The sequence below is a fragment of the Micromonospora sp. NPDC004336 genome (assembly GCF_053602615.1).
Genome location: NZ_JBSGDY010000037.1, coordinates 1 through 44,078 on the forward strand (window position 1 = coordinate 1; position 44,078 = coordinate 44,078).

At 69.9% G+C, this 44,078-nt stretch carries 39 protein-coding genes; 17 read left to right on the forward strand and 22 right to left on the reverse strand.

The window, feature by feature from the left end; translation table 11 throughout:
* Positions 1-282: 282 nt before the first annotated feature.
* Both ACWENR_RS10880 and ACWENR_RS10885 read right to left on the reverse strand, forming a co-directional pair.
* On the reverse strand, positions 283-975 hold the full coding sequence (locus ACWENR_RS10880; RefSeq protein WP_452276824.1) for a hypothetical protein: 693 nt from the start codon (positions 973-975) through the stop codon (positions 283-285).
* A gap of 80 nt (positions 976-1,055) precedes the next feature.
* Positions 1,056-1,199, reverse strand: a complete 144-nt coding sequence (locus ACWENR_RS10885) for a hypothetical protein (RefSeq protein ID WP_452276825.1) — start codon at positions 1,197-1,199, stop codon at positions 1,056-1,058.
* A 248-nt stretch (positions 1,200-1,447) separates the two neighbouring features.
* Between ACWENR_RS10885 and ACWENR_RS10890 the strand changes: the two genes are divergently transcribed.
* Both ACWENR_RS10890 and ACWENR_RS10895 read left to right on the forward strand, forming a co-directional pair.
* Positions 1,448-1,744, forward strand: coding sequence for a hypothetical protein (locus ACWENR_RS10890; RefSeq protein WP_452276826.1), 297 nt, complete (start codon positions 1,448-1,450; stop codon positions 1,742-1,744).
* A gap of 239 nt (positions 1,745-1,983) precedes the next feature.
* Complete coding sequence (locus ACWENR_RS10895) at positions 1,984-2,859, forward strand: alpha/beta fold hydrolase (RefSeq protein WP_452276827.1); 876 nt, start codon at positions 1,984-1,986, stop codon at positions 2,857-2,859.
* Positions 2,860-2,976: 117 nt separating this feature from the next.
* Here the strand turns inward: ACWENR_RS10895 and ACWENR_RS10900 are convergent, their stop codons facing one another.
* The 14 genes from ACWENR_RS10900 to ACWENR_RS10965 form a co-directional block, all read right to left on the reverse strand.
* A complete protein-coding gene (locus tag ACWENR_RS10900) occupies positions 2,977-3,705 on the reverse strand; it encodes a VOC family protein (RefSeq protein ID WP_452276828.1) in 729 nt (242 codons plus the stop codon).
* 183 nt (positions 3,706-3,888) lie between these two features.
* Positions 3,889-5,193, reverse strand: coding sequence for a low temperature requirement protein A (locus ACWENR_RS10905; RefSeq protein WP_452276829.1), 1,305 nt, complete (start codon positions 5,191-5,193; stop codon positions 3,889-3,891).
* Between the two features lie 245 nt (positions 5,194-5,438).
* Positions 5,439-6,362 carry a hypothetical protein gene (locus ACWENR_RS10910; RefSeq protein ID WP_452276830.1) on the reverse strand — a complete coding sequence of 308 codons (924 nt, stop codon included), beginning with the start codon at positions 6,360-6,362 and terminating at the stop codon, positions 5,439-5,441.
* 3 nt (positions 6,363-6,365) lie between these two features.
* Complete coding sequence (locus ACWENR_RS10915; protein ID WP_452276831.1) at positions 6,366-6,812, reverse strand: DUF5825 family protein; 447 nt, start codon at positions 6,810-6,812, stop codon at positions 6,366-6,368.
* Positions 6,809-8,659: a RiPP maturation radical SAM C-methyltransferase gene (locus ACWENR_RS10920; protein ID WP_452276832.1), complete on the reverse strand. Its 1,851-nt coding sequence runs from the start codon at positions 8,657-8,659 to the stop codon at positions 6,809-6,811. Before ACWENR_RS10920 ends, ACWENR_RS10915 begins: the two co-directional genes overlap by 4 nt.
* Before the next feature lie 746 nt (positions 8,660-9,405).
* Positions 9,406-10,776 (reverse strand): hypothetical protein, encoded by a 1,371-nt coding sequence (locus tag ACWENR_RS10925; RefSeq protein WP_452276833.1) that lies wholly within the window; start codon positions 10,774-10,776, stop codon positions 9,406-9,408.
* Positions 10,773-12,101, reverse strand: coding sequence for an MFS transporter (locus ACWENR_RS10930; protein WP_452276834.1), 1,329 nt, complete (start codon positions 12,099-12,101; stop codon positions 10,773-10,775). Before ACWENR_RS10930 ends, ACWENR_RS10925 begins: the two co-directional genes overlap by 4 nt.
* Positions 12,101-13,135, reverse strand: a complete 1,035-nt coding sequence (locus tag ACWENR_RS10935) for a ThiF family adenylyltransferase (protein WP_452276835.1) — start codon at positions 13,133-13,135, stop codon at positions 12,101-12,103. The genes ACWENR_RS10930 and ACWENR_RS10935 overlap by 1 nt, the downstream gene beginning before the upstream one ends.
* 49 nt (positions 13,136-13,184) lie before the next feature.
* Positions 13,185-15,017, reverse strand: a complete 1,833-nt coding sequence (locus ACWENR_RS10940; protein WP_452276836.1) for a B12-binding domain-containing radical SAM protein — start codon at positions 15,015-15,017, stop codon at positions 13,185-13,187.
* Positions 15,018-15,089: 72 nt separating this feature from the next.
* Complete coding sequence (locus tag ACWENR_RS10945; RefSeq protein WP_452276837.1) at positions 15,090-15,848, reverse strand: 2OG-Fe(II) oxygenase; 759 nt, start codon at positions 15,846-15,848, stop codon at positions 15,090-15,092.
* Positions 15,835-17,190, reverse strand: a complete 1,356-nt coding sequence (locus tag ACWENR_RS10950) for an ABC transporter substrate-binding protein (RefSeq protein WP_452276838.1) — start codon at positions 17,188-17,190, stop codon at positions 15,835-15,837. The genes ACWENR_RS10945 and ACWENR_RS10950 overlap by 14 nt, the downstream gene beginning before the upstream one ends.
* A gap of 144 nt (positions 17,191-17,334) precedes the next feature.
* The gene (locus tag ACWENR_RS10955; protein ID WP_452276839.1) at positions 17,335-17,463 is read right to left on the reverse strand and encodes a hypothetical protein; all 129 of its coding nucleotides are present in this window, start codon (positions 17,461-17,463) and stop codon (positions 17,335-17,337) included.
* A 328-nt stretch (positions 17,464-17,791) separates the two neighbouring features.
* Positions 17,792-19,420: an ABC-F family ATP-binding cassette domain-containing protein gene (locus tag ACWENR_RS10960; protein ID WP_452276840.1), complete on the reverse strand. Its 1,629-nt coding sequence runs from the start codon at positions 19,418-19,420 to the stop codon at positions 17,792-17,794.
* A complete protein-coding gene (locus ACWENR_RS10965) occupies positions 19,421-20,827 on the reverse strand; it encodes a hypothetical protein (protein ID WP_452276841.1) in 1,407 nt (468 codons plus the stop codon).
* A 549-nt stretch (positions 20,828-21,376) separates the two neighbouring features.
* Here ACWENR_RS10965 and ACWENR_RS10970 point away from each other — a divergent pair.
* Positions 21,377-21,931: an alpha/beta hydrolase gene (locus tag ACWENR_RS10970; protein ID WP_452276842.1), complete on the forward strand. Its 555-nt coding sequence runs from the start codon at positions 21,377-21,379 to the stop codon at positions 21,929-21,931.
* 148 nt (positions 21,932-22,079) lie between these two features.
* On the opposite strand, the gene ACWENR_RS10975 is transcribed toward ACWENR_RS10970, so the two are convergent.
* Together ACWENR_RS10975 and ACWENR_RS10980 are read right to left on the reverse strand one after the other, a co-directional pair.
* Positions 22,080-22,679: a GNAT family N-acetyltransferase gene (locus ACWENR_RS10975; protein WP_452276843.1), complete on the reverse strand. Its 600-nt coding sequence runs from the start codon at positions 22,677-22,679 to the stop codon at positions 22,080-22,082.
* A gap of 220 nt (positions 22,680-22,899) precedes the next feature.
* Entirely contained in the window at positions 22,900-23,076 is a 177-nt protein-coding gene (locus ACWENR_RS10980) for a hypothetical protein (RefSeq protein WP_452276844.1), read from the reverse strand.
* 131 nt (positions 23,077-23,207) lie between these two features.
* On the opposite strand from ACWENR_RS10980, the gene ACWENR_RS10985 reads away from it, so the two are divergent.
* From ACWENR_RS10985 to ACWENR_RS11000, 4 genes are all read left to right on the forward strand, one after another.
* The gene (locus ACWENR_RS10985) at positions 23,208-23,522 is read left to right on the forward strand and encodes a rhodanese-like domain-containing protein (RefSeq protein ID WP_452276845.1); all 315 of its coding nucleotides are present in this window, start codon (positions 23,208-23,210) and stop codon (positions 23,520-23,522) included.
* Entirely contained in the window at positions 23,519-23,890 is a 372-nt protein-coding gene (locus ACWENR_RS10990; RefSeq protein WP_452276846.1) for a rhodanese-like domain-containing protein, read from the forward strand. The genes ACWENR_RS10985 and ACWENR_RS10990 overlap by 4 nt, the downstream gene beginning before the upstream one ends.
* 118 nt (positions 23,891-24,008) lie before the next feature.
* Positions 24,009-25,388 (forward strand): rhodanese-like domain-containing protein, encoded by a 1,380-nt coding sequence (locus ACWENR_RS10995; RefSeq protein WP_452276847.1) that lies wholly within the window; start codon positions 24,009-24,011, stop codon positions 25,386-25,388.
* A 70-nt stretch (positions 25,389-25,458) separates the two neighbouring features.
* Positions 25,459-26,766: an MFS transporter gene (locus ACWENR_RS11000; RefSeq protein WP_452276848.1), complete on the forward strand. Its 1,308-nt coding sequence runs from the start codon at positions 25,459-25,461 to the stop codon at positions 26,764-26,766.
* Positions 26,767-27,076: 310 nt separating this feature from the next.
* Here ACWENR_RS11000 and ACWENR_RS11005 read toward each other — a convergent pair whose 3' ends face one another.
* Complete coding sequence (locus ACWENR_RS11005; RefSeq protein WP_452276849.1) at positions 27,077-29,161, reverse strand: RICIN domain-containing protein; 2,085 nt, start codon at positions 29,159-29,161, stop codon at positions 27,077-27,079.
* Between the two features lie 677 nt (positions 29,162-29,838).
* Between ACWENR_RS11005 and ACWENR_RS11010 the strand changes: the two genes are divergently transcribed.
* Both ACWENR_RS11010 and ACWENR_RS11015 read left to right on the forward strand, forming a co-directional pair.
* Positions 29,839-31,470: a glycoside hydrolase family 27 protein gene (locus ACWENR_RS11010; RefSeq protein ID WP_452276850.1), complete on the forward strand. Its 1,632-nt coding sequence runs from the start codon at positions 29,839-29,841 to the stop codon at positions 31,468-31,470.
* Positions 31,471-31,647: 177 nt separating this feature from the next.
* Complete coding sequence (locus ACWENR_RS11015; RefSeq protein ID WP_452276851.1) at positions 31,648-33,375, forward strand: family 43 glycosylhydrolase; 1,728 nt, start codon at positions 31,648-31,650, stop codon at positions 33,373-33,375.
* Positions 33,376-33,537: 162 nt separating this feature from the next.
* Here ACWENR_RS11015 and ACWENR_RS11020 read toward each other — a convergent pair whose 3' ends face one another.
* Together ACWENR_RS11020 and ACWENR_RS11025 are read right to left on the reverse strand one after the other, a co-directional pair.
* Positions 33,538-34,920: an RICIN domain-containing protein gene (locus ACWENR_RS11020; protein ID WP_452276852.1), complete on the reverse strand. Its 1,383-nt coding sequence runs from the start codon at positions 34,918-34,920 to the stop codon at positions 33,538-33,540.
* A gap of 190 nt (positions 34,921-35,110) precedes the next feature.
* On the reverse strand, positions 35,111-35,359 hold the full coding sequence (locus ACWENR_RS11025) for a hypothetical protein (protein ID WP_452276853.1): 249 nt from the start codon (positions 35,357-35,359) through the stop codon (positions 35,111-35,113).
* A gap of 1,191 nt (positions 35,360-36,550) precedes the next feature.
* Between ACWENR_RS11025 and ACWENR_RS11030 the strand changes: the two genes are divergently transcribed.
* Positions 36,551-38,290 (forward strand): hypothetical protein, encoded by a 1,740-nt coding sequence (locus tag ACWENR_RS11030; protein ID WP_452276854.1) that lies wholly within the window; start codon positions 36,551-36,553, stop codon positions 38,288-38,290.
* Between the two features lie 131 nt (positions 38,291-38,421).
* On the opposite strand, the gene ACWENR_RS11035 is transcribed toward ACWENR_RS11030, so the two are convergent.
* Complete coding sequence (locus ACWENR_RS11035) at positions 38,422-39,375, reverse strand: PIN domain-containing protein (protein ID WP_452276855.1); 954 nt, start codon at positions 39,373-39,375, stop codon at positions 38,422-38,424.
* A 320-nt stretch (positions 39,376-39,695) separates the two neighbouring features.
* Here ACWENR_RS11035 and ACWENR_RS11040 point away from each other — a divergent pair, with 320 nt between their 5' ends.
* The 7 genes from ACWENR_RS11040 (at position 39,696) to ACWENR_RS11070 (ending at position 43,864) form a co-directional block, all read left to right on the forward strand.
* Positions 39,696-39,887 (forward strand): hypothetical protein, encoded by a 192-nt coding sequence (locus ACWENR_RS11040; protein ID WP_452276856.1) that lies wholly within the window; start codon positions 39,696-39,698, stop codon positions 39,885-39,887.
* Positions 39,884-40,987: a hypothetical protein gene (locus tag ACWENR_RS11045; protein WP_452276857.1), complete on the forward strand. Its 1,104-nt coding sequence runs from the start codon at positions 39,884-39,886 to the stop codon at positions 40,985-40,987. Before ACWENR_RS11040 ends, ACWENR_RS11045 begins: the two co-directional genes overlap by 4 nt.
* A gap of 867 nt (positions 40,988-41,854) precedes the next feature.
* A complete protein-coding gene (locus ACWENR_RS11050; RefSeq protein ID WP_452276858.1) occupies positions 41,855-42,319 on the forward strand; it encodes a DUF6907 domain-containing protein in 465 nt (154 codons plus the stop codon).
* Positions 42,316-42,672, forward strand: a complete 357-nt coding sequence (locus ACWENR_RS11055; protein ID WP_452276859.1) for a hypothetical protein — start codon at positions 42,316-42,318, stop codon at positions 42,670-42,672. The genes ACWENR_RS11050 and ACWENR_RS11055 overlap by 4 nt, the downstream gene beginning before the upstream one ends.
* 58 nt (positions 42,673-42,730) lie before the next feature.
* Positions 42,731-42,970, forward strand: a complete 240-nt coding sequence (locus ACWENR_RS11060; RefSeq protein WP_452276860.1) for a hypothetical protein — start codon at positions 42,731-42,733, stop codon at positions 42,968-42,970.
* The gene (locus ACWENR_RS11065) at positions 42,967-43,224 is read left to right on the forward strand and encodes a hypothetical protein (protein WP_452276861.1); all 258 of its coding nucleotides are present in this window, start codon (positions 42,967-42,969) and stop codon (positions 43,222-43,224) included. The genes ACWENR_RS11060 and ACWENR_RS11065 overlap by 4 nt, the downstream gene beginning before the upstream one ends.
* A gap of 202 nt (positions 43,225-43,426) precedes the next feature.
* Positions 43,427-43,864, forward strand: coding sequence for a hypothetical protein (locus ACWENR_RS11070; protein WP_452276862.1), 438 nt, complete (start codon positions 43,427-43,429; stop codon positions 43,862-43,864).
* Positions 43,865-44,078 lie beyond the last annotated feature (214 nt).

The following is a 44,078-nucleotide window of genomic DNA, read 5'->3' on the forward strand; positions in this document are numbered from 1 at the left end:
CACGGCGTGCAGACACCGCGCCACCCTGCCCGTCTCGCCGGTGGAAGTCATGCCACCACGCCGTCCACAACAGACCTTCTCAAACACGCTCTCAGGGTCCGGGACGACGTGGAGGTCGCCCCACCGGGCCGGCCACGCGAACGGCGCCCCATCACCCACTGCCATCGAGACGCACGCGCCACACCCGTCAGGTCTCAGCGCTAGCAATCGTCGTGCCCGCCGCCGCTCACGACCGCGTCCAGCAGCCCCACCGGAAGCACCGGATTTCTCCCGACGGGCAGGTCACCGGCGTGCTTCGAGGCGCTCTTGCAACTCCGCGTACTGGTGATTCGGGAACATGCGCGGGAACAGCCGAAGCATCTCACCGAACATGAGGACGTCGTCCTGGATCCACGACTCGGTGAGGTCGACATCCGCGAAGAGGTACTGCCAGCCGCTCGTGCCTTTGGTGATCAGCAGGCTACGGATGTAGGCCCCGTAGTTGAGATCGAGCCGTTCCAGGCGGGATGTGCTCATGTCGTAATACCAGAGCTCCGGTTCGATCGCACCCGCTGTGACCCGAAGCCCTGTCAGTCTGCCCGCCCCTTGGTACGGCGTGTCGTCGATTACCTTCAGCTCGGCAAGGATTTTGCGCTTGTCCGCCGCGAGGTTGACGTCCTCCAACGGGACCTGCCAAGCGGTCAAGGCCCTGTGCAGGTTCTGCAGGCAGAATTCCCCGACGACGAGCGGGCCTTCGCCGCCGGTGTCCGACAACTGCCAATTGACGTGGAACTCCTTGGACTCGAAGTACCACGGCTCCAGCGAATCGAGGTGAGACGAGGTCTTCGCGACAATCTCCCGAAACGCTGACGCCCGGTCCGGAGGAGGCGTGTAACCCGGGTCCGGCGGACGTCTTTCCACGCTTATGTCATTGGTGTTTCCAAGCTCCTCGATCGCACTCCGAATCAGCGATTCCACATCGCCACCGGCCGCCATGCGAGGGAGCGCAACATGCAATTCAGGTCGTCCAGGGGTGACGCGACGACTGCGCCGCCGACCCCGTCCATGAGCGGCTGTCACGCCCACAGCGGCGACGGCATCGGCAGTCTGTCCAACCCGATCTTGTCGAGGTTGCGGCCCCGCTCGAAGCCGGCCATGCGCCGCTCGACCACCAGCAGGCTGATCCCCCGGTGCCCCGCCGCCGGGTCGGTGCGGGCCACGACGATCACCAGGTCGGCGCGAGGTAGCCCATGACGGTCGGCGCGTCGAAGCCGTACGCCTCCGACACCCGGACCACGTCGAGGCCGTCTGCTCCCAGGCGGCGACGGTGTCCGCGCCGCTCCTCGGGTCCGTGGCGTAGGCCAGCGGTGTCGCGATACGCATCAGCCTGCGTCCTGTGTCTGTCTGACGGCCCCGTCGCCCAGCCACCGTGCTGACCGAGGCCCGGCCACCGCTGACGGCCGGCCCGGTGACCGGCGGACCGACCACGACGATCTCGTCCTGCACCCCCGTCCGGGTCGCCGCGGTCGTGGCCCGCCGGCGGCTGCTGGAGGCCGCGTCGGCCGCGTTCGGCTCACCCGTGGCCGGCCTGCGGCTCGACGCCGGCGTCGTCACCGACGGCTCCGGCCGGAGCCTCGACATCGGCGCCCTCGTCACGGCCGCCGCCAGCACGAGCACCGTCGCCGTGGCGGTGGAACTCGATCCACGGGACACCCTCACCGTCCTCGGCCGCTCCGCCCGCTTAGCGACCCGCGAGGCGCGCTGACCGGAGCTGCGGGCGCGATCGGCGGCGGCTCCGGGTGTCGAAACGGTCGGACGACGTCGCTCCGGGTCCGGCACGATGGGCTGGTGGGCGAGCGCGGCGCTCGCGCCGCCGCCCGGCGCACGACCGGTCGTCACCGGCGGACGCGGGGAGCGCGGCGGCGATCATCCGCACGGCACTCGTCGGGCGCGGGGCCGATTCCGGCGGGCGGCTGCCGTCAGCGCAGCCAGGAGGAGGAGACGATGCAGGCCGTCCGGAAGGTCCGCCACCGACAGGCCGACGTCGACGGCCTGGACGTGTTCTTCCGCGAGGCCGGGCGCCCCGGCCAGCCGACGCTCCTGCTGCTGCACGGATTCCCCAGCTCGTCGCACACGTTCCGCGAGATCATGCCCACGCTCGCCGACGTCGCGTACGTGATCGCACCCGACCTGCCCGGCTTCGGCATGTCCTCGTCGCCCACCACCGGCGACTACGACTACACCTTCGCGAACCTCTCGCGGACGGTCGAGGCCCTCCTCGACCAGCTCGGGATCGAGCGCTTCTTCGTCTACCTGCACGACTTCGGCGCACCGGTGGGATACCACCTGGCCACCCGCGCCCCGACCCGCATCCGCGGCCTGATCGTCCAGAGCGGCAACGCGCACGACGACGGCCTCGGCGAGCAGTGGGACAGCGCCAGGGCGTACTGGGCCGACCCGACCGACGAGAAGCGCGCCGCGCTGCCGGACTGGCTGAACTTCGCCGGCACCCGTGACCAGTACCTCGCCGGGCTGCCGGACCGCCTGCGCGCCCTGCACGCTCCCGAGTCGTGGCACCTCGACTGGGAACGGATGAGCCGACCCGGCAACGTCGACGCGCAGTTCGCGCTGTTCACCGACTACGCCAACCACGTCGCCCGCTTCGACGAGCTCGCCGAGTACCACCGCGCGCACCAGCCGCCGGCGCTCGTGCTGTGGGGACGGCACGACCCCTACTTCGACGTCGACGAGGTCCTCGCCTACCACCGCGCCCTCGACCGCATGGACGCACACGTCTACGACGGCGGCCACCTCCTGCTGGAGACGCACGGCGCCGAGTGCGCCGAGCTCATGCGGGCGTTCGTGCTCGACAACGCGTGAGCCGATCCCACCGCCACGTAGGCCAGCGCCGAATCAGCACCGACCCCCGGACGGCCCGACCACCGGGCTCGTGGCCGCTGGGCTCGTGGGCGTCGCGGGCGGACGACGAGGGTCGGGTCAGGCGGGGGTGAGCAGGCAGAACTCGTTGCCCTCCGGGTCGGCGAGGACCCGCCACGGGACGTCCAGGTCGATGGCGGCGGCGCCGAGAGCCCGCAACCTGGCCGCCTCGGCCGCCAGGTCGTCACCGGGGTACGGGCGGACGTCGAGATGGACGCGGTTCCAGCCGGTCTTCGGCTCGGGCGTACGGACGAACCGCAGATACGGGCCGACGCCGCTGGCGGAGCGCAGCACCGCCTCGTGGTCGGTAACCGTGTGCACGGCCCAGTCCGTGGCCCTGCCCCAGAAGTCGGCCATGGCTCGCGGATCCGCGCAGTCGACCACCACCGCGGCGATCGGCCCGTTGTCCCGGTGCAGCGGTCGGGGGTCCAGCACGCAGAACTCGTTGCCCTCCGGATCGGCCATGACCGTCCACGGGACGTCGCCCTGGCCCACGTCGGTGGGAGTCGCGCCGAGCTCCGTCAGGCGCGCGACCACCTCCGCCTGATGGACCGCCGAGGTGGTCGCGAGGTCGACGTGCACCCGGTTCTTCACCGTCTTGGGTTCCGGGGAGGCGATGAGGTCGACGCAGACGGCGACGGGGTCGGGGTAGACGAAGCCCTCCGGTTCGAGGTTGGTGACGCCCGGGCCCTCGCTGGAGAGTTCCCAGCCGAGCGCCTTCGCCCAGAAACCGCCCAGCGCGGAGTCGTCCCGGGCCTTCATGTTGATCTGCACGAGCCGCGTCGCCACGCCGACGATCCTAGCGGCGCTCCGGCACCTCAAGATCAGCCGTATCGGCTTCGAACGGTGGGAGGCGGTTCGCCGGCGGCGGCTGCGGTCCCCTGCCGTCGGCGGTGCGGGCGATCGTCTCGGGTTCGCCACGGCGCGGCGCGGTGTCCGCTCGGCGGTCGGATGCTCGTGGGCTTGGCGTGATCAGCCGGGCGTGAGGCTGGCCGATCCCTGTTCTCCGTCGTCCGGCGGGGCGTCTGCTACTTCCTCGTGCAGCGCCTGCCGTAGCTGGCGCCGGTGCCTGCCGCTGACGACGAACTCCGTGATTGCGGTGACGAGGCAGATCGCCGCGAGCCAGGCCAGTGCGCGCAGGGCGGAGATCCTCGCGGTGACGGGCAGCAGCGCGAGTACGCAGGCTGCGCCGATCAACCGCGGCCAGCCGACGTTTCGGGCCACCGCCGGGCTCAGCCGCCACTGGAACGCGGCGTGTGCCACCAGGAACAGGGCCACACCGCAGTACATGGCCCAGCGGCCGAGGTCCTCGAGGGGATCACCGCGCTGGTAGGCGTTGGTGTCGCCGATGAGGGCCGGGACGTGCTTGAGGCCGAGTGCCAGCAGGATGATGCCGGTGATCATCGGCAGGTGGAGGTAGCTGTAGCCGTCGCGGGCCAGTGCCACCCGCTGTGCCGGCCGCGCGGCACGAAGCGCGTGCTCGCCCGCGAGCGTGGAGACGTCGAAGTAGATCCACTCCAGTGCTCCGGCGATGACCACCGCCAGCGCGGAGGCGGCGAACAGGGCGGGTGTGCCGGGTAGATCTCTTCCAGCGATGCCGACGGCGACCAGCACCTCACCGAGTGCCACGATGACGATCAGGTTGTGGCGCTCGGTCCAGTGCCGCGCGGATCGGACCTCCCGGGCCGGCACCGGTAACGCCAGGCCGAAGCCGTAGTCCACCACGACAGCGACCGCCCAGAGGGTCACCTGCCCGAGTTGCACCCGGTCCTGCTCGATCCCGGAACGGGGCAGCAGCGCCGCGGCCGTCAGCAGCAGCGAGGCGACGACCATCGGCACGACGAGCGCCGCGACATCGCGGCGGGTCAGCCCGGATGAGGCGTACAGCCGGAGGATCAGGTACAGCACGCGCACGAGCACGAAACACGCGACGAACCACAGCGCGCTGTTCACACCCCCGGCGAGGTCCTGGAACGCCTCGGGGACGGCGACCGCGAGTACGAACATGACCGGGGTGACGGCGAGGATGGTGAACCGGGACAGGCCGTAGTTGGCCCGGACCCGGTTGCCGAGCCAGGCGAACAGCGACCACGACCACCAGAGCATGACCAGCACCAGCAGCCCGTGCGTGATCCGAAGCGGCTCCGCCTCGTTGGTCATGAGGGTGTTGACCTGCAGAAAGGCGAACACGAAGACCACGTCGAAGAACAACTCGGCCGGGGTGACCTGGGTGCGTTCGGTGACCGGACGCAGTCCTCGTCGCAGCCGCCGTGTCATGGGGCGCTCAGCGCCGCTCGGCACGCGCGTACCGGCTCGACGGCCGAGCAGTCACCGACTCATCCTCCCGCCGCTGCCGCTTCCTCTTCCGGGCGGCACGCGCCTACCCGCAGGCACGCAGGGCAAACCCCTGCTCGTTCGTCCGGACGCGGAAGGACCCCGCGCAGCGGCACGGCCGAGTCACCGCGGATGCGGCGGGCCGCCTGGTCTGAGCGTTCGCCCGCGCTGCCCGGCGCCACAACGACTCAGTTGATGTCGTGGTCCCGGAAGTACTTCCGGGACCTGTCGAGCTCCGACGTCATGCCGTTCTCCTCCCAACGCTGCTTACGACTGGCGACAGCGATCGGGATCAAGGGGCGGCCGTCGTTGATCAGCTCGCCTGGCATGCGATGACTACGCCCGGAACCGGGCGGTGGCATCTTCACGTGAACGTCGCGAAGGAGGCTCGCCATGGTGTCGTACCCGTCGTCACCCATCAGTTTGCGCAACTCCACCTCACGGGAAACGTAGACGTAGTCCTCTCCGGTGAACGCGTCCGGAGCCTCGGTGCACCACCAGCCCGGCGCGCCGAGCTCGCTGGTCGTGGCGCACCCCCAGTTGTGGCCCGGAGTGGCGGTGACCGTGATGACGAGTTGCTCGGTCTCCTCGACGTACTCCCCGTCCACCGAGAGCGGTATCTGCCAGCAGATCTCGGGCTTGGTCTCCGACGGATGGACGCCCATCCGGAGCGCGAGGGCATGCAGACTGCAGCCGGGCTTCCCGGCAGGGCCATCGAACCGGTTGGCGAGCACACAGGCTCCGTCTCGGACCATGGTCCGGTACCGGCCGGGCCCGTCATGCCCGGTGTCGACAAGCCAGTCTCCGCTGACCACGTCCCCCATCGAGTCGGCGTCGGAGGGGGTGAGCCGGCCCACCCAGTACCGCACATTCGACAGATCGTCGTCGTCGGAAAGGTGCACCCCGGCCTGGCAGCAGGCCAGATCCTCCGCCGCACCGGTCACGAGAATCCCCGGGCACCCCTGCCCGAAGATGCATTGCCAGCCGCTCAGCAGGAAGCTGACATTGACCCGATAACGCCGGAGCTTCTCCAGGCCGACGCGACCGGGCAGGGAAAACTCGAGCCACTGGACGGCCCAGCCCGCTTGATTTCCTGCCCACAGATCACTCATGCGCTACACCGCGTTGCAGGGCACCGGCCACCGGCGCATCCGATACGGCAACAATGTCACCCAACGCTCGGAGCGGAAGATCATCCGTTCAGCGTCCAGCAGGTTCACCAGGGTTGCGACGTCCGCGGAAGCCCGATTCACGTCTACCACCCCGGTCAGGCTCTCGAATATCGGTACGGCCTGCGGATCGTCCAGAAGGATCGACTGCGACGCCTCCTCCCTCCGTAGATCCTTGATGGTGAAGAAGGCCGGCCCCTTGCGGTAGTAGTGCAACCCGTAGGCATGCTTTTCCGTCCATCCGGGAAGTTCGGAGTCGCACGGGGGCGGCAGGTGGCACAGCAACGTCGGATCGAAGGAGACGCCGGCCGGCACCCGCCAGGATGGCCTTCTCCCCTGCGACATCGAATCGCGCAACCCGGCGACGAGTTCGACGGTCTCTCGGGGGTTCATCGTCCCGCCTTGACCGGCACGTCGGTGGTCGCCAGCGCCAGGATGCGTCCACTCTCGACGAAGGTCAGGCCGGCACGCCGCAACTGGTCGAGCCACTGCGCCAGTTCATCCGGCGCGATCGGTACGCCCATATCATCCAGTTTCCGGGTCATCCCCACGACGGAGTGACCCTCCTCGAGAATGCGGTAGGCGGCCACGAGCCGCTCATCGGTGATGTGATGATCGCGTTGCGGCCAGCCAACCCGGCGGTCGAGGATAGTTATTCCGTCGGTGTCGGTCGAACAGACCAGGCGGCTGTTGGCGTAGCCCGCCTGCCATTGGTCGAGCTGCTCGGCGAGCCGGCTCACCGACGCGTCGTCGATTCCCGCTGGCTCGGTGTCGAAGAGATACACCAGATCGGCCAACACGGATTCGGGAAGATCGTACGTGTGGCGGTAGATGATCGACGGGCGCCGCTGCGCGAAGCCCAGCTCCGGCCTCTCGAAGTATGGACTGAATCGTTCGAGGACGACACGGCAGGCACCCGTCGGTGGCTGCAGGTGGACAAGGGCGGGCAGCTGCGCAAGCACCTCGGCGTAGTCCGCCTCGGTCTCGCCGGGGAAGCCGACCAACCAGTTCCACGACACGGTCAGCCCAGCGGATTCGCCGTCGCGCAACACCCGGACGTTGTGCACGGCACTGACACCCTTGTCCATGAGCTTGAGCACCGAGCTCACCAACGATTCGATCCCGGGTTGGACGTGCATGACGCCCGCTGAGCGCAGCACCGCGATCTGGTTGCGGCTCAAATTGGCCTTCACCTCGTAGTGCAACCGGAAGTCCCAGTCCAACGCCGCCAGCCGCGGCAGTGCGCCATGGAAATAATCGTTGTCGATGATGTTGTCGACCATCATCACGTCGAGTGTCCGATGCCGGCCGACCAGCGTGGTCAGCTCGTCGACAAATCGCTCCGGCTCCTTGGCACGGAAGGTCATCACGCTGCCGTTGAGACCACAGAACGTGCAGTGGTGCAGCTCCCCCCACCAGCACCCGCGAGCGGACTCCAGGACCAGCGTCGGATCCAGGTACTCCCGAATCGGCGAGCTCTCGAACTCCGAGAACCAGTCGTCGTAGTCGGGTTTCGGGAACATCGACGCCGGCAGCATCGGCGCCGCCTGTGGGTTGACCCGGGTGTTGCCGTCGCCATCGCGCCAGCACAGGGCAGGAATGTCGGCGAGACCGCCACCTCCGGCCAAGACGTGCAGCAGCTGCGGAAAAGCCCGCTCGGCCTCCCCACGCACGACATAGTCGATATCGGCGAACGAGTTGTGCAACGCGACACCCATCGGACCATCGCAGTTCCCTCCGCCGAACACGATGGTCGTCTCTGGTGCGGCCGCCTTTATCCGCCGCGCGAGCGCGAGCGAGGGCACGTTCTGCATGAACGTGGTCGAGAACCCGACAATGCGCGGCTCGTCGGCGAGCACCCGGGCCACGGCCTCGTCCATGTAGGACCTCGCCAGCCGTCGCATCCGGAAGGCGAGCGAGGTGTCGAGGCCACGCTGTGCGGCATATTCGCGGAAGGCAGCGACGCTCCATTCGGCATCTTCGTAGAGCGTGCCGGTGAAAATCCAGTCGCCGATCCCGTCGAAGACGCCCTCTTCGGCTATGCGGCCGTAATCCTGCGGCGTGATCTCGCCGTCGGTGTGCTCGAGCAGGTATTCGGCCCAGTGGATGCTTCCATGATAGGTTACCGGCAACGGCATTCCGTGCTCGACACAGACCGTGCGCAGCAGGCCGAGCGGCAGCGAGGGCGACGACACCGCCTGCCACGGCATCGCGACCAGGGTGACCTGCGGAAAGACCACTGTGCTCCTCGAAAGTAGGGAGCGGACGGGCGAGAGGCCCGTCCACTCGTCGCGCTACTTGGCCTTGGCGGTCTTGATGACTGCCGGCAGGTGGGACGCGTTCGGCTTCGCCTTTACCTTCACCTTCTTGAGCATCATGGAAATCACCCCCGCTCCTCTTTCGATGCGTTGGCCAGCTGGGTTACAGCCAGCCCGGCTCTGGGCGCCGGCTCCCCCAGGTCCACCGACGGTGATCACCCTTGCTTGACGGGAAGGATACCCATGACAATCCAATTTCGCTGCCCCTTCCGATTGCCGAATCGGCAGGCGACTGGCAGGCCGGCGGAGATGGCGGCTTCTGCCATCAGAGACGGCGCAACCGGGAAGGAACATCGTTCGTCGGCCCCACCGCGCCGCCGGAGCGGATATATCCGTCCCGAATGTGCGATTCCTCGAATTTACCGCAAAGATAGACGCTAACGATTGTCCAGCCTGTTTTCAAGCTGTTCCTGCGACCCGGGGCGGCGCGGCCAGCCCGGAGATCGATGAAGCATGCAGGCCATCGCCGACGCCGCGGGCAGGCTCCTGTGGGTCTCGCCGCCGCTGCCCCTGGCGCACGACCTCACCGTCGCCCACGTCCATGGCATCAGACGCGCTGACCGGGCGCCGAGGTGATGGCCCGCCCCGCGCCGCACATCGCGATCGCCCAGGCCGTGGTCGGCACGACCGGATGCCCGCGGCCCGACCTCCGTGCCGCGCCCGTGCCGTCAGACCGGCTCCAGATCCGCCAGCCCCGTCGCCCAGAGGTCGTCGGAGATCGCGAACGCCCGCGCGACGAAGGACGTCAGCGTGCTTCCCCGCACGCCCAGCCCCGGACTGGGCACCAGCATCACCAGGCCTTGGCCCAGATAGTCCCCGTATACCAGGCACGCGGCGCTGTCGTCCGTCCCGGCCGCCAGTTCCGGCCGGCCGTCGGGGGTGGCGGTGAGCCAGCGGGTGCGCCCCGCTGCGGCTCCCGCCACCGGCGTGGTCAGCATGATGTCCGCCCGTCGAGCGCCGGCCACGGCGGCGTCCAGCTCCTCCTGCAGCTGCGCCGAGGTGACCATCGACTCCGGCGCCGAACGGATCGCCGCGTGCAGCAGACCCCACGGTAGATCAGGTGTCATGTCCGAGAGCAGCCGGTGGCCGGCGTGCAGCCGTGCGGTCAACCCGCCGGGGGTGAAGGATCGGCCGGCCAGCACTCCGGTGACGTGGAAGGCGCCCCGGTAGCCGCACCGGTCCCGCAGGTACTGCCCGATGCGGTCGGCCACAGCCCGGGCGCTCTGCGCCGCCACCGGGTCCACCTCCAGGTACGTCGAACAGCCCGCCCAGCGCAGCCGGGCCGTCGACGGGTCGCGCAGCCAGATCTCCGCCACCGGCGCGAGGGTCACCACCCCGTCGGCGAGGACAAAACCGGGCACACCGCAGTGAATCCCCGGCAGCACCGGCGTCAGCCGCACCTCGGATCGCCCGACGGCCGCCACGTCGGCGATCGTCTGCCAGTCCCGGGCCGTCCTGGCCAGATAGGTCGCGTCCGCCGGGTAGCTGTTGTCGGCGTCGGGCTCCAACTGGCAGAGGACCCCGAACCCCAGATCCAGCCCGTCGCCCACCCCGGCTGGCGATTCGGCGGCGGGAACCAGAGCGGACCGGGGCTGGGCGAGGCCCACCTCGGCGCAGAACTTCGACCACCGGGCCGGGCGGTCCCACTGGGCGCAGCACACCGACCGGCCGTCAGCGAGCACGCGTCCCGCGAACTCCGTGCCGGTGATGTTGCTGTCACACAACAGGAGTGCGCGATGCTCGGGGTCGTAGCGGTCCAGCCGCGCCACCAACGCCTCCGGCGGCGCGTCCAGCAGCCGTTGCGTCGCCGCGGCGAGCGCGCCCGGCTCACGGGCGCCCAGGTCCACCAGGTAGACGCCGTCGATGCCCGAGGGTGGATTGCCCTGACCCCGCCCGTCGGCGACCACCAGCGGCGGCTCGGCACCCCACGACCGCAACGTGGCGACCGTGGCGCCGTACGCCACCAACGGGCGCCCGACCAGGACGGTCCTGCGTCCCCGGTAGAAGCTCGCCACCGCGTCGAGCACCGGCCGCGTCACGCGCCCTCCCGGGATCCGGTCTGCTCGGCGATGACGGCTGAGCCGTCGGCAGCGGCGTCGGCCGGCTCGTCGCCGGCGCCGGGCAGGTCACGGAGATCGCGCGCCGGGCTCAGCAGCGGCCAGAGAGCCGAGGTGGCCAGGCCCACGCTCGCCAGCACCAGAGTGCCGCCGAGCCCGAGCCGCGTGGCGCCCAGCAGGCCGCCGAGCAGCGCGCCGAACGGTTCCACGCCCCAGCTCACGAACCGGATGCTCGCCGTCGCCCGGCCGAGCATGTGGGACGGGACCAGCGCCTGCTTGATGCTCTCGCTGAGGATGAGGTTCACCACGACGGCGAACACCCACACCGTCTGCGACACGGCCACCAGCGTGAAGGCGACCGGCATGGACACGCTCGCGGCCAGCGGCGTCAGAACGGCACCGGCTCCGGGGAGCGCATACGCGACGATCAGCGGACGGCCGAGCCCGAAGCGGTCGCTGATCCGGCTCGCGGTCGTCGACGCCATCAGCCCCGCCCCGCCACCCAGGGCCGCCAGGATGCCGATCTGCACGGGGCTGAAGTGCAGCACCTTCACGATGTAGAGCACATAGATCGCGAAGAACATCGCGGTGAAGAAGTTGAAGTGCGCGGCGGCCACCAGCAGCGGCCGTTGCATCCGGTCCCGTAGCAGCAGCATGATGCCGGACGTGGCGCGCCGGAACCGGCCCTGCTCCTCCGGCTCGGTCGCGACCGCGGGCCTGTCCTCCGGCAACCGGGACATCGCGACGACGCTCACCAGGTACGTACAGGCGTCGACCAGCAGTACCAGCGGAACCGACAACAGCTGGACGAGCACGCCGGCCAGGCCCGGCCCGGCGACCTCACCGACCGCCGCGCTGCCCTCCATCCAGGAGTTCGCCCGGGTGAGCTGCGCGCGGCCGACCAGGCGCGGGACGTACGCCGACATCGCGCTGTCGAAGATGAGGCTGAGCGTGCCGACGGTGAAGACGACCAGCACGAGCACCGGCACGGAAAGCAGATCGAGCAGGTAGCAGACGGGCACGACGAGCAGGACGAGCGCGCGGCCCAGGTTGAGCCGGCGCAGCAGACCCCGACGCTCGTACCGGTCGGCCCAGACGCCGGCGTAGAGGCCGAAGACGAGGGTCGCCGCCGAGCCGGCCGCCCCCAGGATGCCCATCTGCACGCTGTCGGCGCCGAGGCTCAGGACCGCGATGATCGGGATGGCGAAGTAGGTGATCTGCGAGCCGGCCACGGACATGGTCTCGCCGAGCCACAGCCGGTAGAAGCCGGTGGCGGCCAACTCGCGGTTGAGGAAACTGTTGGGCATTACGCTGCGGAACCCTTCGTTGAAGCCGTAACGGCTCGATCAGCGCTGCAGGAACAGATGGGACCGGTAAGGTACCTGATCTGTCCGGTCGAGAAATCGACGACGGCCCGTCTGTTGAGTGCCAGTGCCTCTCCGGTTGCCAGGAACCGCACGACGTCGTGCGCCAGGAACGCGCTCACCACGGCGTTGGCGGGTCCGAAGGAGTACGCCGTGGGGCTGCTCTCGGCCGATTCGAGAGCCCGCTCGTCGGTGGTGAGGCCACCGGACCTGGCCTTTTCGAAGCAGACCGGGCAATGTCCTCGATGCGGATCGAGCAACGGGCCCCAGTAGCCGCTGTCCAGCCCGAGCGCGGCGGTGACGGTGGCGATTCCCCGCGGCCGCGCCCACTCCGCCACGATCGCGTTCAGGTCGGACGGCGTGTCCGCGGCGTTCACCAGCAGGTCGAGATCGTCCGGCAGCACCTGAAGGTCCTCGACTGCCGCGACACGGGCCCGCACCTGCCGGACGTCGATGCCGTCGCCGAGCCCGGCGAGGTGCCCCGCGGCGGCCTCCACCTTCGGCCGCCCGACGTCCCCCAGCCGGTAGAGGTGCTGGCGGTTGAGGTTCGGTGCCGCGACGACATCCGGATCCATCAGCCACAGCCGGCGCACCCCGGCGGTGACCAGGTGCTGGGCGACCAGGCAGCCGACCCCGCCCAGGCCGAGGACGCCGACGACCGCGCCGTCGAGCGCCCGCTGGAGTGGCTCCGCGTCCGGCCCGAACAGCGTGAGATAGCCGATCTGCCGCTCCTGCACGGACCCGGCCCGGTCGAGGCGGTCGGTGGCGGCGAGCCACCGCTCGGCGTCGAGCTGGTCCAGCAGCCGGCCGACCGCCACCTCGTGTCCACCCCGGGCCAACTCGGCCACGGTGCAGCCGTCCCGCAGCAGCGCGAGACAACGGCGCAGCCATGGCACGGGCCCGCCGATCTTCAGGACCCGCCTGCCCCGGCTCAGCCAGAATCCGTGATTCCGCGGCGTGACGACCACCGTCTCCACCAGCCGGACCAGCGAATCCGCCGACCGGGCACCGGTCGAGCCAGCCGGCTCAGACATCAGCCGACACCACTTCGAGTAGCCCGCTGCGCCGTATCTCGGACAGCAGTTTCGCGCTCACGGCCGGGCCCAGCCGCTCGGCCATCTCCGCGGTGCTGAACGGGCTTCCGGTCCAGTAGGGTGCCAGCAGGTCGGCCGCCGCGGCGGGCACGGTCGTGCGTAGCCGCGTACGCATGTCGGTACAGATCATCCGACCGCCGTCGGCGACCACGTCCAGATCGCCGACGGGCACCCGCACCACGGACGTGGCGAGGTCGAGATCTCCGCCGCCCGGTGCCCGGGCGGCGCCGACCTCGTCGGCGAACCTCCGGTAGAGGTCGTGCACGCGGCGCCGTTCGTCCGGCGTCATGGCGGGATCCACGTTGGGCAGGTGGTTCATCGCGAATTGCGACTGGCCCGTCGCGTCGCCGGCCCCGTCCGTCAGGAGGCCGAACCGCGCCGGATCCCGGCCCACCCGGGAGGAGCGGGTCGCCTCGAACGGAAAGACGGAGACGGAGTACAGGCAGTCCGCGAGTTCCCGCATGTCGTCGAGGGCCTGCATCGCTTCGGCGTAGGTGGTGGAGGGCAGATCGGGGATGAGATTGACCTTGAGCCGCATGCCGGCGTCTCTCGCGTCCCGCAGGAACCGGAAGTTCTCGTCGCGGTCCGCGGACTTGTGCACCAGGCGAAGCACCCGGGTGACCGTCGTCTCCAGCCCGATCACCAGGTATTCGCACCCGGCCTGCACCATCCGGCCCAGCAACTCCCGATCGAACCGCCGGTCCACCATGGCGAAGGAGTTCCACGTGTAGCCGAGATTCCGTTCGATCATGAGCTCGCTGATCCGCCGCGCGAAGGCCGGCGGGATCGATTCGGTGACGATGTTGAAGCGGCGTACCCCGAATCGTTGCTCCAGCTCGACCATCTCCTGCACGAACGCGTCGGCGTGCCGGCCGCGGTAGGGCGGGCTCCCGTCGTACAGCTCCACGAAGTCGCAGTAGTCGCACTTGCCCCAGTAGCACCCTCGCGCCTGCGTGATGCTCAGGCGCGGCTCGGCCAGCCGCTCGACGAGGGCGGGGAACGCGGGCGTCGGCAGCTTGTTCAGGTTGGGGCCCGGGCCCGGCGGCACGTGCACCGCGTCCCCGCCGTCGAGGAACGACACCCCCGGGACCGCCCCCGGGTCCCACGCGCCCGCGCGGACCTGCCTGGCCAGCGCGAGCAGCGGGACCTCGCCGTCGAACCGGACCGCGCAAGCCACGTACGGATGCTCGCGCAGCAGCAGTTCGAGCTCGTCGGGATGCATCAGGCTGATCGTGGGGCCGCCGAGCACCACCCGGATGTCCGGGCGGGCCTCGGCGAGCAGGCCGGCCAGCACCAGCGCCGGCACGAGCTGCGGGCCCATGGCGACGGTGAGGCCGAGCAGCCGCGTCGACGACGGGAGCCGCTCGACCGTGCCGTGCCAGGCGTAGAACCGCCTGAACACGTCGGCGGCCGGAAGCTCCAGCGAACCGCGCAGCAGCCAGTCGGCCCCGGGGTCGATCGACAGCGGCTGCGCCAGCGTCTCCAGCAGCTGACCCAGGTGGTTGTCCGGGCTGAAGAGATGGCGTCCCGCCGGGTCGACGAACCGGTCCCGGTGTCCCGAGACCCAGCGCACCGCCGCCTCCAGGAAGGTGCCGGGCTCCACGCCCGTCACCGGTCCGGCGGGCGTGCCGACGGTTTCGACCAGGTAGGACGCCATCTCCTCGTTGAGGTCCTCCTGCCACGTGTCGGTGATGCCGTGCTGCGCCAGGTAGCCGGCTAGCACCGCCGTGGCGGGATAGAAGGTGCCGAAGTTCGACCCGACCAACGGCGGAAATATCAACCCGAGCACTGAGTCCCCCGATGTTTCTGACGTTTCGGTACGGCGGTGACCCGCCGGCTAGGCGTGGTGCTGCCCGATGCTCACGGTGTACCGCCCCATCCGCTCCTCCCGGAACGGCTCCACCCAGTGCCAGCACCCCTCCCGGACCGGGATGAGCGAGAAGCTGTTGTAGAGCGGGTCGACCGTGAACTCCTGGTCCTCTTCGTTGCGCAGCCCCAGCCGCCCGCCGGTCCCGACGCGGTAGGCCTGATCGAGGTAGAAGTTGACGGCCATGATGCGGCCGGGGAACAGGTCCTGGTGGGGCCGGATCTCGTCGCCGTCGCGGTAGCAGGCGAGCTCCATCGTCGTCCGGCGCTGCAGTGGGACACCGACACGGGACGCCAGCCAGTTCCGCAGCACATCGGTGAGCACGGCGAAGGCGAGGAACTGGCGCAGCGCGTTCACGTGTTCCGGCGCCATCGCGCCGTCCTCAAGGGCTGCCTGTAGGGGGCGGCCGACGAAGTGCCGGGCCGCTCGCAGCGGGTGCCCGGCCCACTGCGCCTCGTCGATCTCGGCGCTGTCCCGGGAGCCCTCGTAGATGGTGGCGCAGCGCGACCAGACCGGAAGGGCCTCCATCGCCGACGCGACGCCCTTCGCCACGGACGGCCGGAGAAAGTCGCGGAAGACGAACGGGCGCCCGGGCACTGCCCGGTACCACTCGTGCAGCGCCGCCGCCGTGTCCGGGCCGAGGTGGCGTTCGTCGATGAACCCTGTCGCCTTGCGCTCCAGGTCGGCAAGCACGTGCTGGTCGAGGGTCGTGGTGTCAGACGGTCGCATGACTCTCCTTCTGGGACAGCGTTTCGGCAGCCAGCAGATCCAGCGGGAGCAGGCCGCCGGTGGTCAGCCCGAGCGCGCCCAGGCACGGCCGGGCCAGATAGTGCGCCATCACCTGGGCGAGAGGGATGCGCGGCAGCTGCGTCAACCACCGGTTCTCCGCCTCTGCCCAGGCCTCGCCCTCGGCCTCGGGGCCGCTCGCCGCGGCGATCGCGACGAGGCCGTCCAGCTCGGCGTCGCGGAGCCCGACCTCCCTGGCTGCCGCACCGCCGGAGGTCCAGGGTTCGAGCAGGGCCGAGGGGTGCGGGTAGTCGGCCGTGGTGAGCGTGTAGAGCAACTGGTACGAGCCGCTGCGGGCCGCTGCGACGTAGTCGTCGTAGGACAGCGACCGGGGCGTGACGGTGATCCCGAAGGCGTCGTTCAGCTGCCGCGCGAGGATGGCGACCGAGACGTCGTTGGGCGGGAAGTCCGCGAAGCAGAACTCGACGATCGGGCCCAGCGCGGCTCGGACCAGGCTGATCTCGGCCCGGTCGGGACCGGCGGCGATGCCGGGCCACCGGGTCGACGCGGTGGCGCCGTCCAGCATCGTCCGCGCGGGGACGGGTGCCGGCACCAGCAGGCCGGCCGTGCCCGCGATCAGCTCGACCGGATCCAGCGCCGCAGCGAGCGCGCGGCGGACCCGCGCGTCCGCTCGAACCGCGGGCAGACCCCGCCCGAACTCCAGGCTCGCGTACACCGCGATCGGTTGGCGGTGCAGGGCGGGATGCCCGCGAAGGGACTCGACGTCGGCCGGGCTGAAGCCTGTCGTCGGCGTCATGTCGCTGCGCCCAATGGCGAAGTGGCCGAGCGACGTGGCGAGGTCCGGGCACACCTCGGCCCGCACCTCGCGCGGCAGGCACGCCGCATCGTGGCGCTCGTTGCGGACCAGCCGGATGACCGCCGGGTCGGCGGACCCGGCGGAGACGTACATGCCGAGGGTCGTCCGGCTCGCGTCGTCGAGTCGCCGGGACGGCGCGAACTGCGGCAGGGTGAGCAGCGCGGGAAAATAGGTGCACCGCCTGCGCAGGGCGATGGAGACGGTGTCCGGGGCGAGCACCCGCACCGGCTCGGGCGCCAGCAGATTTCCCACGGACCACCCCCGCCGGAGGGCGACCGCGCGCACCGAGCGGGCGGCGTGCGCGGCGTCGAGCCTCACCCCGTCGGACCAGAAGAGATCCCTGCCGAGCCGGACGATCCACGTGCGACCGCCGTCCGGCGACTCGACGCTTTCCGCGGCGGCACGGCGAAGGCCGCTCGATCCGACCGGCTCGCGCAGCATGGGCAGCACGACCAATTCGCTCATCATTCTGGCGTTGTAGTCCCACGGCCAGAATGGATCGGGACCGACCGGAAGTGCATCAAGAGAAATGGCGACCACGATGTCCTCTGCCTGGTGGGGCGCCCCGGCGCTTCCGCATTCCGGGGCGCCCTCGCGCAGCTACGGATTACGTCAGCTGCGGTGCTTCATCGAGATGAAGTCGTTGAGCGCGTCGCGGTCGAACTCGAGCTCGACCAGCTCGGCCTCCTCGGACACGACCTCGGCCTGCTCGACAACCGTCTCCTCAAGCATTGCCTCCACCGTCTACCTCCTTTCAGGGGCGACATTCTCAGCCAGGCATCACATATTGAAGCCCGACACATCGATCGTAGTGATACGCCCATCCGGCCGCCGCCCCGTCGGATAACGGAACGATAACGACGTCATTTGAACGTCACTTTGAGTAATTCGGAGCACATATCGGACAGTCCGCCGGGCGATTTATCAGGCAGCGGCGTGATACGGCATTCGCGCGCGTTCGTGCGCTTGGCCGGGGGCAGCGGTGCGCACGCGTGCCGGGCCGCGGACGGCGCCGGTCGGTCGCGACGGACCGCCGCCACGCGCTCGGACCGGCTGTCGTCCGTCCTGTTCAGATGCCCGGCTCGAAGGACTCGCTGACGGAACCGTCATCGCTCAGCGTGAGGAAGCGGTCGAAACAGCGCGCGAACCACCGGTCGTGGGTCACCGCCAGCACGGTGCCGTCGAACGCCTCCAAGCCGGTCTGCAGCGCCTCGGCGCTGTGCAGGTCCAGGTTGTCGGTCGGCTCGTCGAGCAGGAGCAGGGTCGCCCCGGCCAACTCCAGCAGGAGGATCTGGAAGCGCGCCTGCTGGCCGCCGGAGAGGGTGTCGAACGGGTTGTCCGCCTGATCGTGGATCTCGTACCGGCGTAGGGCCGAGACCGCCGCCCCGCGCGGCAGGCTCGGGCGGTCCGTGTCGCCGGTCCAGAGGATGTCCACAAGCGTGCGGCCGGTCAGGTCGGGCCGCTCGTGGGTCTGGGCGAACCAGCCGGGCACCACCCGCGCGCCCAGCCGCAGCTGGCCGGTGTGCGCCACCGGCTTGCCGTGACGCTCCGGATCGTGCAGGTGGCCGTCGGTCCCACCGGCCGCGAGCAGCCGCAGCAGGTGGGACTTGCCGGTACCGTTACTGCCGAGCACCGCGACGCGCTCCCCGAAGAACACTTCGAGGTCGAACGGCTTGGTCAGCCCGGTCAGCGCCAGCTGTTCGAAGACCACCACCCGCTTCCCGGTCCGTCCCCCCTTCAGGGACATCCGCACGTTCTGCTCGGCCGGGCGCTGCTGCGGGCGCTCGCTGCGTTCGTACCGCTCCAGGCGGGTGACGGTCGCCCGGTAACGGGCCGCCATAGCCGACGAGACCGCCGCCTGCTGCTGCAGCGTGCGGACCAGGTCCTTCAACCGCTGGTGCTCCTCGTCCCACCGCCGGTGCAGCTCGTCGAGACGCGCCATCCGGCGCGCCCGGGCCTCCGGGTAGTCGCGGAAGCCGCCACCGTGCACCCAGGCCCCCGTGCCCTCCAGCGTGACGACATGCGTGGCCGCCCGAGCCAGGACCTCACGATCGTGGCTGATGAAGAGAACGGTCTTGCGGCTCTCCGCGAGCTGTTCCTCCATCCAGTACTTCGCCGGGATGTCGAGGTAGTTGTCCGGCTCGTCGAGCAGCAGCACGTCGGCGGAGCCCAGGAGCAGCGACGACAGTGCGAGCTTCTTCTGCTCACCGCCGGACAGCGTGCGAACCGGACGCTCCCGGGCCTCGTCGAGCGACAGCCCGAGCGCCTTGGTGACGCTGACCTCCCACCCCACCTCCGCCTCGTAGCCGCCCACGTCGCCCCAGGCACTGAGCGCCTCGGCGTACGCCATCTGACTCCGCTCGTCGGCGGCTATCCGGGACTCCGCCGCGCGCAGCGTGCGGTATGCCGACCGGATCGGCGCCCGGTCCAGATCCGCCAGCATGTCCACGATCGACGAGTCGTCCCTGATCGAGCCGATGAACTGCGGCATCATACGCACATCGCCTTGCCGGTGGACTCCGCCGCCGGCCGCCGGCAGCTCACCGGCGAGGATCTTCAGGAGAGTCGTCTTGCCCACCCCGTTGGCGCCGATCAGAGCCGCCTTCTGGCCCTCGCCGACCCGGAACGAGACGTTCTCGAACAGCATCCGACCGCCGGGAAACCCGAAACTGAGGTTGCTGACCTCCAGGTAGCCCATCTACGCCTTCCCCTCGGTCGCCGGTACCGCGGCACCGACCGGCCCTACTCCGGTCTGCCACCGCTGGTCCGCGATGGCGAGCGCCTGGACCACCAGCGGCGCGACGAATTCCCCGACCCTGAACAGGGACGGCGTGTCCATCAGCGTGACGATGCCGCCGCGGCCACCCTGCCCCACCGACACGTGCGCTACGTAGCCGTCGGGTCGCTCGCCCCGGCCGCCGAGCCTCAGCCCGCCGGCGCCGTCCCGGACCAGCCCCATCACCGCGGCGCCCGTTCTCGGCTCGGTCACCACGTTGGCGGCGATCGCGACGGCGCGGTGCCGGTCCACCTCCGCGACCACGGTCTCGGCCAGCTCGTCCGCGGTCACGCCGAGCGGGTGGCGGAGGATGCAGGCCGCCTGGATCAGCTGCATGGGAAGCTCGGGCAGCACCTCCGACATCAGGCGGTGCCCACCGCCGAGCCGCGGATTGATCTCGGTGGGGACGAACCCCTCCCCGGTGAGGATGCCGTTGATGGTGAAGGCGCCGCGGTAGTCCACCCGCCGTCGCAGCTCCTCCCCGGTCCGCACGGCCAGGTCCCGAAGCGCCGCCCGGGCCGCCGGAGCCGGGTCGAGATAGGTGGAGCACCCGGTGTGGTAGAAGCGGCCCGTCTCCGGAAACCGGAGCGTCACCTCCTCGTACGGGCGCAGCGCCGCCACCCCGTCCGCGGTGACGAATGCGTTGATCCCCGCCGGAATGCCCTCGTGGAACGGCATCACCCGGACCACGTCGCAGTTGGCGGAGAAGAACCGCACCGCGTCGGCGAACATCGCCTCGTCGCGGATCCAGCGCACCATCTCCGCCGTGCCGTTCACACCGCGCGACGCGTCGCCCGACCACACCGTGCCAGCGCCCTGGTCCAGCCGGCGATGCAGATCGCGCAGGGCGGATGCGGTGGGGGCCGTCGTCGCCGCCGGCACCGGGGGGAACCCGATGCTGCGCCAGACGTCGTCGACGACGGTCTTGTCCTCGTAACGGGCCCAGGCCGGTTCACGGCCGTCCGCGACGACGCGCCCGGCGAGATGGGTGCTGCTCACGGCGGAGTCGACGAAGACCAGCGCGGCGCGCTCCGGGTCGTAGGCGTCCAGGGCGGCCGACAGGCCCACCGGGGGGCGGCGAAGCAGCTCGTCCGTCTGCTGTGCCACCTGGCTGAAGCTGCCGCTGTCCAGCGGCACGGCGAACCAGCCGCCGACGCCGTCCGGAACCGTCCGTTCCCCGGTGTCAGCCACAGGTTCGTTGGCCACGATGAACGGCGGATGCGAACCGAGCCCGACGAACTGCCGGACCAGTGTCTGATACTGGTTCAGGGGCTTGCCGACGAGCACGACCTTCCGGCCCCGGACGATTTCCCGCACATTCGCCAGCAAGACAGGTCCTCCGTTCGCGCCGTGACGCTAGCAGAGTGTCGGTCTGCTCGCTGTCCGTTCGTATCGAGTCGTATCGCTGGAGAGGGGCACGGGAACCGGCCGGACCAGGTGACCGGCGCCGACTCCGGTCAACGGGCTACTGGCGGTTGTCGGAACGGCCGGATTCGCACCGACGACCCGGGGTCCAGTCGCGAGGAGAGCCGGCGACACGGCAAGCCGCCCCAAAGGCCGGTGGCGGTAGGCCGCACGCCGCCCTCACCCAACCCTGGAGTTCAGGCCCCGTCAACCGCATCAAACCCATCAAGCGACAGACGTACGGCCGCGCGAACCTCGGCCTCCTACGCCGACGCGTCCCTGCCACCCCCTGAGTCGTCGCGCGCCATGCCTGCTGGCCCGTCGGGAGCCGACCACCGTCGACCTTCGAGGCCCGCGCGATCGAGGACGCACGGGGCACGCGCGAGCTGCCGCGCCGGGTAGCTTGCAGCTGGTGAGGCTCCGACGAAGCCCACCGGGCCTTCCTGGCAGGGTTGGAGCCGCAGAGGGGATGGCATGGCGACGCAGCGAACGGTGTTGGTCATCCCGGGCAGCGGCGGTTGCTGGCACGTTCCCCACCAGTCGTTTGCCGTCGATGCGGCGCGGCTGCGCGGCGCGCAGCTGCACTACCTGTCATGGAGCGGCGAGGTGCCGCCGGAGCCGGAGGCCCGAGGGCCGTGGGCATCGGAGCAGATTGCGGCGGCCCTTCGTGGATTGCCAAAACCGTTGATCATCGCCTACTCGCTCGGCACCCTCGCCGCGGATCTTGCCGCCGACCACGAGCTGCCGGCAATCTGGATCACGCCGTTGCTGCACCGCGCGGAGGTGATCAAGGGTCTTCGCCGGGCCTGCGCGCCGTGCCTTCTCATTGGCGGCACGGCGGACAGCAGTTGGCGCCCGGAGCTCGCTCGCGAGCTGTCACCGCATGTGTTCGAGGCAGAGGGAGCTGATCACGGGCTTCGCGTCCCGGGGCCACTTGCCAGGTCTGCGGCGGTGCTGGGTGAGATGGCTACGGCGATAGAGGGCTTCCTTGACCGGGTTCTCTGGCCCACGCGATCCGATGTCCGTTGACGAGGAATCATGAGATCAAGATGGGTGAGCCAGCGACCTGCCCGACTCGGCTCCTAACAGCGGAGACGCCTCTCGGCATCTCTCGCCGTTCCCCCGCCGTCCGTCGGCCTCTCGCGGACTGGATGCGGACTGCAGAGGCATACCCGGGTCAGGCGAGTCCCTCGTCGCCACGGATACGCGCGTGCAGGTGCATGTCGTGCCGGCCGTCGGAGTGGACGGCGTCGCTGCGTTTGGTGCCTTCCAGGAGGAACCCGGCTTTGACGGCGACCCGGCAGGACGCAGGGTTGCGAGTCGAGTGATCCAGGTGCAGACGATGGAAACCGGCCTCGCCGAGTGCCCAGACGCTCAGTGCCGTCAGCGCCCGGGAGGCCACGCCGGCACGGCGAGCGGCCGGAAGCACCCAGTAGGCGCATCCTGCGACACCGTCGTCGAGATTCATGCTGCCCATGGCGATGCGCCCCAGCACCGCACCACCGCCGCCGCTCGTCACCGCCCAACTCGCGCCCGTCTCCTGCTCCCATGCCTGGCGATACTGTTCGAACCACTCACGGACCTGGTCCTCGGATGCGGGTTGGCGAGTGTGCCAGTGCTGGATCTCGGGGTCCCGGTACGCAGCGAAAAAGACCGACGCATCGGAAGCCTCCCAAGGCCTCATGAGGAGGCCGCCCTGGGCGGAAAGTTTCGGTTGGGGATTGGCGGCGAAGGTACCGGCGGGGATAGCAGGTGGCGTCGAAAGCGAAGACCTCACCCGCTCATCCTCTCCGGGCGACGACGGCCTGCGTCAAGCCTCAGCCTCTCGTTGACAACTCCCGCCGTGACCGGCCTACCCGGTCGATGCCGGCCGGAGGTCGCCAGCAGGCCGGCGCCGAGCCGGCGCGGCCCGCTTGCGGCCGCCTTGGTGCAGGTGGCGAGCGATGCGGCAGACATGCCATGTGAACGCCCGAGACTTGACCAGCGGTCAAGGAACGCTACCGGACGACGCGGGTCCGGGCGGCACTGAAGGAGCAGGGCTTCGGGGTGCTAACCGAGATCGACATGCGGTCGACGCCGCGTGAGAAGACGGTCTCCTCGAAGTCGGCTGTGGTGAGCGCCACGCTCGCCATGTTCCACCTCCGCGTGTTGACGACGTTCCACAGCGACGGCAATATACCCCCCAGGGTATGTGCCCCCGGCGGCCAACCACGCGCCGAACCGGGTAGGCGGGAATGCGCGGCGACCTGACCGAGTTAGGCTCGACGTAGATACCCCCTGGGGTATATCCCTCCGAGGAGAAGAAATGCGAGAGGTGAACCTGACGGATTTCGCCGCCGCGCACGCCGATGGCGCCGCGGTGCTCGATGTCCGAGAGCCGTTCGAGTACGTCGAGGGCCACGTGGCCGGCGCACGTCTGGTGCCCCTGGCCCAACTGCCCACCGTCGTGGCGGATCTTCCCCGTGGCCAGTCCGTCTTCGTCATCTGCGCCAGCGGCAACCGCAGCCTGGCCGCCGCGCAGTTCCTGGCCCGCGCCGGCATCGACGCCCGCTCGGTCAGCGGCGGCACCGGCGGATGGGTCCGCAGCGGCCGTCCGGTCGTGACGGGGCCGGACGCATGAAGATCGGCGGAGTTCTGCAGAAGGTCTTCGGGAAGCCCTACCGGTCCGTGGGGCCCCAGCAGGCGGCCGACCTGGTTGCCAACGGAGGTGTGCTGCTGGACGTCCGGGAGCCGGCCGAGTGGCGGGCCGGGCACGCACCACGCGCCCGACACATCCCGCTCGGCCAGTTGGCGGAGCGACTCGACGACATCCCGACGGACCGGCCGGTCGTCGCCGTGTGCCGCTCCGGAGCACGTTCCCGGCAGGCGGCCGCGCTGCTCGCCCGGAACCACGGCCGGGTCCACAACCTGACCGGCGGCATGCGGGCCTGGGTGGACGCCGGGTTGCCGCTGCAGGCGAAGGGCGGTCGACCGGGCCGGTTGATCTGACCGCCCGACCCGCGGGCGATGGTCCCGGAAAGGCGGGACCTTGGGCCAAACGATACCCCCAGGGGTATAAGCTGTCGTGATTACATCGCCGAGCATCACTAGGAAGGAGTTCAGCGCCATGTTGTTCACCCAGTACTACCTGGACTGTCTGTCGCAGGCCTCGTACCTCGTCGCCGACGAGACCACCGGCCGGGCGGTGCTCGTCGACCCGCGCCGCGACATCGACGAGTACCTGGCCGACGCCCAGGCCCGGGGGCTGACCATCGAAGGGGTGATCAACACCCACTTCCACGCGGACTTCCTCGCCGGTCACCTGGAGGTCGCCGCGGCCACCGGCGCGTGGATCGGCTACGGCCGACGGGCCGAGACCGAGTACCCGATCCGCAAGCTCGCCGACGGGGAGCGCGTCAGCCTCGGCGACGTGACCCTCGAGATCATGGAGACCCCGGGGCACACCCCCGAGTCGATCAGCATCCTGGTCCACGAGCACGCCGACGACACCGTCCCGTACGGGGTCATGACCGGCGACGCGCTGTTCATCGGCGACGTCGGCCGGCCCGACCTGCTCGCCTCGCTCGGCGTCACCGCCGACGAACTGGGCCGGATGCTCTACGACAGCGTGCAGCGCAAGCTGATGGGCCTCCCCGACGAGGTGCGGGTCTTCCCCGCCCACGGCGCCGGCTCGGCCTGCGGCAAGAACCTCTCCACCGAACGGCAGTCCACCATCGGCGAGCAGCGCCGCACCAACTACGCCTGCGCCCCGATGAGCGAGGAGCAGTTCGTCGCCCTGGTCAGCGGCGGCCAGCCCACAGCACCCGGCTATTTCGCCTTCGACGCCGTGCTCAACCGCAAGGCCCGCGAACTGTTCGACCACACCCGACCCGCCCGGCCGCTGGACACCGCCGAGTTCCTCTCCGCCCGCGCCGAGGGCGCCGTCGTGGTCGACGCCCGCGACCCGCAGGAGTACGCCGCCGGTCACGTCCGGGGTGCGATCAACATCCCGGCCGACGGCCGGTTCGCCGAAACCGCCGGCAGCGTGGTCGCCCCCGACAGCAAGGTGCTCGTGGTCGCCCCGCAGGACCGGGAAGAGGAGATCGTCGTACGCCTCGCCCGGATCGGCTTCGACCAGGTGATCGGATACCTGCGGGAGCCCGAGGGGGCCTTCCTGGAGATGGTCGCCGACATGAACCGGGCCAGCCGGGTCACCGCCACGGAACTGCGCGAGGCGCTGGACGGGGCCGAAGCGCCCGCCGTGCTGGACGTGCGCAACGCCGGCGAGCGGGAGCAGGGTGCCGTCGACGGCTCGCTGCACATCCCCCTGGCCGAGCTGACCCGCCGGCTCGACGAGGTGCCGACCGACCGGCCGATCGTGGTGCACTGCGCCGGCGGCTACCGCTCCTCCGTGGCGGCCAGCCTGCTCCGCAACGCCGGTCGGACGGACGTCTCCGACCTGCTCGGCGGATACGGCGCCTGGCAGACGATGCGCGCCGCGGTCTGATTCCACCGTCAAGGGACGAGCAGGTGACCGAGGGCCCCTCGGTGACCTGCTCGTCCGTGGAAGGTGAGGGATGACAGAGAAGGACGTGGACATGACCGCGAGCCCCGTCGGGCCGAGGCTCGGCCTACGGGCGAACGCCGCCCAGTTCCTCCTCCTCGCCGTGGTCAACGCGTTGGTGGGTGGCGTGCTCGGCACCGAACGCACCGTCCTGCCGCTCCTGGGCCAGACGGAGTTCGGCCTGACCGCCTACACCGCCGCTCTCACCTACATCCTCGCCTTCGGCGGCACCAAGGCGGTCACCAACTTCGTCGCCGGTGCTCTCTCCGACCGCTACGGCCGCAAGCCTGTGCTGCTGGCCGGCTGGCTGGTGGCGATCCCCGTACCGCTGATGCTCATCTGGGCACCGAGCTGGGGCTGGGTCGTGACGGCCAACGTCCTGCTCGGCGTGAACCAGGGGCTAGCCTGGTCCACCACCGTGATCATGAAGATCGACCTGGTCGGGCCGCGTCGGCGCGGCCTCGCGATGGGGCTGAACGAGGCGGCCGGATACCTTGCGGTGGCCGCGACGGCGCTTGCGACCGGAGCCTTGGCCGCTCAGTACGGCCTGCGGCCGGCGCCGTTCCTGCTGGGCGCCGCCTACGTGGCGGTGGGCCTCGGCCTGTCCTCGCTCCTGGTGCGGGAGACGCGGGGGCACGCCCACCACGAGGCCGCCACCCACCAGGCTGCCGAGGACGCTCACCGGGGCAACCTCACCACCCGGCAGGTCTTCGGCCTGGTCAGCTGGCGGGAACCGGCACTGAGTTCGGCCAGCCAGGCCGGCCTGGTGAACAACCTCAACGACGGCCTGGCCTGGGGCCTGTTCCCCGTGCTGTTCGCCGCCGCAGGCCTCTCCCTACCGAAGATCGGGGTACTGGCGGCCCTCTATCCCGCGTTCTGGGGTCTGGGTCAGATCATCACCGGTCCCCTCTCGGACCGGATCGGACGCAAGCCCTTCATCGTCGTCGGCATGCTGACCCAGGCCGGCGCGCTCGGGCTGATCGCCGGGGCGCGCAGCTTCGGGTGGTGGGCGACGGCGACGATCCTGCTCGGCGCCGGCACCGCGATGGTCTATCCCACCCTGGTCGCGACGATCGGCGACGTCGCGCACCCGGTGTGGCGGGCCCGCGCGGTCGGCATCTACCGACTCTGGCGCGACGGTGGCTTCGCGGTCGGCGCGCTGCTGGCCGGCTTCCTGGCGGACGTCGTCGGGATCCGGGGCGCCACCTGGGTGGTGGCGGCCCTCACCGCCGCATCCGGCCTGATCGTCGCCGGGCGGATGTACGAGACGCACCGCGGCACCTCCCGCTCTGCGGTTGACCGGCCGGCCCGATCCCGCTGAGCTTCCTTTGTCCACGTGGACCACGGCGAGGCGGGCCGACTGCGGCGTGAAAGATCCCCCGTGCGGTGTTGCGTCTGGGATGGCGACGGCGACGTGTGGCCCAGCCCTTCGGGCTCCACGCAGCTCGCCTCGTGTCCGGCGCGGCGGAGGGGTCGGACGGCCGGAAGGCGGTGGCGGGGCCCGCTGGTCGTCGGCGTCGGCCAGCGGGCCCCCGGAGGTGGGAGCGGTACGGCGCTGCTCCGCTCCCACCCCGCGCAGGTGCGATCACCCCACGGTGGTGTCCCCTACGTACTCGGGGTCCCGACCGACGTCACGGCGTCGCCAGGGTGAACCGGCGCACCGTCACCGCGCCGCCCAACGACTGGGTGGCGTAGTTGAAGATGCCGAACCGGTATCCCATGAAGAACTGCCAGGCGTTGTTGAGGGTGAGCGCGTTGCCCAGCGGGACGAAGGTGACCCCGTCGGTGCTGTACGAGAACCTCGCCTGCCGCCCCGAGCCGGGCCGGATGTCGGCGTTGGCCCGCAACCAGATCCGTCCGCCGGACACCGGGGCGCTGGCGATCTCGGTTCCCTTGCCGGTGGTGTTCCAGTTGTCGGTGCCCATGGTCAGGCCGTTGGTCATGACCACGCGGGTGGCCCCGTTGTCCCGTTTGACGCCGATCCACGCCGAGGTGTCGCGCAGCATCGCCAACCCGGCCCGGTCGCCGTCACGCATGGTGGAGTAGTCCAACTCGATGGTGCCCGTCGAGGTCGGACCCTGGATCCGGTGGGTCAGCGTGTTGCGCGCCCGGTAGAGGTCGTCGGTCACCGAGGCGGTCTGCAGGCGCAGCCCGTCGTTCACCGACCACCGGCTGTCGTCCGGGTTGTGGTTCCACTCGTACTGGACGGCGAGGGTCGTGCCGGGGAAGGTGTCGGTGCCGGTGAGCGGCTTGACCGGGCGCGACGGCAGCGGGTTGGGGTAGTTGACGCCCCAGGAGCCGTTGACCGTCTGCACCTGGGGCCAGCCGTCGCCGGTCCAGGTGATCGGAGCCAGCGTCGGCATCCGACCACCGGGGTAGGCGTCGGTGAACGCCATGTAGTACCAGGCGCCGTTCGGGGTCTGCACGAGCCCGCCCTGGTGTGGCACCCCGCCGCCGGAGATCGGGCCCGGCATGTTGAGCAGCACCTGTCGCTGCTCGTACGGGCCGAACGGGCCGTTGGTCGACTTCAGCACGTACTGGCCGTTCGCGGGACGGGTGAGCCAGATGTAGTACGCGCCGTTGCGCTTGTAGAAGCGCGCCCCCTCCAGCGTGCCGATGCTCGACGGTGTCTGGTACACCTGCTGGGCCCGCACCTGGGTACGCCCGTCGGCCGACAACTGCGCCACGCTGATCGTGCCGTTGCCGTACGCGACGTACATGGTGTCGTTGTCGTCGACCAGCATCCCGGCGTCGTAGTAGCAGTTGGGGATGGTGGTGTGCCGGCTCCACGTGCCGTCGACGGCGGAGGCGGTGTAGATGTGCGTCTGGGCGAAGTCGATGCAGCCGGCCCAGTAGAAGGTCCGGTTGCTCGGCCGGTAGTTCAGCGTGGATGCCCAGATGCCGTCCACGTACCCGTGGCTGCCGCCGGCCATGTCGTACTTCGTGCCGAAGTCCAGCCGGGGCACCGAGTGCCCGGCGAACTCCCAGTTCACCAGGTCCCACGACCGCAGCACCGGGGCGCCGGGCGAGTAGTGCATGGTGGAGGCGGACATGTAGTAGACGTCGCCGACCCGGATGATGTCGACGTCGGCGAAGTCCTGCCAGACGACCGGGTTGGTGAAGGTGCCACCGGGGTTTCCGCCGTCGCCGACGCGGACCAGTTGCCACTGCTGGTGGCTGCCGTTGAAGTCGTCGTACTGCACGACGTTGCCACCGTCGGCGGTCGAGGCGTTCTGCACCTCCACCACCTTGTTCGAGTTCCGGTTGACCAACCGCACGTAACCACCCGCCGAATCGGCTAGCCGGAACTGCTGGTTGGTCCCGTTGTGGTCGGCCCACTGCACCACGCTCGCGCCGTTGGCCGTGGAGGCCCCGGAGACGTCCAGCACCTTGCCGGAGTGCCGCGACCTCAACCGGTAGTAGCCGCCGCCGGAGTCGACGAACTGCCACTGCTGCCAGTTCCCGTCGTTACGCGACCACTGCGCGATCCGCGCGCCGTCGTTCGTGGCCATGTTGTACAGATCCAACACCTTGCCGCTGTTGCGATTCACCAACACGTACCAGGCATTCGTGTCCACCGTCGCCGCCGACACCGGCGACGGGGACACCGCAACGAACGTGCCGCCGATCAGCACGGCCACCACGACCGCGGCGATGCGGGACAGCCACCCACGCCGCCCTGACACAGCCCAGGTGAGACCACCGCTGGTAAACATGATCCTCCTTCAGGAGACAACCGGGAGCCTGAGTCGGTCGGTCGAGCCGTCATCAGGCAGCAGCCGACCACCAGGTCTGATCCGCAGCGCGTCGTGATCGTCGACAGGTCGGTGCGCCTCTGCCCAGGAGACGCAGCCCGGACGACCCGCGAGAATTTTGATCTTCGATCTGGCGGGCCGAGACGGTCCACCATTCCGCTCCATCGACTGTGAGCGATAACACGCCGCCAGTCAAGGCGTAACCTCGGGCAGGGCCGCCATTTCGCGGGGCGACAGGCCCGCGCCCCGTTCCGGCACTCTCGATCACGCTGGTCCTGATCTACGGAGAAGCCGCCCCGGTCCGCCATCGCAGGGCAACCTGCCGACACTCTCCCAGCGACATCATCTGTTCTCAATTTACACAGATCGATGTGAGCGATAACATCACTGCAATCGCCCCGTCACCGCGAACGGCAGCCCGGCTGGAGCCGACGGGCTGGCAACAGCGGGGCGACCGACGCGACGAGAGCACCGTCGCCTCGGCTCCGCCCGTCGCCGGGCGGCCTCTCGCACCGCAACCTGCCGCGAGCACGGACGGGCACAACCGTCCCCGCCGTACCGATCAGTCACGGCACCGGCTACCGACCGCCGACGCCGGAGCTCCCGAGGAGGAACACGTGCACAGACGCAGGAGATGGATGACCGCTGCCCTGGGCGTCCTGGCGGTGGCGGCCGCGACCGCCTTCGCCGGCGGTGTCGTCGCGCCGCAACCGGCGCAGGCGCTGAACAACGGAGTCGCCCGCACCCCGCCGATGGGCTGGAACACCTGGAACACCTTCGGCTGCTCCATCAACGAGACGCTCATCCGCCAGATGGCCGACTCGATCGTGACGAGCGGCCTGCGGGACCTCGGGTACAAGTACGTCGTCGTCGACGACTGCTGGTTCAACCCCAACCGGGACGCGCAAGGCAACCTGCAGGCCCACCCCGAGCGGTTCCCGAGCGGGATGAAGGCGCTCGGGGACTACCTGCACGCGCGGGGCTTGCTGTTCGGCCTCTACCAGGCTCCGCTGGATCAGACCTGCGCCCAGTACTTCGATGCCTTCCCGGGCTCCACCGGGAGTCTGGGGCACGAGTACCAGGACGCCCGGCAGTTCGCCGCCTGGGGCGTCGACTACCTGAAGTACGACTGGTGTTCGCCGACCGGGACGATTAACGACCAGGTCGCCCGGTTCGGCATCATGCGCGACGCGCTGGCCGCCACCGGCCGGCCGATCGTCTACAGCATCAACCCGAACAGCATCCACGAGAAGACCGGGCCGCAGCGCAACTGGAGCGACGTGGCGAACCTCTGGCGCACCACCGAGGACATCACCAACGCGTGGAACACCGGCCAGACCAACGGCTACCCGATGGGCATCCAGAACATCGTCAACGTCAACGTGCCGCTGGCCGGTTACGCCGCACCGGGCGGGTTCAACGACCCGGACATGCTGGAGGTCGGCAACGGCGGCATGAGCGACACCGAGATGCGCAGCCACTTCGCGCTCTGGTCGGTCATGGCGGCGCCGCTCATGATGGGCAACGACCTGCGCTCGGCGAACGCGGCGACGTTGGCGATCCTGAAGAACCAGAACCTGGTCGCCATCAACCAGGACCCGCTCGGCCTCCAGGCGATCCAGGTCTCCAACGACGGCACCCGGCGGATCCTGACCAAGCGGCTGACCAACGGCGACGTCGCCGTCGCCCTGTTCAACCAGGGCAACTCCACCACGACGATCGCCACCACCGCGGCGGCGATCGGCAAGACCGGCAGCTCGTTCACCCTGCGGGACGCGTGGACCAACGCCACCTCCACGACGACCGGGAGCATCTCCGCGAGCGTCCCGGCACACGGCACCGTGGTGTTCCGGGTCAGCGGTGGCGGCACCACCGACCCGCCGCCCCCGACCACGTTCCGGCTGCGCAGCGAGTCGGCAGGGCGCTGCCTCGACGTCGACAACGCCAACACCGCCAACGGCACCGGCACCCTGATCTGGGACTGCCACGGCAACGCCAACCAGCAGATCAGCCAGGACGGCCAGACGCTGCGGATCCTCGGCAAGTGCCTGGACGTCCCGACCAGCGCGGCCAACGGCACCCGGGTGCAGATCTGGGACTGCCACGGCGGCACCAACCAGCAGTGGACGTCGAACAGCAACGGCACGGTCAGCAACGTCCGCTCCCCGTCGCTCTGCCTCGACGTCAACAACGGCGGCACGGCCAACGGCACGGCGGTGATCCTCTGGTCCTGCCACGGCAACGCGAACCAGCGGTGGAGCCGGGTGTGACCTCCGGTCGCTGACCTCGGCCCGGCCGGGTGGACGTGCCGTCCACCCGGCCGGCCCACCGATCAGTGGAAACCGACAATCTGGGGGTACGTCATGGAACAACGAGCTCCGCGCCGGGCCCGAAGGGGATTCCGGCGCGTGGTCGCCGCAATCGCGAGCCTTGCCTGCGCAGTCGCTGTGCTGCCGCCTACGGCGCGCGCCGACAACCCGATCGTGCAGAACATCTACACCGCTGACCCGGCGCCGATGGTGCAAAACGGCCGGGTGTACGTCTACACCGGGCACGACGAGGACGGCTCCACCTACTTCACGATGCGCGAGTGGCGGGTGTACTCGTCCGCCGACATGGTGAACTGGACGGATCATGGCGTCCCCATGAACCTGGCGACCTTCGCCTGGGCGGACGCCAACGCCTGGGCCGGCCAGGTCGTGGCCCGCAACGGGAAGTTCTACTGGTACGTGCCCGTACGCCAGCGCTCGAACGGGCAGATGGTCATCGGAGTCGGGGTGGCGGACAGCCCCACCGGCCCCTTCCGGGACGCGCTCGGTCGACCACTCGTCGGCAACGGCGAGATCGACCCGCACGCCTTCATCGACGACGACGGTCAGGCATACCTGTACTGGGGCAACCCGAACCTGTGGTACGTGCGGCTCAACCCCGACATGATCTCGTTCTCGGGCGGTGCGACCCAGATCCCGCTCACCACCGCCGGGTACGGCACCCGCACCGGCAACCCCAGCCGGCCGACCCTCTACGAGGAAGGCCCCTGGGTCTACAAGCGGAACGGTCTCTACTACAACGTCTTCGCGGCGGAGTGCTGCTCCGAGTTCATCGGCTACTCGACCGCGCCCGGCCCCACGGGACCCTGGACGTACCGCGGGACCATCATGCCCCGACAGGGCAGCAGCTTCACAAACCACGCCGGTGTCATCGACTTCAACGGCGGGTCGTACTTCTTTTACCACAATGGCGCGCTGCCCGGCGGCGGCGGCTACACCCGCTCCGTCGCGGTGGAGCGGTTCACCTACAACTCCAACGGCACCTTTCCCACGATCAACATGACCGCCGCGGGCCCTCCTCAGGTCGGCACGCTGAACCCGTACGTCCGGCAGGAGGCCGAGACGATCGCCTGGGGCTCCGGCATCGAGACCGAGCCGTCCAGCGAGGGCGGCATGAACGTCGGCTGGATCGAGAACGGCGACACCATCAAGGTCAAGGGGGTCGCCTTCGGCGCCGGTGCCGCGTCCTTCACCGCGCGGGTCGCCTCCGCCACGAGCGGAGGTCGCATCGAGGTGCGGCTGGACAGTGCGAGCGGCCCGCTCGTCGGCACCTGCATCGTGGGTGGCACCGGCGGCTGGCAGAACTGGACGACCACCACGTGCGGCGTGAGCGGAGCCACCGGTACGCACGACCTCCACCTGCGCTTCGCCGGCGGCAGCGGCAACCTGTTCAACGTGAACTGGTGGCAGTTCGGCGGCGGCGGCGCCTCGCCGTCGTACCGGATCACCAACCGCAACAGTGGGCAGGTCATCGACGTCCAGCAGCCCAACCTCGACAACCTCGCCGTGATCGGTCAGTGGACCGGCAACGGCTCGACCTGGCAACAGTGGCGCTTCCTCGACGCCGGCAACGGGGCGGTGCGGCTGCAGAGCGTCAACAGCGGCAAGTGCGTCGACGTCCTGAACGCCTCGGTGGCCGACGGTGCCCAGATCGTGCAGTACACGTGCCACGAGGGCCTGAACCAGGTGTTCACCTGGCGATCGACCGGCAGCGGCTACTACGAACTGGTGAACGTCAACAGCAACAAGTGCCTGGGCGTGGTCGGCGGCTCCACCGCTCTCGGCGCCGCGCTCGAGCAGCGTACGTGCACCTCGGCGACCAGCATGCAGTGGTCGCGCGCCTGAACGGACCGACGGTGGGCTGGGTGGTGGCGGTCCCCCGTCACCACCCAGCGCTGACCGGCTGACCGGCCACGCGCGCCGGTGGACCGGATGGACGAGCTCGTCGACGACCGGCCGGCGCCGACCCCCGCATCGCGGGAGCCGGCGCCGCCCGACCCGTCCGCGTCACGAGAACTGCGCGAAGAACCTCCAGATCTCACCCTTGGTCCAGGTGGTGACACCACTCTCGGCGTACGTCCCGTCCACCGGTCCGGGCATGTGACCGTTGTCGTACGCGGCCCACTGGACCGGGTAGCCGGCCCTGCAGCCGGAGTAGGCGGTCGTGATGTGCGTACGGCTGCCCGGCCCCGGCTCGGGCGGGTTCTGGGCGGTGCACCCGTTGTTCCGGACGAACGTGTCGCGCAACGAACGCCCCTGCGAGATGTTCAGGACGTTGTCCGAGATGCCGTGCAACCCGAAGTACGCGATGGGCTGCGTACCACCGCTACACCCGCTGATCTGTGCGCCGGAGATGACCGCGACCGCCCGGAAGACAGTGGCCCGCGCGCAGGCGAGCGCATAGCTCATGCCGCCGCCCCAACTGAAGCCGAGGGCGAACCGCTGCCTCGGGTTGACGCAGAGGTCACTCTCGATCCGCCTGATCATGTCGTCGACGAAGGTGACGTCCTCACCGCCGGCGTTTCCCCAGCCGTTGCCGAGTCCCTGGGGCGCGACCAGGATCGCGCTGTTGTTCGACTGCTCCTGCTGCCCGTAGTAGGACCAGGCCGTCCCACTGGTGCCGCCCGAGGAGATTTCCTGCATGGTGCCGCCGCGCCAGTGGAACGCGAAGATCAGCCGGTAGGGGTTGTTGCTGTTGTAGTTGACGGGCACCCGCAGGATGAAGGAGCGGCTCTTGCCGTTGCTCTGAATCGTGTGCGTGCCGCTGGACAGCGTCGGGGCCCTACCGCACCCGGTGCCTCCCGGCGGCGGATCGTCGCTGCCCACGCGGGCGAGCTGCCACTGCTGGTTGGCGCCGTTCCAGTCGGCGTACTGCACGATGTTGCCACCGTCGGCGGTGGAGGCACCCTGCACCTCCACGGCCTTGCCGCTGTGCCGGCTGATCAGCCGGACGTGACCGCCGTCCGAGTCCGCGAGCCGAAACTGCTGGTTCGTCGCGTTGGTGTCAGACCACTGCACGATCGCTCCGCCGTCGGCGGTCGACCAGTTGTGCACGTCGAGAACCTTGCCGGAGTGCCGGGACTTCAGCCTGTAGTAGCCGCCACCCGAGTCCAGGAACTGCCACTGCTGGTTCGCCCCGTCGTTCCGCGTCCACTGGCTGATCCGCGCACCGTCGTTGGTGGCCGAGGCGTAGAGGTCCAGCACCTTGCCGCTGTTCCTGTTCACCAGGACGTACCAGGCGCTGGTGTCCACGGTCGCCGCGGCCGCGGGGGCCGCGTTCACAGCGACCAGCGTGCCGGCCGCGATGACCGCCGCAGCCGCTGCGGCCAGCCCTGACCGCCAGCGACGTCTCGATGGAAGGGCGGGACGAGCCGCACCGATGGCACTCATGGTCCACTCCTCTGGTCGGGGTCACCCGCGAGCGGAACGCACGCGGATGGCCTGGTGTGCGTGCCGACGCCCGGCGTCAGCACGGTGTTCGTCGTACGGGCGCGAGCGGCCACCGGCGCACGTCCCTGGCCGGTGGCCCGCCTGCGGTGGCGCGAACGGATGCCGTCCGCGCCACCGAACGGAAGACCAGCTACCCGATACGGATCAGTTGCCACTGCTGGTTGTTGCCGCCCCAGTCGGTGTACTGGACGACGTTCGCCCGTCGCTGGTGGAAGCGCCCTGCAGTCCGGTCGCTGTCGCCAGCGGATGTCCTGGGATGACGTCCGCATGCCCTGGGGGACGTCATGATCGCGAGGTCGACCAGCGAGGGCTCGCCCGGTGAGCCGCGGCAGAAGTCATCCTCGACATCGAGGGTGAGCGATAACATCGCCGTCGTCAAGCCGTAGCTAATCATCAATATCTACGCCCCTGGAGGCACCCATCCATCAGAGCTGCCCAGCCGCTCGGCCACGCCCGCCTCACGAAATGCTCGCCGAGCCGGATCGGATCGCTACCGAGGGCGCGACGGACTGCGATCCTGTTATCGCTCACAGATGTCCAACAGGGCTGCCCCGGGCTGACGGCGGCCGTCGATCACTGGGCCCTCGACACCACCACGTCCACGGCGGCCGACGCCATCTACAACCTGCGGTTCAACCCCATCGAGGACGCGCCGAAGCTCGCCGACCGACCGTCAGACACGCCTACACCAGCGCGGTACCAAACCGCGCACCGGCCTGCCGCCGCCGGGGCTGACGGGCCACGATCCGCAGGGAGACGAGCAGCGCGGCGAGGAGAATCGACATCGCGGGCTGCGCCCGAGGCACGACCCAGGTGGTGACGGCGCCCGTACGCCGCCGGCGCGAGCGTCTCTCAGGCCGCGTAGTCGACGGCATGCCAGCCACCATCGCGCACACCGCGTGGTCCCCACCTGGTCCCCGGACGCTGACACCCTCAGCGACCGCAGCACGCGGTTTAGGAAGTGTGGACACGGGCGGAAGTCGCCTTGATCCAGAAAGCGAACGATTCGGCAGGCATCCCGGCTGGACGCTTGAGACTTCACCAACGGCAAAGGAGCGCTATCAGACGGCGCACTTGACCGGCGTGGCCCCAGAAAGCCGGAAAGACTGGCCCGAGGTTTCGGACCAGCCTTCTGACCTGCTGTTTCACCTTGTCGGGACGGCCGGATTCGAACCGACGACCCCTTGACCCCCAGCTTTACAACGATTCTGTCACGGCGTGTTAGAACAGCTCGATACATCCGCGTACCCGGACGGAACGGCATAACTCATCACTTTCAAATGCATCCCATGTCAGCCACTCCCCGCCAGCGGGGCCTTCCCCGTTACCGGGTCCGTTACGGCGAACTGTCAAGGACCTGCCCTGCCACCCCGTCCTGACGCGAGAGGACAACGCAGAGCGACGCAACTGTGACATTGTGATCCCCGATTTGCGCTGATGGATTCTTCGGGTCGAGACAAGCGAGGGTGGCGGCGTGAGCACAGTGGGAAAGGACGAGCCGGCAGTTGCAGAACCGGACGCGGCCCCGTCCACCGTCACCTCGGGCACGCTCCTAACGCAGGCTCGGTCGATGGTGACCGCGCTGGCACAGTCAATGTGGCAGCAGGCGCTCGACCGCGAGCGAGAGGGCTGGCCGCCGTGGTGGCTGCCCCTGTTCGCAGTTCTGCTGGCTACGGCGCTGCTCGGCCTGCTCATCGTGCCGCTGATCCGTGTGCTGGTCGTATGGGCTGGTGGCGGTATCGCGGAGCTGGCGGCCTGGGGGCATGACCAGGCGTTCGCCCGGATCATCCTCGACCCCGTGCGCGACTACCTTGCTAGCCATGCCGCAGGGCTGCCCGTGAGCGGCAACACCCTGTGGTGGACCTGGTGTGTTGCCGGCGTGGTGCTGCTGCTGTTCAGCCTGTTCCGCTCGGCCGGCGCCCGAATCGGGTGGACGCTGTACGGCGCGGGCAGCGCCGCGATGGTCGCCGCTGGCACTGGCGGTCCGGGCCGGTGGATCGCCGCGGGCATATGCGGCCTGTGGTGGTCGCTGCTGTCCATCCCCGCGCTGTCCCGCCGGCGCCAGCGGGTGCCGGCGATGCCGGTTGCATCGCCGGCCGAGACAGTGGCAGCCGTGCCCACCCCGAGGGGCGCTGGAGGCTTCGGCCTGGACCACGTGGCGGGTGAAAGCGACGCTCCGGAAGACGACGCCACGTGGGCCGCTGGCCTGTACGAGGTGCTGCTCCGCCGCGAGCACCTGGCCCGACCGGGCGCTGAGCGGTGGAGCGCCACCACCCATGCCGCTAACGGCTTCAGCGCGATCGCCGAGGACGGCCGCCGCGCTGCGGGCATCGCGATATCCGGAGAGGCGGTGCGCGAGCTACTGGCCGGGCTGTCTACTCCCTACGGCGCGCGACCAGAGGTCGGCTGGACGACGGCACCCCCGGTCGTACCCCGGCGCCGACGCATGGATTATGACGACCTCCAGGAACCCGACGCGATCCACGAGTTCGTTGCCGGCAGCACCGACGTTCTCTTACGCCTCGCTGCCCTGCTGCACGAGCGCCGCACCGAATGGCCGGTCGACCGAATGCGGTTGCAGGAGAAGATCACCGCCAGGGCGACCGCGCTGAATCGGGCTGCCCCGTTGGTGAGAGGGGCGTCGTACAGCCCGGAGGACCGCAGTCACGACGACTTCGGTCTCGTCGCCATCAACGATTGGGTGGCGACCGACACGATCGTTGGCGGCAACGCCAGCGCCTGGAACGACTTCGCCAGCCACCGTCCTCAACAGGTCCAGTTGATTATCGGCAAGCTGCTCACGGCGCCCGATCCTGGCCAGGCGTTGGCCGAGATCCTCACCGACGACGGGCACGTTCACCTGACCCGACACCCCGGCCCAGCCGGCCCGATCCATGAGATCACCACCAACGGCACCCACCGCACCCACGCGCTACGGCTGCTCGGCGTACCCCTGATCGCCGCCGAGGTGACGGTCGAGCCCTTGCCCTTGAAGGTCTCCGTCTTCAGCGCGTCTGCCAGCAACGGGTGGGGCGAGGGCCGCCACCACGGGCCCACCGCGGCGCTCTGGCATGCCCTGATCGATCGTGGGCTACTCACCGGACGCATCAGTGGGAACGGCTTCCAGGCAACCTTGGAGCCTCACCAGGTAGCCGCACCCTGGCTGCTCTGCTGTCCTCGCGACGCCGCAGCGATCAGCGCCGCCTACGACCGTCTGCACCCGGGTGCTCTCGGCATTCCGCCCGAGGCCATGGCCGGTACCGCCCAGTGGTGCCAGTGGCTCCTTGGCGACCCCTGTCGGACGTCGTGACTGGCCACCCAGCAATCTCTAGCAGCGTCCAGTCATCAGCGAGGGGTGCTACCGTGGCCGGCGCCAGCGCCAAGCGATGCTCGACGCCGGCGGGCACCCGGGGTTGGTGCAGAACACTCCCGATGGACCTGTCACCCGCGGTGCTCGGCCCGGGTGGCGGGCACCGGCTCGCCGGCCGAGCATCGCTTCGCCGCAGCCTTGGGAGGCTGCTCCAGCTTGTGCACCCGCAGGCCGGCGGCGCGCGCTCGCAGCGCCATCCCGGTGTCGAAGGTGACCAGCCGCACCGGCTGGCCGGCGAGCGGCTCCAGCGACACCGCGCGATCCACAATCTCGTCGTCGTTGATCGGCAGCCGGACGTGGCCGACCGGGTCGAGCAGCACCTCGACGCTGACCCCACCGCGTGGATCCGGCTCGCGTTCGTACGCGGCGGCGCGGATTTGGCCACCGGCCTGCGCGACGCGGTCGATGTAGGCCACCGTGTATCCGGCGCGATAGCCCTTGTCGCCGCCGCTGAGCTTGGCCTTGTCCAGCTCGTCGACCACCATCATGGGCACGATGATCCGGATGTCGGCGATGCCCAAGGTCAGTTCGCCGGCGAGGTCGAGGTCCTCCAGCTTGCGCTCGTGATGGATGTAGACGTTCGTGTCGAGCACGACCACCTGGGCGAACTGCCTACTGAAGCGCTGGACCGCGCCATCGAGGTCGGTGACCGCAGCGGCAAGCGCCTGCACCCGCTCATCGGCCTGCGCGGCGACCAGACCGTTGAGGAGCCGCTCCCCGCCGAGGTGCAGGGCGCCGCCCGCCGGCTGCTCTCGGGGCAGGGAGACGAGCGGCACCTGGTGCGCGCCCACGGCGGAGAGCACCAGCTTGTAGCTCTGCATCGGAAGGAGCTGTTCCAGCCCGGCGGGGCGAATCTGGTTGCGCAGCAGACGGCGTGCCTCGTGCATCCACTCCAGGTACCGGTATGCACGATCGACCGCCCGGCCGGGGCCAGCCTGCTGCGCTGAGGCCAGCGCGTCCTGAAGATGCACGAGGGTCGAGCGCACCGCAGCGTGCGAGGTCCCCGGTACGAGGCTGATCATCATAGGGGTGGATCATTCCGCGCCGGCCGCGCCGACGCCAGCACGCCCCACACCAGCCGGTGATGCCGCCGGCATCAGCGAACTTCACCCCTCCGACAACAACCTCTCAACAACCACACAGTACATCGATCCTACGGCACAACTATGTGGTCGCTGAGGGGAGAAGCGGTACAAGATCGGTAGCGCGACAGCGGCCGAAAAGTTGGCCATCCTTGGCTTCGTCGCGCCGATCGGCGCGGAGAACACGAAGGCCCGCCCCCAAGATCGCCTGGCAAAGCACCGCGGGGGCGGACCCTCTTGCCGAACCTGTAGGAGCGTTGCACATGCCTGGCATCGCCGGCCACCTCGGGTGGAGCGCCCTCATGCTCGCCATTCCGGTGGCGACCGTGACGATCTGCGTGGTCCTCGTCGCGCTGGTCACCCTCACCGCGCGCCGGCCGGCCACCCGCCGGCACTGCCTGCGAGTGCTGGCGTCGCTAACCCACTACGTCACCGCCCTGCGAGGCGACCGGTGACCGCGCCGACCATGCTGGAGCCACCGGCCAGCGAGCGGGCCCGGATCGGCTTCGTCAAGGCGCTACGCGAGGCGTACGACGTCGAGCCATCCCGGCCGCTGGCCGGGGCGGTCCGGGCGAACCTGCGGCACCTGTGGGAGCACGGGGGCCGCAAGGGAGCCGCCGCGCCGGGGCGCAAGCCCGAGTGGATCCACATCCGCAAGTCGTTCGTGGTGCAGCCCGCGAACGGTCCCGACCCGGCGGCGGCCCGACTGATCAAATCGAGGGGTTTGCAACTGCGCCTGTTCCTGCTGATGATCTTCGACGCGCAGTGCCGGTACGGACCGGGCGACACCGTGCGCAACGTGCGCTGGGTCGGCTCTCACGCGAACGAGGAGTACGAGCCGTGGCGGCAGTTGGTCCTCTCGGAGACGATGCGGACCGAGGGCACCGGCCGCAAACCCGCGGCCCTGCGCGCCCGGCAGATCACCGAGACGATGCGCGCTCTGGAGCATGAGCACCTGCTGTGGTTGCCCCGTCAGCAGCCCGGCGGGAAACGACGGCAGTATGACCCGGACAAGGCTGGGGTGACCTGGCACCTGCAATCCGAGGCCAGCACCGCCGAGGAACACCCCCGCTACGTAGTGCCGACCCCGGGCAGCTCGTTCCGGATCTCCTCGACCTTCTTCACCAACCTGTGGGTGTTCGCCCTGACCGACGCCGAGCTCGCCGCGTACCTGGCACTGGCCATGCTGCGCAGCCACTTCCCCAGCCGGCACCAGCAGCACGGCGTTTTCCTGCGCGCCGACCACCGCGAGGAACGCTTCCGGCTCACCCGCGCGGCCTGGCGGACGACCGAGCTGCTGCACCGGTTCCGCCTCGTCGACCGGGCCCGCGACCCACGCCGCAACTTCCGCACCGGCAAGGTCGGCGACCGGGACAACCGGTGGGCGAACCGGCAGGTCATGCCCGCCTTGTTCACCATCAACGACGCGGCGTTGGACCGGCCGGCACTGGAGGTCATCCACCAGGTGCTCACCGCGCCGACGGACGAAGACAGGTTGCGGCGGGAGAAGGGCCAGGCGGCCGTCGAGGAAGCCCTCGTGGTAGGCGAGCTGTAGATCGCCCAACGCCTCACGCCGCACAGGGTCGTCGAATCTAAGCCAAGCCGGGCCGGATCCCCGCGATCCGGCCCGGCCGGTGAGCACTCGTAGCGCGGCGGGCGGGTGATGCCGCCAGCATCATCCACGCACCCGCCGGTGCCCCGACCTTGACGGCCCAATTACATAACAGTTCTGTCTCGGCGTGCTGAGGGGTGCCGATAAGTACACATATCAGGACCCTTCGACATCCACCGGCAGCGCGATGTCGATAAGTGCCGCCACCTTCACTCCACTGATTCCAAGCCTGTGACCAGGATCGTGACCTCGAGAAATCAAGTGCGTGACCTGCCGCGTAGGCTTCGTCGCGCAGTTTGACGCACGCTCGTGGCGAGCCCGCAATCGGCACCGCATTTCGAGTAGGGAGCAGCCGTGGGCGCAGGCGCCACTGTCGCTTGCGGACATCTTCGGCTCCACGTCCCCGAAGCGTCACGAGGAACCCGGTCCTCGACGGGACCAGCGTTGGTGAACACGGCCTTGGCTCGGCTGCCGATACGCATGTTCCCCGCCACTCCGACAGGAGAGTCCATACTCATGTCGTTGCCGATGCGCTCGATGACGCCACCGCCCAGGGCCGATTCGGAACCCGCTTCGTGTGCTGCCGCAGTAGCCCACCTTCAACAGTGAGCTTCAGCTCGTCACCCCGAGCCCGATCGAGCAGCATCGCGAGTCGACCCATGACCATCATGGCATCCGCACCCGTCCCCGCCGGTAGCCGGCTGATCGACGCACCCACCAACCCGAACCTGACCGTTCGGGGGACCTTCCCCGATCAACCCCGCCCACACGGCCCGCACCCTGCTCGCCGCCGGCACCCCGGTCGCTGAGGTGGCCGCCCAGCTCGGCGTCACCGAGACCGAGGCCGTGGACCTGTCCATCGACGACATCGCCCGCGAGCACGGCTGGACCGCCGGCATCGGCCTCCGCCCCAACGACGTCGACGACGAGCTGCTCATCCGGGCGTGCAACCCGGAAGCCGTCCGGCAGGTCGCCCGGGCCCTCACCGCCGGCTGCCCGCCGTGGTGCACGACCAACCATGCCCACGCCCTGGAGGCCGACGTCGAGGCCATGATGCAGACCCGGGTGCACGCCCGCACCGTGGCGACCCTCGACCGCGACGGCGAGCGCGTCGGCCAGGTCGACATCATCGCCGTCGACGACCTGGAGACCGGACAGCGCAGCCCGGCCGAGGTTGTCGTCGCCGAATGCCGCGACTCGTACACGGCGGCCGAGGCCGAGCAGCTCGCCGCCGCGCTCCTCCAGGCGGCGCGCCTCGTGCGGGACGCCCGATGACCGCCCCCACCACCGAGGCCACCCGGGTGGTGTTCCTCGTCGACCTCAACGACCGCAAGGCCCAGTTGCGGGTCCTGGACTGGCTCGACCGCCTCGGCGCCAAGCTGGTGGCCCTGGTCGGCCCCGACCACTGGCGCGAAGCCCACGCGATGATCGGCAACGGCGACGCGGACCTGATCGTCACCGACGACCACAACACCCTCCCCGGGCTGCTGGTGGCGTCCACGGCGACGATGCAGGCCACCTCCCGGGCCGGTGGTGTCCGGTCCGGGGTGCGGCCGGAGCTGATCCGCCGCGGCGGTCTCGGCGCCGTCGTAGAGCGGCCGTCCTCGCTGCACCCGTGGCGGCGCTGATGGCCCGCCCGGACTGCCCGCCTGGTGCCTGCCCACCACCCACAACGCGAACCCCGACGTGCACGTGTCCGCCCCGGTGGAGGTCACCACGCCGGCGGAACGGCTCGTGCTCCACATCGAGGCGGCCGGCGGGAACCCGCCGTACCTGACCGTTGCCCAGTTCTCCGAGCCGCTGGACCCGACCGACACGCCCAGCTTCGAGCCGGACAACTTCCTGGTGCTGAAGCTCGCCACCGCTGCCGAGCTGGCCGCTGGCCTCTCGTCCCTGATCGCCCGCGCCCTCGGCGGGGCCCGGTGAGCCGCCGCATGGTGTGGGTCGGCTGCGGCAAGCCGGCCACCGTCCGCATCGAGGTGTACTCGCCGGCCGGCGGGCTTCTACACGGGTCGCTCGACGCCTCGGTCTACACGTACGGCCCGCACGCCGAGGGCGCGACGGCCGCGATCCACGCGGTGGGCTTGACCCCGTACCGGGCGTCCGCGCCGCTGCACATCGACCGCCGCTGCGGCTACATCTTCCGCTTTCCGACCGCCGTCCCAGGGCGCGGACAGTGACCGCCGAGCGGCTCACGAGCGGCTCACGAGCGGCTCACGAGCGGGTCTGGCGGCGGCTCACCAACCGGCTCTTGAGCCGGCTCACGAATCGGCCGCGGGCACCGTGGCCACCAGCATGAATCAGCGCAAGGGAGACGTGACGATGAATCGGCGTGGACTGCCGGCCGGCCTGGCCACGGTGGCTACGGCCACCCTCCTTCCGGTGAGCCCCCCGGCTCACGCCGTGCCCGCGCAGGTGCCCGCGGGCACCGACTCACGGGCGCCCGCGGGCACCGGTGAGCCGGCTCAGCGTGACGCCTGGGTGATCCGCCCGTGCCCGCCGTGGTGCGAGGAGGACCACGGGCCACACGTCTTCAAGGGCGACCTGGAGGCCAGCAGCCAGGAGCGCTGGCACACCGCGTGCCTCGGCCCCGGCGACGAGGTGTGCGTGGAGCTGACCCGTACGGACAGCCTCATCACCGGCGAGTCGAGCGGGGAGCGGGTCAACGTGGGCGCGGACTGCGAGCTGGCGCCGGCGGATACGTTGCTGGTCGCTCGGGTCCTGGTCGCGTCGGTCGACATCCTGGCCGGGCGGATGTCCGTGGCGGAGTGGCGGGCGACGTCGGGGGTGGAGTTCCACGAGATCAAGCGCAAGCACTGACGTGGGCCGCTGAGGGCGGCTCGCGGGGGCGGGGTGGACCGGGGCGACCTGGTCCACCCCGCCGGCCGTTGGTGGACCAGGTCGGCTGGACCACCTGGACCAGGTCTGGTCCACCGCCTGGTCCAGGGGTGCCCGCCCCGTGCGGACGGGCCGGGCCCTCCCCCCCCGGCGGCCCCCACTTGCCCACCCCAACCCCCCACCAGATAACCCTGGT

Excerpts from the sequence above, each read along its gene's own strand:
- ACWENR_RS11040 (WP_452276856.1), top strand. The coding sequence starts at position 39,696 with ATGCCTGGCATCGCCGGCCACCTCGGGTGGAGCGCCCTCATGCTCGCC.
- ACWENR_RS10930 (WP_452276834.1), bottom strand. The coding sequence starts at position 12,101 with ATGCCCAACAGTTTCCTCAACCGCGAGTTGGCCGCCACCGGCTTCTAC.
- ACWENR_RS10995 (WP_452276847.1), top strand. The coding sequence starts at position 24,009 with ATGTTGTTCACCCAGTACTACCTGGACTGTCTGTCGCAGGCCTCGTAC.
- ACWENR_RS10905 (WP_452276829.1), bottom strand. The coding sequence starts at position 5,193 with ATGACACGGCGGCTGCGACGAGGACTGCGTCCGGTCACCGAACGCACC.
- ACWENR_RS11030 (WP_452276854.1), top strand. The coding sequence starts at position 36,551 with ATGGTGACCGCGCTGGCACAGTCAATGTGGCAGCAGGCGCTCGACCGC.
- ACWENR_RS10990 (WP_452276846.1), top strand. The coding sequence starts at position 23,519 with ATGAAGATCGGCGGAGTTCTGCAGAAGGTCTTCGGGAAGCCCTACCGG.
- ACWENR_RS10950 (WP_452276838.1), bottom strand. The coding sequence starts at position 17,190 with ATGATGAGCGAATTGGTCGTGCTGCCCATGCTGCGCGAGCCGGTCGGA.
- ACWENR_RS10960 (WP_452276840.1), bottom strand. The coding sequence starts at position 19,420 with ATGGGCTACCTGGAGGTCAGCAACCTCAGTTTCGGGTTTCCCGGCGGT.
- ACWENR_RS11035 (WP_452276855.1), bottom strand. The coding sequence starts at position 39,375 with ATGATGATCAGCCTCGTACCGGGGACCTCGCACGCTGCGGTGCGCTCG.
- ACWENR_RS10985 (WP_452276845.1), top strand. The coding sequence starts at position 23,208 with ATGCGAGAGGTGAACCTGACGGATTTCGCCGCCGCGCACGCCGATGGC.
- ACWENR_RS10895 (WP_452276827.1), top strand. The coding sequence starts at position 1,984 with ATGCAGGCCGTCCGGAAGGTCCGCCACCGACAGGCCGACGTCGACGGC.
- ACWENR_RS10945 (WP_452276837.1), bottom strand. The coding sequence starts at position 15,848 with ATGCGACCGTCTGACACCACGACCCTCGACCAGCACGTGCTTGCCGAC.
- ACWENR_RS10970 (WP_452276842.1), top strand. The coding sequence starts at position 21,377 with ATGGCGACGCAGCGAACGGTGTTGGTCATCCCGGGCAGCGGCGGTTGC.
- ACWENR_RS11055 (WP_452276859.1), top strand. The coding sequence starts at position 42,316 with ATGACCGCCCCCACCACCGAGGCCACCCGGGTGGTGTTCCTCGTCGAC.
- ACWENR_RS10915 (WP_452276831.1), bottom strand. The coding sequence starts at position 6,812 with ATGAACCCCCGAGAGACCGTCGAACTCGTCGCCGGGTTGCGCGATTCG.
- ACWENR_RS11000 (WP_452276848.1), top strand. The coding sequence starts at position 25,459 with ATGACAGAGAAGGACGTGGACATGACCGCGAGCCCCGTCGGGCCGAGG.
- ACWENR_RS11020 (WP_452276852.1), bottom strand. The coding sequence starts at position 34,920 with ATGAGTGCCATCGGTGCGGCTCGTCCCGCCCTTCCATCGAGACGTCGC.
- ACWENR_RS10880 (WP_452276824.1), bottom strand. The coding sequence starts at position 975 with ATGGCGGCCGGTGGCGATGTGGAATCGCTGATTCGGAGTGCGATCGAG.
- ACWENR_RS10910 (WP_452276830.1), bottom strand. The coding sequence starts at position 6,362 with ATGAGTGATCTGTGGGCAGGAAATCAAGCGGGCTGGGCCGTCCAGTGG.
- ACWENR_RS11005 (WP_452276849.1), bottom strand. The coding sequence starts at position 29,161 with ATGTTTACCAGCGGTGGTCTCACCTGGGCTGTGTCAGGGCGGCGTGGG.
- ACWENR_RS11010 (WP_452276850.1), top strand. The coding sequence starts at position 29,839 with ATGACCGCTGCCCTGGGCGTCCTGGCGGTGGCGGCCGCGACCGCCTTC.